Annotated in this window: 51 protein-coding genes (2 of these 51 only partly in view); 36 read left to right on the top strand and 15 right to left on the bottom strand. The window is 61.6% G+C overall.

The genetic code is table 11. The features are described from left to right. On the top strand, positions 1-794 hold the 3' portion of the coding sequence (locus ACFPN2_RS26345) for a formylglycine-generating enzyme family protein (protein ID WP_380602197.1). It extends 79 nt beyond the left edge of the window; only the last 794 of its 873 coding nucleotides appear in the window; the start codon falls outside the window, past its left edge; the stop codon is at positions 792-794. Between the two features lie 3 nt (positions 795-797). Here the strand turns inward: ACFPN2_RS26345 and ACFPN2_RS26340 are convergent, their stop codons facing one another. From ACFPN2_RS26340 to roxB, 3 genes are all read right to left on the bottom strand, one after another. Further along, on the bottom strand, positions 798-2015 hold the full coding sequence (locus ACFPN2_RS26340) for an RNA polymerase sigma factor (RefSeq protein ID WP_380602195.1): 1218 nt from the start codon (positions 2013-2015) through the stop codon (positions 798-800). A 3-nt stretch (positions 2016-2018) separates the two neighbouring features. Beyond that, a complete protein-coding gene (locus ACFPN2_RS26335; protein ID WP_380602193.1) occupies positions 2019-2366 on the bottom strand; it encodes a YciI family protein in 348 nt (115 codons plus the stop codon). Positions 2367-2470: 104 nt separating this feature from the next. Beyond that, entirely contained in the window at positions 2471-4516 is a 2046-nt protein-coding gene (gene roxB, locus ACFPN2_RS26330; protein WP_380602191.1) for a rubber dioxygenase RoxB, read from the bottom strand. A gap of 191 nt (positions 4517-4707) precedes the next feature. Between roxB and ACFPN2_RS26325 the strand changes: the two genes are divergently transcribed. Continuing rightward, positions 4708-7119: a TonB-dependent receptor gene (locus tag ACFPN2_RS26325; protein WP_380602189.1), complete on the top strand. Its 2412-nt coding sequence runs from the start codon at positions 4708-4710 to the stop codon at positions 7117-7119. Here ACFPN2_RS26325 and ACFPN2_RS26320 read toward each other — a convergent pair whose 3' ends face one another. Continuing rightward, positions 7120-7866, bottom strand: coding sequence for a helix-turn-helix transcriptional regulator (locus ACFPN2_RS26320; RefSeq protein ID WP_380602187.1), 747 nt, complete (start codon positions 7864-7866; stop codon positions 7120-7122). Positions 7867-8043: 177 nt separating this feature from the next. Here ACFPN2_RS26320 and ACFPN2_RS26315 point away from each other — a divergent pair, with 177 nt between their 5' ends. From ACFPN2_RS26315 to ACFPN2_RS26270, 10 genes are all read left to right on the top strand, one after another. Beyond that, the gene (locus ACFPN2_RS26315) at positions 8044-8961 is read left to right on the top strand and encodes an oxygenase MpaB family protein (protein WP_380602185.1); all 918 of its coding nucleotides are present in this window, start codon (positions 8044-8046) and stop codon (positions 8959-8961) included. A 17-nt stretch (positions 8962-8978) separates the two neighbouring features. Beyond that, positions 8979-10544 carry a fatty acid--CoA ligase gene (locus tag ACFPN2_RS26310; protein ID WP_380602849.1) on the top strand — a complete coding sequence of 522 codons (1566 nt, stop codon included), beginning with the start codon at positions 8979-8981 and terminating at the stop codon, positions 10542-10544. Positions 10545-10714: 170 nt separating this feature from the next. Further along, positions 10715-11374 (top strand): M23 family metallopeptidase, encoded by a 660-nt coding sequence (locus ACFPN2_RS26305; protein ID WP_380602183.1) that lies wholly within the window; start codon positions 10715-10717, stop codon positions 11372-11374. Between the two features lie 93 nt (positions 11375-11467). Beyond that, positions 11468-12250, top strand: coding sequence for a hypothetical protein (locus ACFPN2_RS26300; RefSeq protein ID WP_380602181.1), 783 nt, complete (start codon positions 11468-11470; stop codon positions 12248-12250). Between the two features lie 4 nt (positions 12251-12254). After that, positions 12255-17513: a hypothetical protein gene (locus ACFPN2_RS26295; protein WP_380602179.1), complete on the top strand. Its 5259-nt coding sequence runs from the start codon at positions 12255-12257 to the stop codon at positions 17511-17513. Positions 17514-17668: 155 nt separating this feature from the next. Next, positions 17669-19084 carry a MotA/TolQ/ExbB proton channel family protein gene (locus ACFPN2_RS26290; RefSeq protein ID WP_380602177.1) on the top strand — a complete coding sequence of 472 codons (1416 nt, stop codon included), beginning with the start codon at positions 17669-17671 and terminating at the stop codon, positions 19082-19084. A gap of 6 nt (positions 19085-19090) precedes the next feature. Next, positions 19091-19852: a hypothetical protein gene (locus ACFPN2_RS26285; protein ID WP_380602175.1), complete on the top strand. Its 762-nt coding sequence runs from the start codon at positions 19091-19093 to the stop codon at positions 19850-19852. Position 19853: 1 nt separating this feature from the next. Continuing rightward, positions 19854-20414 (top strand): hypothetical protein, encoded by a 561-nt coding sequence (locus ACFPN2_RS26280; RefSeq protein ID WP_380602173.1) that lies wholly within the window; start codon positions 19854-19856, stop codon positions 20412-20414. 20 nt (positions 20415-20434) lie between these two features. After that, the gene (locus tag ACFPN2_RS26275) at positions 20435-21046 is read left to right on the top strand and encodes a GyrI-like domain-containing protein (protein WP_380602171.1); all 612 of its coding nucleotides are present in this window, start codon (positions 20435-20437) and stop codon (positions 21044-21046) included. A 131-nt stretch (positions 21047-21177) separates the two neighbouring features. Then, positions 21178-22050 (top strand): HpcH/HpaI aldolase/citrate lyase family protein, encoded by an 873-nt coding sequence (locus ACFPN2_RS26270; protein WP_380602169.1) that lies wholly within the window; start codon positions 21178-21180, stop codon positions 22048-22050. Here the strand turns inward: ACFPN2_RS26270 and ACFPN2_RS26265 are convergent. From ACFPN2_RS26265 to ACFPN2_RS26240, 6 genes are all read right to left on the bottom strand, one after another. Continuing rightward, complete coding sequence (locus tag ACFPN2_RS26265) at positions 22047-22676, bottom strand: GntR family transcriptional regulator (RefSeq protein ID WP_380602167.1); 630 nt, start codon at positions 22674-22676, stop codon at positions 22047-22049. The genes ACFPN2_RS26270 and ACFPN2_RS26265 overlap by 4 nt on opposite strands. A 30-nt stretch (positions 22677-22706) precedes the next feature. After that, positions 22707-23285 carry a cysteine hydrolase family protein gene (locus ACFPN2_RS26260; RefSeq protein ID WP_380602165.1) on the bottom strand — a complete coding sequence of 193 codons (579 nt, stop codon included), beginning with the start codon at positions 23283-23285 and terminating at the stop codon, positions 22707-22709. A gap of 15 nt (positions 23286-23300) precedes the next feature. Beyond that, positions 23301-24497, bottom strand: a complete 1197-nt coding sequence (locus tag ACFPN2_RS26255) for a CaiB/BaiF CoA transferase family protein (protein ID WP_380602163.1) — start codon at positions 24495-24497, stop codon at positions 23301-23303. After that, a complete protein-coding gene (locus tag ACFPN2_RS26250; RefSeq protein WP_380602161.1) occupies positions 24494-25639 on the bottom strand; it encodes a CaiB/BaiF CoA transferase family protein in 1146 nt (381 codons plus the stop codon). The genes ACFPN2_RS26255 and ACFPN2_RS26250 overlap by 4 nt, the downstream gene beginning before the upstream one ends. A gap of 25 nt (positions 25640-25664) precedes the next feature. Then, positions 25665-26876: an FAS1-like dehydratase domain-containing protein gene (locus ACFPN2_RS26245; RefSeq protein ID WP_380602159.1), complete on the bottom strand. Its 1212-nt coding sequence runs from the start codon at positions 26874-26876 to the stop codon at positions 25665-25667. Positions 26877-26987: 111 nt separating this feature from the next. Then, a complete protein-coding gene (locus ACFPN2_RS26240; protein ID WP_380602157.1) occupies positions 26988-28214 on the bottom strand; it encodes a CaiB/BaiF CoA transferase family protein in 1227 nt (408 codons plus the stop codon). A gap of 109 nt (positions 28215-28323) precedes the next feature. On the opposite strand from ACFPN2_RS26240, the gene ACFPN2_RS26235 reads away from it, so the two are divergent. The 21 genes from ACFPN2_RS26235 (at position 28324) to ACFPN2_RS26135 (ending at position 51441) form a co-directional block, all read left to right on the top strand. Continuing rightward, positions 28324-29160 (top strand): HTD2 family dehydratase, encoded by an 837-nt coding sequence (locus tag ACFPN2_RS26235; RefSeq protein ID WP_380602155.1) that lies wholly within the window; start codon positions 28324-28326, stop codon positions 29158-29160. 36 nt (positions 29161-29196) lie between these two features. Then, positions 29197-29940 carry an SDR family NAD(P)-dependent oxidoreductase gene (locus ACFPN2_RS26230; protein ID WP_380602153.1) on the top strand — a complete coding sequence of 248 codons (744 nt, stop codon included), beginning with the start codon at positions 29197-29199 and terminating at the stop codon, positions 29938-29940. A 3-nt stretch (positions 29941-29943) separates the two neighbouring features. After that, the gene (locus ACFPN2_RS26225; RefSeq protein WP_380602151.1) at positions 29944-30861 is read left to right on the top strand and encodes an NAD(P)-dependent oxidoreductase; all 918 of its coding nucleotides are present in this window, start codon (positions 29944-29946) and stop codon (positions 30859-30861) included. 109 nt (positions 30862-30970) lie between these two features. Further along, positions 30971-31891: an SMP-30/gluconolactonase/LRE family protein gene (locus ACFPN2_RS26220; RefSeq protein WP_380602149.1), complete on the top strand. Its 921-nt coding sequence runs from the start codon at positions 30971-30973 to the stop codon at positions 31889-31891. A gap of 13 nt (positions 31892-31904) precedes the next feature. After that, positions 31905-32417, top strand: a complete 513-nt coding sequence (locus ACFPN2_RS26215) for a helix-turn-helix transcriptional regulator (protein WP_380602147.1) — start codon at positions 31905-31907, stop codon at positions 32415-32417. A gap of 52 nt (positions 32418-32469) precedes the next feature. Beyond that, positions 32470-34887, top strand: a complete 2418-nt coding sequence (locus ACFPN2_RS26210) for a TonB-dependent receptor (RefSeq protein WP_380602145.1) — start codon at positions 32470-32472, stop codon at positions 34885-34887. A 24-nt stretch (positions 34888-34911) separates the two neighbouring features. Then, positions 34912-35214, top strand: a complete 303-nt coding sequence (locus ACFPN2_RS26205) for a DUF1330 domain-containing protein (RefSeq protein WP_380602143.1) — start codon at positions 34912-34914, stop codon at positions 35212-35214. A 159-nt stretch (positions 35215-35373) separates the two neighbouring features. Beyond that, a complete protein-coding gene (locus ACFPN2_RS26200; RefSeq protein WP_380602141.1) occupies positions 35374-37146 on the top strand; it encodes a thiamine pyrophosphate-binding protein in 1773 nt (590 codons plus the stop codon). A gap of 17 nt (positions 37147-37163) precedes the next feature. Further along, entirely contained in the window at positions 37164-37832 is a 669-nt protein-coding gene (locus ACFPN2_RS26195) for a glutathione S-transferase family protein (protein ID WP_380602139.1), read from the top strand. Then, positions 37829-38590: a GntR family transcriptional regulator gene (locus ACFPN2_RS26190; protein WP_380602137.1), complete on the top strand. Its 762-nt coding sequence runs from the start codon at positions 37829-37831 to the stop codon at positions 38588-38590. The genes ACFPN2_RS26195 and ACFPN2_RS26190 overlap by 4 nt, the downstream gene beginning before the upstream one ends. A gap of 178 nt (positions 38591-38768) precedes the next feature. Beyond that, positions 38769-41138, top strand: a complete 2370-nt coding sequence (locus tag ACFPN2_RS26185; protein WP_380602135.1) for a TonB-dependent receptor — start codon at positions 38769-38771, stop codon at positions 41136-41138. A gap of 53 nt (positions 41139-41191) precedes the next feature. Then, a complete protein-coding gene (locus ACFPN2_RS26180) occupies positions 41192-41803 on the top strand; it encodes a carboxymuconolactone decarboxylase family protein (protein WP_380602133.1) in 612 nt (203 codons plus the stop codon). 59 nt (positions 41804-41862) lie between these two features. Then, the gene (locus ACFPN2_RS26175) at positions 41863-43134 is read left to right on the top strand and encodes an MFS transporter (RefSeq protein WP_380602131.1); all 1272 of its coding nucleotides are present in this window, start codon (positions 41863-41865) and stop codon (positions 43132-43134) included. Positions 43135-43141: 7 nt separating this feature from the next. Further along, complete coding sequence (locus tag ACFPN2_RS26170; RefSeq protein WP_380602129.1) at positions 43142-44299, top strand: acyl-CoA dehydrogenase family protein; 1158 nt, start codon at positions 43142-43144, stop codon at positions 44297-44299. Then, entirely contained in the window at positions 44289-45227 is a 939-nt protein-coding gene (locus tag ACFPN2_RS26165) for an acyl-CoA dehydrogenase family protein (protein ID WP_380602127.1), read from the top strand. Before ACFPN2_RS26170 ends, ACFPN2_RS26165 begins: the two co-directional genes overlap by 11 nt. Continuing rightward, positions 45227-46000, top strand: a complete 774-nt coding sequence (locus ACFPN2_RS26160) for an SDR family NAD(P)-dependent oxidoreductase (RefSeq protein ID WP_380602847.1) — start codon at positions 45227-45229, stop codon at positions 45998-46000. The genes ACFPN2_RS26165 and ACFPN2_RS26160 overlap by 1 nt, the downstream gene beginning before the upstream one ends. A 5-nt stretch (positions 46001-46005) precedes the next feature. After that, positions 46006-47163, top strand: coding sequence for an acetyl-CoA C-acetyltransferase (locus tag ACFPN2_RS26155; protein ID WP_380602125.1), 1158 nt, complete (start codon positions 46006-46008; stop codon positions 47161-47163). A 2-nt stretch (positions 47164-47165) separates the two neighbouring features. Then, positions 47166-48143, top strand: coding sequence for an NAD(P)H-dependent flavin oxidoreductase (locus tag ACFPN2_RS26150; RefSeq protein ID WP_380602123.1), 978 nt, complete (start codon positions 47166-47168; stop codon positions 48141-48143). Between the two features lie 16 nt (positions 48144-48159). Beyond that, the gene (locus ACFPN2_RS26145; RefSeq protein ID WP_380602121.1) at positions 48160-49605 is read left to right on the top strand and encodes an aldehyde dehydrogenase family protein; all 1446 of its coding nucleotides are present in this window, start codon (positions 48160-48162) and stop codon (positions 49603-49605) included. After that, positions 49602-50645 (top strand): AraC family transcriptional regulator, encoded by a 1044-nt coding sequence (locus tag ACFPN2_RS26140; protein ID WP_380602119.1) that lies wholly within the window; start codon positions 49602-49604, stop codon positions 50643-50645. Before ACFPN2_RS26145 ends, ACFPN2_RS26140 begins: the two co-directional genes overlap by 4 nt. Beyond that, complete coding sequence (locus tag ACFPN2_RS26135; protein WP_380602117.1) at positions 50638-51441, top strand: enoyl-CoA hydratase/isomerase family protein; 804 nt, start codon at positions 50638-50640, stop codon at positions 51439-51441. The genes ACFPN2_RS26140 and ACFPN2_RS26135 overlap by 8 nt, the downstream gene beginning before the upstream one ends. Positions 51442-51454: 13 nt before the next feature. On the opposite strand, the gene ACFPN2_RS26130 is transcribed toward ACFPN2_RS26135, so the two are convergent. The 5 genes from ACFPN2_RS26130 to ACFPN2_RS26110 are packed head-to-tail and all read right to left on the bottom strand — an operon-like array spanning position 51455 to position 55117. Then, a complete protein-coding gene (locus tag ACFPN2_RS26130; RefSeq protein WP_380602115.1) occupies positions 51455-52624 on the bottom strand; it encodes a zinc-dependent alcohol dehydrogenase in 1170 nt (389 codons plus the stop codon). After that, complete coding sequence (locus ACFPN2_RS26125) at positions 52621-53589, bottom strand: SRPBCC family protein (protein ID WP_380602113.1); 969 nt, start codon at positions 53587-53589, stop codon at positions 52621-52623. Before ACFPN2_RS26125 ends, ACFPN2_RS26130 begins: the two co-directional genes overlap by 4 nt. A gap of 11 nt (positions 53590-53600) precedes the next feature. Continuing rightward, positions 53601-54242: a DUF3618 domain-containing protein gene (locus tag ACFPN2_RS26120; RefSeq protein ID WP_380602111.1), complete on the bottom strand. Its 642-nt coding sequence runs from the start codon at positions 54240-54242 to the stop codon at positions 53601-53603. Further along, entirely contained in the window at positions 54239-54646 is a 408-nt protein-coding gene (locus ACFPN2_RS26115) for a phage holin family protein (protein WP_380602109.1), read from the bottom strand. Before ACFPN2_RS26115 ends, ACFPN2_RS26120 begins: the two co-directional genes overlap by 4 nt. Before the next feature lie 3 nt (positions 54647-54649). Then, the gene (locus ACFPN2_RS26110) at positions 54650-55117 is read right to left on the bottom strand and encodes a hypothetical protein (RefSeq protein ID WP_380602107.1); all 468 of its coding nucleotides are present in this window, start codon (positions 55115-55117) and stop codon (positions 54650-54652) included. 187 nt (positions 55118-55304) lie between these two features. Here ACFPN2_RS26110 and ACFPN2_RS26105 point away from each other — a divergent pair, with 187 nt between their 5' ends. From ACFPN2_RS26105 to ACFPN2_RS26095, 3 genes are all read left to right on the top strand, one after another. Further along, positions 55305-55856, top strand: coding sequence for a hypothetical protein (locus tag ACFPN2_RS26105; protein WP_380602105.1), 552 nt, complete (start codon positions 55305-55307; stop codon positions 55854-55856). Positions 55857-55939: 83 nt separating this feature from the next. Next, positions 55940-56230, top strand: coding sequence for an iron transporter (locus ACFPN2_RS26100; RefSeq protein WP_380602103.1), 291 nt, complete (start codon positions 55940-55942; stop codon positions 56228-56230). After that, positions 56227-57671, top strand: partial view of a PepSY-associated TM helix domain-containing protein gene (locus ACFPN2_RS26095; protein ID WP_380602101.1) — the 5' portion only. 136 nt of this gene lie beyond the right edge of the window; 1445 of the gene's 1581 nt are visible here — the first part of the coding sequence; the start codon lies at positions 56227-56229; the stop codon falls past the right edge of the window. The genes ACFPN2_RS26100 and ACFPN2_RS26095 overlap by 4 nt, the downstream gene beginning before the upstream one ends.

The following is a 57671-nucleotide window of genomic DNA, read 5'->3' as shown; positions in this document are numbered from 1 at the left end:
ATTGCGCCGATTGTCCCGAGATGAAGGTCGTGCCGGCCGGCAGCTTCGACATGGGTGCAGTCGACGGTGATGCAGAGGCGAAAGACGATGAAAGGCCCCGACATCGAGTAACGATCGCCAAACCCTTCGCCGTTGGCATTCACGAAGTCACCCGCGCGCAGTTCGAGAAGTTCATTGCCAGCACCGGTCACGATGCGGGCAACAGTTGTCACGGTTACGAAGACGGTAAGTGGCAAGGCAAGTGGGAGGACAAGGAAGGTTGGAGCTGGCGCCGGCCGGGGTATGCGCAGGAGCCGAATCATCCGGCGGTGTGTATCAATTGGTACGACGCCAAGCGCTATGTGGAGTGGCTGAGCAAGAGCACGGGCAAGCACTATCGGTTGCTCACCGAAGCCGAATGGGAATACATCGCGCAGGCCGGCAAGGTTTCAGTCAGTCATGACAGCGCCAACTATGGCGCCGAGGCGCATTGCTGTACTTCACTCGCTGCTGGCAAAGATCGTTGGTTGACGACGGCACCGGTCGCCAGCTTCGCGCCGGATGCGCTCGGGCTCTACGATGTCCGAGGCAATGTTTGGGAGTGGCTGGAGGATTGCTACAACGACAGTTACACCGGCGCTTCCACCGATGGCAGTGCGCGCACCGCGAATTGCTCGCTGGCGGATCGTCGCTCTGTACGTGGCGGAGGTTGGGGCGATCCAGGGCGGTTGTTACGAACTACTTATCGCTTGCGCAGTCCGGTCGAAGGTCGTTACTTCGGACTGGGCTTCCGAGTCGCTCGCGATCTCGACTGATCTTCATCGGCTCAGCGCGGCGAGCCGGCGTCTCAAGAACTCTCGTTCGGCATCGTTCTCACAACGCTCGATGGCGTTCTGATACGCCGCCGTCGCTTGCTCGTTCCGACCGAGTCGTCGCAAGAGGTCGGCACGGATCGCGTGAAACAGATAAAACCGGTCGAGGTCGAGGGCTTCGATCAGTTGCAATGCTGCCTGCGGTCCATCGACTTCAGCGACTGCGACCGCTCGATTCAACGCCACCACCGGCGTCGGCTGTATCGCCAGCAGTTGATCGTAGAGTCGAACGATCTGAGCCCAGTCCGTATCGGCGGTGCTAGAGGCGATAGCGTGGGCGGCATTGATCGCTGCTTGTATCTGGTACGGCCCGGGTCGATTGCGATGCAGGCAACGTTGGACGAGTCGCAACCCTTCGGCGGTCAATGCGGGGTCCCAGCGAGTGCGATCCTGATCCCGGAGCAGCACCAGTTGACCGTCGTCATTCACACGCGCTGAGCGACGAGCGTCCGTCAACAGCATCAGCGCCAGCAGTCCCTGGATTTCCAGTTCATCTGGCAGCTCACTCAAGAGGACGCGAGTGAGCCGAATGGCTTCAGTGCACAGCTCACCGCGCGTGAGCTCGGTGCCGGAAGTCGCCGCGTAACCTTCGTTGAAAATCAGATAGAGAACAGCGAGTACCGGAACTAGGCGGGCAGGGAGCTCGCTCGCGTCGGGCACTCGATACGGTATCCCGGCATCACGAATCTTGCCTTTCGCGCGCACCAGACGCTGTGCAAGTGTGACTTCCGGAATGAGGAACGCCTTGGCGATTTCCGGAGTGGTCAATCCGCCGAGCAGCCGTAAGGTGAGTGCCACCTGTGCGTTCGTCGCGAGCGACGGATGACAGCAAGTGAAGATCAGGCGCAATCGATCGTCGTGCACGGGGTCGTCCTCGTCGACAGGGTCGTTCGCCTGTAACAACAGCGCTTGCTCGTACCGATCCTGTCGCGAGCTGTCTTTACGCAGCCGGTCGATGGCGCGGTTGCGTGCGGTGGTGATGATCCATCCCGCGGGACTGGGCGGCGGCCCTTCCTTGGGCCAGCGTTCGATCGCAGCGGCGAAGGCGTCCTGCACGGCCTCTTCGGCCGTATCGATATTCCCGAATGAGCGCGTGAGCACGGCCACCGCGCGTCCGTATTCCGCGCGGAAAATGCGGGCAATATCCGTCTGCGACAGCGCCACCGGTCAGCCGTTGTGCTGAAACGGTCTCACTTCGATGGGCAAGGTCACCGCACGTGCTAGCTTGCGACCCCATTCCAGCGCGGCGTCCAGGTCGGGCGCTTGAATGATGTCGAAGCCGCCCAGGTGTTCCTTGCCTTCGATGTACGGCCCATCGGTGGTCAGCATCTTGCCGTCTTTGAACGTCAGTACCGTCGCCGTCGACGCGGGGTACAGGCCGCCGCCGAACACGAGGGCGCCGGCCGCCTTCATTTCGCGGATCACCTCGTTCACGTCGCGCATGATGGGTTCGAGCTTTTCCGGCGGGGGCGGCGGGCCGTCGGGCTGATAGATGCTCAGGAGGTAGTGCTTCACGGTCGGGTCCTCGTGGGTGAGCAGGCGATCCGATATCGCCTGGCCTGCCTATACGAACGGTGTCGACTCAAATCGACACCGTCCGGGCTCGAGGACAAATTTGGCTACAAAGTCTTCAGATACTCAATGATGGCCTTCCGCTCAGTGTCCGTGAGCACCGAGTTGAAGGTGTGGCCGCCATTGCCCTGGCCGAACATGTAGGCATTGAAAATCTTGCGATTCTCGATGTCGGTGTTGGTGATGGTCGGCGGGAACAGGACGTTCCAGGCCAGGATCACATTGCCGTACAGGTTGGTGAGCAAGGCGTTGTACCACGACAGCAGCAGATCGTCGTTCGGATCGCAGCGGAGGTAGGGCGAGGGCAGCGGGTTCAGGATCGAGGGGTTCTGACACTGGATCACGTCGTACTTCCAGCCCACCTTGGCGGTGTCGAAGGCCGCCATGCTGGTGTCATAGCCCATGATCGCGCGACCGGTCTGATCCCAGCGCGGCGTCTTCGATTTGCGCTTCCATAACGGCTTGCGATCCGACGGCTTCAGCACTTCCCAGATATTCGGCACCGAGCCGTTGTGCATATAGGGCGCAGTTGCCCAGACGCCATACAGCGGCGGAGCCAGATAACCGAGCTCGCGATTGCCGCGCAGGTCAGAGCGGTTTTGCGGCCCGCAATCGTTCGCGGTGCCCGCAGTGGTCGGATAGCCGAAGAAATTGCTGGCGCCGGCGACTTGCACTGCTTCGTTGTTTGTTTGCTGCCGGACGATGTCGGTCTGGATGATCCGTTGCGGCGTGATGTAGGCGGCCATGCCTTCGAGCGTCGGTGTCGCCAGGAAGGTTGGATCGTTCACGTAGCGTGGCGCATAAGCGCCGTGGCAGCTGGCGCAGGAGCCATTGCCTTCAGCGGGCTTCGGCACCGGGTTGTTTCTATTCGAGGCCCACAGATTTAGGGTATGAAAGAGCACCGCGCCTTGTTCCGCCAGTGCCGTGTCGATCGTCCCCGGATACACGGGCGCTTTCAGAGCTTCGACCCACGTATTCGCATCCGGGCCGTGCGCACGCATCCAGTCCTGTCCGGCCTCGGATACCGGCCCACCCAGCGAGCCGAACAAACCGAACGCAGGCGTGTAGAACACCATGTCGACGCGCGGAGCATCCATTGGGAACACGCCGTCGACGAACTTCACCGGGCGATGGCCCATATTCCACCACGCCGGGGTGTCCATGGACGCAGTCGAGCCCGATGCGATTACACCGAGCGCGGTGCTGATGGGGATCAGCCCTTGATCGGGAAACAGGAACGCAAGATTGATATCACTGGCGTTGTTCGTTCCGCGCGTACGGGTCAAGTTCGCGAGAGACGCAAGTGACGGCAGATATCCGAGCGGCACGGCATCGCGCAGGAGCAGATGCAGATCCTGCAGACTGCTACCGCCACCCGGCGCCAGTACTCCATTCGCGCCGCCGCTATGACAAGCGTGACAGGTGATGCCGATGCGTCCACTCCATGAGCCGTCGGGATTGCGCAGCTGAGTAAACATTTCGGGCAAGCGACCGGTGCCGCCGTTGGTCCGGTTGGGATCTTCCAACGGTTTGGGATAGGGATTGCGTCCCGGCCCGAAGACCGAGCCATAACGCTCGGCGACCAGATCGTCGAAGTTATCCGGGCGCACCAGAAAGCCGTCCCAACTGATCCACAATGAATTGTATTGAGCGGCGGTCAGCGTGGCTGAGCCGAACAGGGACTCGACCGTGGTGGGATCGTTTCCTGTGAACAACGCCGCGACCGTGCTCGAGCCGGTATCGAGCAAGCCATCGCCGCGATAGAAACGTTGACGCAACTCGCCGCACGTCTTGGGATGCCCGGCCTCTTGAACGGCCACCGGATCGGTGTGGCAATCCTTCCAGAATGCGTTGAATGCGACCGCGCGTCCGGTGCCGATGCCCGGTTGTACCAGGGAGCGCGGATCTGCTGGCAACAGCGTAGCGTCGGACTTGCCATAGCAGTAGTCCCACTGCTGCGATCCGCCTCGACTGCTCTTGATGAGATCCGTTGCAGCGTCGGCGCCCGTCACAAGTCCAGCGGACAGTCCAAGGATCAGGAAGGTTGAAGCGCGCCGTACCCTGGCACGCGCCCGGTATTGCTTTGAGCTCATCGGTTTGGCCCCCTTTTGGCTTCGATTCCGTAGCAAACTTTTCTTGTTCTGCGATTGCCAATCCTAGCGAGGTGTCGGGTGTCTGACGCCTATCAAGGTCAACAGCTGTGCGCCGGCGGCTCGAGCTGCCAACTTAAGAGAACGAGAACTACAAGTGAGATCGAGCAATGCGCATGGGAATGAAAGTGGGGATGAGTTTCGCGTCGCTGCTGGGGCTGGCCGCGCTCGGTCAACCAGCGGTTGCCCAGGACGTGGCACGTGCCGAGGGCGGCGGAACGCTCGAGGAAATCATGGTCACCGCACAGCGCCGTGCGGAATCGATCAACGACGTGGGCCTGGCGATTCAGGCGTTCGATGCCTCCAGCCTCGAAGCATTGCGGGTCGATAGCGTCGCCGATCTCACCAGCGTGGTCCCGAGCTTTACGGTGTCGCAGAGTTATCAGGGCGTGCCGACCTACACGATGCGCGGCATCGGATTTAACACCATCAATCTTTCGGCCACGTCGACGGTTGGTACATATGTGGATGAGGTCGCGTACGCCTATCCCATCATGAACACGGGACCGCTCATGGATCTGGAGCGGGTGGAAGTATTGAAAGGGCCGCAAGGCACACTCTATGGCCGCAATACGACGGCGGGCTTGATCAACTTCGTCACCGCGCGGCCGACTGATACTTTCGCTGCCGCGGCCACGGCGGATGTGGGCAACTATCAAACTTATAACGTCGGCGGTTATATCTCTGGGCCGCTGTCGGAGCGTATTCAGGCGCGCATCGCCGTTCGCAGCGAGAACAGCGGTGAAGGCTGGCAGCGGAGTGCGAGTCGCGGCGAACGGCTTGGTGAGATATCGAAGCAAGGCGTGCGCGGCTCGCTGGCCATTCAGCCCGGCGACAGCACTCAAATCGATTTATCAGTCACGTATTGGCGCAACGAGTCCGACACGGTGGCGGGGCAGGGCATCGGTTTCACACCGGCGACGGCGACCAGCCCCTTCAACGCGCCTGGGCTGGTGAGCTATATCGCAGCCAACCGGCCGAACGACGCGACCGATGCGGACTGGGCGCCCGAGTCGGTGCGCTCCACGGATCTCGGCATCGGTCGTGGTCTTGCAGGACCCTTACGAGAAAACAATCCTTTCACGGGGTTGAAGCTGCGTCTCGACCAGGACTTTTCCGACAGCGTGAAGCTGGTGTCCTTGTCGAGTTATAACGAGTTCGAACGCGATGCGTTGTTCGACTGGAGCGGTGCCCCGTACGAAATCCTGGTGCAGAAGGCCACGGGCAAGATCGAGTCGCTGGCGGAGGATCTGCATATCGAGGGCGAGACCGAGAACCTGAACTGGCTGGTCGGCGCCTACTACGCGAAGGACAAGATTCTGGATTCCAATCGAACGCTGCTCGGTCAAAACGCCAATGTGACTTTGATTCGGACGGTGGGTCTGCCGCTACTCGCGACGCCGTTCAATTGTTGTGGCTACACCGCGGCGGATCTGTCACGCGCGTTTCGTACCTATGAAGACGTGGGGCACATCGATACCGAAACCTGGAGCGTCTTCACCAACGCCGGGCTACGTCTGAATGAGCAGTTCAAGCTCAACGCGGGCGTGCGCTACACGGAAGACACTCAGGACTACCGCGGCTGTTCTCGCGACTTCAATGGCAGCATGTTGCCGAATGTGAATGTGGTGAATCGGGCGTTGTTTCTACAGAACTACGGCATCCTGACGGCGCCGATCTCTGCGAACCAATGCCATACCTTCGACCCAGTGACGGGCACGTTCCACGAGATCACTTCCACGCTCGATGAGAGCAATGTGTCCTGGCGCGCGTCGCTCGACTTCACTCCCACCGATACCACGCTGATCTACGCGTCAGTGTCGCGGGGCGCGAAGGCGGGCACGACGCCGATCAATCCGGCGAACATCGCGCGTCAGAACGCGCCGGTGAAACAGGAACTGCTGACAGCTTACGAGCTCGGCCTGAAGTCGACGGCGGCCGGTCGCACGCTACAGACCAATCTCGCGGCGTTCTACTACGACTACAAGGACAAGCAGATCGGCACGTACTTCGCCGACCCGATCTATACCGCGCTGACACGTCTCGACAATGTGCCGAAATCCGAAGCGTACGGCGTCGAGGGCGATGTGACCTGGGAGCCGCTATCGGGTATCACCATCGCGGCCACCGCGCTTTGGTTGCAGACCGAAGTGAAGGATTACCTCGGCACGAACGCGGCCGGGCGCCCGCAAGACTACGATGGGTCGGAGTTCATCTATAGCCCGGAGCTGCAGACCAGTCTCTCCTTGCTCTACACGCGCCCCGTCGCTGACGGTCTGAATCTGGAGATGACGCTCAACGGGCGCTATCAGAGCAAGTCAAACACCATCTTCGAGGATAGCGATCTCTATAAGATTCCTGCGTACGGCGTCGCGAACGTCAGTATCGGCGTGCGCAGCTCGGAGGATCGCTGGTCCTTCACACTCTGGTCCCGCAATGTGCTCGATAAGTACTACTGGACCGCCGTGGCCAGCAACGCAAACGTGGTCGTGCGATTCCCGAGCCCGCCGCGGACCTATGGCGCGACCATCGGAGTGAAGTTCTGATCACAACCGCATGCTGATGAAGCCGAGGGCTGTCGCGTGATGCACGATGCGTATCCGCCCGCACTCGCCGAGTTTTTCTCCGGCTTTCTTGAGATGAAAGCGCACGGTGGGAATGGCGACCTCGAGGATGATGGCGATCTCCTCGTCGGTCTTGCCGGCGGCCGCGAGCTTCAAACATTGGATCTCGCGGCGGGTGAGGCGGTAGGAGCGGATATTCGGATCGCCATACATCGCGGCATTACAGGCGGAGATGAAGCGCAAGGCTAGCACGTGCAGATCGGCGGCGTGCTTGTTGAACAACTCGCGCACGTTGTCGCGCGGCTGATCGGTCGCCCAAACGACGGCACCGATGACGCTGCCCGGCAAATGAATGGGCGCGACGATGGCGCCGCGAATGCTCAAGGTCATCCGGTTCTTCTGGCGCTCCAGCTCCGGAGCGATGTGCAGCGGCCGCCAGCCGCCGATCTCGCCGCGATCGTAGTAGAAGGGCTCGGCCGTCCAGCGAATGATGGCGACGATGGCATTGTCCAGCGCCAGATCCGGTTGCAACCAATATTCGCGGGCATCGGTGGCGAACTCGAACAAGGCGGCGACCGGGACGTTGCGGCCCACTGTCGCGGGTCGAGCGCTACTGATGTCCGCCCAGGTGGCAATCATGGGCAAGCCGATATCCCGGCCGCGCGTCGCTATTTCGCGCGCCGTGTCGATGATCGCCGGCTCGAACGAGCTCGCTGGCATCGCATTCATTGCACATCCCCCGACCCGATCATGCAATTCCGGGCCGGTTTGAAAGTCGTCCGTTCCGACGATCCCAATGGCGGGGCGGCTGGGTAGAACCCCCTGTTTGGCTCGATAGTATCCAAAGGCCGCGTCGGGCGATAAACGGTGCATGAACCAAGTTCACCGTTGTATGAAGGAAAGCAAATGAGTAACGAGCCCCGTGGTCCGCGCCGACGAGCGGTCCCGCAAGTGGATTTTCTGCAGCCGAGCGGCGCCCCCGCGTTGTACGCGCCCGATTCGCTCGCCTGGCAGGTGTTCAAGAATCCCATCTCTTTGTTCATCGGCGGCATCACCGCCGTCCTCCTGGAGCTGGCCGAGGAGCGGGTGCGCACCGGCGTTTGGGAGCATTCGATCTTTCCGACCGATCCGCTCACCCGGATGCAACGAACCGGGCTGATGACTCATGTGAGCGTGTATGCGCCCGTCGAGGTGGCGGAGAAGCTGATTCGCGGTGTGGTCGCCATGCATGCTCGCGTGCAGGGAACGACGCCGAAGGGAACGCCGTATCGAGCCAACGATCCCGAGTTGTTGAACTGGGTTCAATGCACTGTGAGCTTCGGCTTCATGGAAGCTTATGCCGCGTTCTGCCGGCCTTTGTCGGAGGCGCAACGGGATCATTTCTATCGGGAGTCGATGGTGTCGGCCCGATTGTTTCTTGCCCACGGGGCGCCGCAATCGTTGGCGGAGCAGCGTCAACAGTTCGAACGGATGCGGCCGCATCTGGAGGCGCATCCCATCATCCTGCAGTTTCTGGAGATCGTGCAGCGGACGTCGGCGTTGCCGTTGTTCCTTCGGCCGCTGCAATCGACTATGGTTCGTGCAGGGATCTCGCTGCTGCCCGACTGGCTGACCGAACGGCTCGGCCTGCAGGGCAAGCAATGGCGCCTGAAGTCCTGGGAGCAGCGGATGCTGAAGACACTGGGAGCGTTGTTCGAACGGGTGCCCCTGCCCAACACCGCACCGACACTGGCCAGCCGGCGAATGGGCTTGCCCGCCAGCTATCTCTACAAACGATTTACGGCGACGGCGGGGGAGCAACCGATGGCGAGCGCTCAGCCGTGAGGGTCGATTACGACGCCATGCCTTCGTTGGGCGATATCGCCCGGTATCACGCCCGGCATCGCGCCGAACGTATCGCAATCTCTTTTGAGCATCGCGAGACTTCGTGGGGCGAGCTGGACCGCGCCAGCAATCGAGTGGCGAATGCTCTCACCGCGTCAGGTTGCCGGCCGGCGGATCGGATCGCCTTCATCGGCAAAGGCACCGATGAGTTCTTCGAGCTCATGTTCGGAGCGGCGAAGGCCGGCGTCGTGCTGGTGCCGGTGCAGTGGCGGCTCGCCCTGCCTGAGATGCAACAGATCCTGCTCGATGCCGAAGTGAGGGTGCTGTTCGTCGGCACCGATCAGTTCGACAAGCTCGATGTCTTGCGACAGCCACTGTCGAGCGACGTCACCGTGATAGCGATGGAACAAGGTCACGCCGGCCTGCCGCGATATGCCCAGTGGCGCGATGCTGCGTCATCGTCAGATGTGCAGGCGCCCGTCGAACCGGCTTCGGTGGCGATACAGCTGTACACGTCGGGGACCACCGGCGTGCCCAAAGGCGTGATGCTCAGTCATCGAAACATTCTGGACGGCCGACGCGAGGGCATGCGGGCCGGGATGGAATGGAATGAATGGCTGGACGACGACGTGAACCTGGTTGCGCTGCCAGTGGGGCATGTCGGCGGCATCGCTTGGGGCATCGTTGGCTTCTTCAGCGGTGCGAAGACCATTGTCATGCGCGAGTTCAATCCCGCGCAGGTGCTCGATGCGGTCGAACACGAGGGCGTCTCGCGACTCTTCGTTGTGCCGACAGCGTTGCATCAGCTGTTGTTACAACCTCGCGTGAGACAAATCGACTACCGACGCTTACGTCATATTCTTTACGGCGCGTCGCCCATCGCCCTCGATCTGCTGCGCGAAGCGACGCAGGTGTTCGGCTGCGGCTTTTGTCAGCAGTATGGAATGACGGAAACGGCGGGAACGATCGTGTTTCTTCCTCCCGAAGATCACGTTGCCGCCGGCAGCCAGCGGATGCGCGCTGCGGGCAAAGCGATGCCCGGCGTGGAGATTCGCGTCGTCGATGCTCATAGCCGCGAGCCGCTTGCGGCCGGGCAGGTGGGTGAAGTCGAGACGCGCTCGGTCGCGAACATGGTCGGCTATTGGCGCTGGCCAGCCGCCACCGCACAGACTATCGACGACGCCGGCTGGCTGCGCACCGGCGATGCAGGCTATCTGGATGAGGACGGCTATCTATACATCCACGACCGTTTCAAGGACATGATCGTGTCCGGTGCGGAGAACGTCTATCCTGCCGAAGTCGAGAATGCGATTTATGGACACCCGGCGGTGCAGGAAGTGGCAGTGATCGGGGTGCCCGATGAGAAATGGGGCGAGACGGTCAAGGCCATCGTTGTTCCAAAGGAGGGCGCGACTACCGATGCCGCGGACATCATCGCGTTCTCACGCACCCGCATCGCTGCATTCAAGGCACCCAAGTCCGTCGAGTTCGTCGCGGCCTTACCCAAAGGCCCCTCAGGGAAGATTCTTCGCCGTGTGTTGCGCGAACCGTATTGGAAAGGTCGCGAGCGGCGGGTGAACTGAGCAACAACTTAGAAATATATCTTTGCGGTCGGGCATTGCAGGTGCAACAGCGCGGGGCACCTGTCGGCGTGTCATACACTTGGCTGAATAAGGAGCTTGCATCTGAAATAGATTCCGAGTTATAGATCTTACAAGCAACTCCAGAACTAAGAAGAATCACGGAGATCCATATGGAGTTATTGGACACTAGCTCGCGCAGCCTGTTGTTAGCTGCGGTTCTGTCGCTACCCCTCTGTGCCTCGGCCGCCAACCCACCCGCTGTTTCTTGTCCGCTCGAGAAGGTCGCTGAGATTCGAGACAATGATGTTTGTGCCCTACAGGGTGGGGACTATCTGTCCAACCGACGCAGTGGAAAGATCCACGGTGCCCTCGATCTGAATGCTGCGGTCGGTGACAAGGTGCTGGCAACGAAAGCCGGCATCGTGGTCGTTGCCGCCGAAAAGTGGGCCGACATGGGCACCGCTGTCATCATCGATCACGGCGACGGCGGCTACACCGTCTATGGCCACCTGGACGAAGCCAAAGTGAAAAAGGGCGCCAAGGTGGTCGCGGGTCAGCAGGTCGGCACGGTCGGCTTCACTGGCAATTCCGACTGTCTGCAAAAGAACAAGCTGCCGCCGCACCTTCATTTCGGTTATTTGAATGCCGGCAAAGCCGGCCTGGCCCGAAGGGATTATCCCATCGCTGAAATCGAAAGATGGGGCGCCGCGTGGGAAGAAGCTTTCTACGGCGATGTGCTGGCGGTGGGTGTCCAGCATCCGCAGATGGCCATCGAAGGGTTGACCTGCTGGGCCAAGCCGCAAAAGAAACCGCCACCGAAGAAATCATAAGGACGGCGCTCACCAACGCGGCACCTTAGATCGCGACAAGAAGAATCGTCCGCCGCGCTCCCCGCGGGCCGTGGACGGCTACCGGGAGGAACTATGGAAGAACAAACATCCAGTAGCGGCAACAGTAGCAGCGACCAGCGCGAGAACCGTCAAGCTCCACGTTCGGACGGGGCCGGCTGGCGTGTGGCCGCAGGTATCGCCGTGGTTGCACTGATCCTTGGATTCCTCCTGGGTAGCTGTGTGCCTCATGCCTGGGACCGCGATACCACGGGAGGTGACGGCCCTGTCACGCCGAACGTGGTCGAGCCGGAGAAGTCGATTGTACCGGAGGTACCGAGCCTCCCGACGCCCGGCCCGAGCGACATTTCTCGAATCATGCTGCCGTTCTACGCCGCCGACGTAAACAATTGCAGCACCGCCGAGTTCGGCGACGGCGCTTTACTCGTGAAGGAATCTGAGGCCGTGCTCGAACTTCTGGCGGGCGGTCTGCAGTGGTGCGGCGTGGGGCAGGAAGTTGTGATCGATGTGCAGGGATTTTCCAGCCAGCGGGCGTTCGATTGTAGTACCCCCGAAATCTCAGATCATCTGAACATCGAGCTCGCCGAAGCACGGCGTCAGCAAGTCATCGGCAGAATCGAAGCGTATCTCACCGCGAACCGTGACAAACATCCTACTTCTGTCGTGCGCATCGAACGGGCCGGCGAACGCCGATGGCCCGGAGCGAACGACCAGGAACGGCTGGCGAACATGCGCCAGCAACTGGCGTTTCACGACAATGTAGACAAAGCCGCCGGGAAAACGCCTGAAACATTCACGCGCCGGGTGGACATCGTCGTCAATCGAAAGGGGCGCTGCGCGTCGGCCGGCAAGGAATGACCAGATGAAGCTCCTCGCTCGCGTCGCTTCGCCCGCGCGTTTGATAGTTGTCGTTTTGATGGGGCTCTTTGCGCAGGCAGCGGTTGCGCAAACGGCTCCTGGCTCATCTATCAGGGACGATGTCTATCGCGATGCCTGTCAGCTGGCTGCGCCACCGCTGCAGGCCGTGTGCACGACACTCACTCATCTCGACGACCAGGAAAGTGATGTTTTCGGGTTTGAGCGAGACGATGCGTCGGCCAGCGCGGCGCTCAGGCTCCTCGCCCGCCTGCTCATGGAGGAGAAACAGGAGCCGCAGGTCATTACGACAGCGGTGGTGAACGCGCTCGATCCGACGGGTTTGTCGTTTCTTTACTGCGCCGAACTGCGCAAAGTTCTTCCGGACGGCGAGGCTGATGTCGCCTGTGTCAGGCCGGCCTGCCTGATCTCGACCGACTTCAACTCCATCGCCAAGCAGTGCTGGCCGCTCACGGCGGGACGTCAGAAAGACGTGGCCAAGGTGGTACGCGACTTCCTCAAGACAAAAGAGGCTGAGACGTTCAAGTGCACGCCCACAGACCCCAAAGAAAAAGATCCTGTCTGCATCGGCGCGGAAGCCGCCGGTCTCGTAGTCAAAGTCGATCAGACACTCGCCTTCTTCCGCGCGATCCAGAAAGAAAAACTGCCTGAGCTGGCCGCCTGTAACAAAGGCGGCGACTCTGACAAATGCCACGAGGCGATCGTACAGCTCCTGCCGGAGCTCGCTCGCGTCTGGAGCATCGGCACGGTGCTCAGCGAGAGCCTGCGCCAATGGCCCGAGCTGGCTCCGATCATCGACGGCGACGGCGCAAACAAGTTTCAACCCGCATGGGCAGAAGTCGATAAACACTTGCCGGGTGCGGCGGACTTTGATGAAAAGATGGCCGCAACGTTTCCGTTCAACCTGGAGTTCGTGCGGGCTTTGCGGAATGCGCAGCCGGCCGTCGATGCCGCGAACGCCCGGATTGCGAAGCGCTTGAGCCGGGTCGTCATCGAACAGTTCCAGGCCGGCAAGAGGATTGCAGAGGCGGTGGCTAAGGTGGAGCTGCCGGCAGATTTGCAGCTGACCGCGGATCAGCGGAAGAGATTCGACGACTGCCGTGCGGCGATGGCGGAGTGGGCTGCGAAGAGCGTCGACCTGCAGCAGGTGGATGGAGGTTTGCAGCTCGCCGGCTTCGTTGAGGCGAATGCAGCATGCAAAGCGGAAGCCGAGAATGCTTTGTTTGCGGTGGCGCGCTCGGTGGCGAAGGTCGAGACTGCGCAGGCTTGTGACACCGGGCAGAGCATCACCCTTCTCAAGCAGGGATTTGCCGACTACTGTTTCAATGCGGAATCCAAGAAACCCGGGGTGGTCGGGCTGCGATTGAAATTTCGCCCCTGCCTGGATCTGGGCGATCAGCCGTGCGTGACCGTGGGACATTTGAGCCTGCTCATTCGCGCCACGTCGGATTCCAATCCGCTGGTGGTCGATTACCCGCTCGGCATTAAAGACATTCAGACGAGAGTGTCGGCAAACGCCGTGGCAGTGCTGTCTGTACCGCCGCAGGTTGCCTATGCGACGCCCGATCCCAAGCTGTTGCGCGAATCGTTGCAACGGCTGCTCCCGCCGGCATTTCGGATCACGAGCGTAGCTGACGCGAAGGTCGATCAGCAGCTCCTGGTCACCATCGAAGGAATCCAGATCGAGGCGGTCGGCGTAAAACTGCCCTTGATGTGCGCCAAGCTGGGGCCTAAGCGGATGTCTTTCGGCGCCGCGCCGGCGTGCAATGACCTTCGTGGGAACATCGACGACCTGGCGTCCCTGGCAAAACGCAAGCTAGCGAAACGGCTGGAGGCAAAGCTGCCAGTACTTGCCGATGTACCGGTTTTGTTAACAGCCGCCCAAGTTCTGATCAATGGCACCGACAAATGTCCGGCGAATGGCATCGCGCTCAGCGATGCCGCCATCGCGCCCGTCGAACAGACCTTGGCTCTTTGCGGTACCGCCACTATCGACTTGCCGGGTGCGAAAGCGCTGCCGGTAGCGATTCTGTGGCAATACGCCGGCGCCAACGCGCAACGCTGGCGCCTCATCGTGGATGAAAACAAAGCCCGAGCTGCCCTGCAGCCGTTGCTGCCCAATGGCATCAATATCGAAACGCTTTCGTCGAAGGATGCGAGCATCGTGGCGCGCGTCACGGCGCCCGGCGGATGTCGCAATACCGTCAAAGTGGATGTCACCAAGAACGGCGTGCGCACGAACGTCGATGAAGTCGCCGCGCAGCTCGGTGCATGCCTGGTGGCCGACGCGAACCTGCCGAAGTTGCCCGAATCGTTCACGCTGTTCGGTATCACTTTCGGCGCTGAAGGAGGCGGGCGGGCCTGTGCGACGCTGCCGGACCAAGAACAAGTTTGTATCAGCAATATCACCATGGATGGCGACAGGGCGGTGCTCGATAAAGCGGTGCTCGACGATAAGGGGCGGCTCGCTCGTTATCTGCAAACAAATCTCGACGCAGTGCTGCCAGGGGGCGTCATTACCGTTCGCGAGGTGCTGCCGAAACTCAAGGCCGATGTAGCCATTCCCGCGCTGGAGCCACTCGAGCTCGAGATCGAAGCTGCCGGGGCACAGTTCGAGCAGGCTGCCACCGCTGCTTTTCAGAGGGCAGCGACAAATATCGTCGCCGGCACGGAAGTCAATGTCGGGCCGGTGACGGTGGTCGTTAAATCGCTGGCGCCCACTAAAAAAATCGAGGAGCTGTCGTTGAACGTCGCGATCCAGTACGGATCGGAGTCGGTGGCCGCGGTCCTGCAGATTTTGCCGTCTCTGAAGCTGCAGAGCCCGTCGCTGGGCGACGCGCTGGTCGGGGTCATCAAGAAGTTCCTCGGCAACATCGAGTTGCCGAATGCCAAGCTCTATCTGGTCACCACGCCCGATGGGGTGCCTTTGATTCGTTGTGACGTCGAGCTGCCGGTGATCGTCGACGCGCTGAAGGCCGGCGGCACGATCGAATGGCGGCCGGGCAAGAACAGCGAACCGACTTTTGCGGGGCCTGTGACGCTGACCTGGGCAGGCTACACACCCATCTTCGCTGGCGTGGACATTGGAAACATCAGCGGCCAGTTCGACTACGCCAAGCCTGGAGATATTGTATTGAGCGCCAGCCTGGCGCTCACCAGCGGCGCAACGACGTCCAACATCCTGCGACTGACTGGAGAGTTGACTTATAAAAAGCCGAAAACCATTACAGCGGACACCGGTCTCTTTATCGCCAATAGCCGGCTGGCGCGTTCGACGACGGTAGTCGATCTCGAGAACTTCAGCGTCGAGTCGCAACTTGCGCCGGAAGGTGTGGCGTCATATCTGCCGCTGCCGCGTACCAAGGTCGGCATCTATGGGACTGCGTGCATGGCGAGCGGTAAGGCAACCGTAAAGCTTTTCAATTCGGTGGAGCTTGCCGACGTCGTGGCAGTCATCGTTCTGCCGGATTGCGCGACGGATATGTCGCTGCAGCGGGTCAAGCTGCTCGACCTGGACGCGAAGGAGTGCGAGAACGCGGAATCGGGATTGCTATGTGTCGCGGCTCGCATGAATGTCGTCTCGCTCTTCCAGGGGCGTGGCTTCGTCCGCGTGCCGCTCGGTTCTTTCAGTCCCGTGCTTGCGATCGGCGGCGATGCATTGGGCGCGCGTCTCGACATCAACGCGTCGTTGAAGCGCATCAAGGTGAAGGCGGATGTAAAGGTTCTGAAGGTCACGATCATCTTCCCCAGTGCCACCGGCATCGATGCCAAGGTGATCGAGAAGATTCTAAAGAATCTGCTGAAGCCTTCCATTGACTGGGACAGCATCAGAAGGGGCAAGATCGTCATCAGCTCCGATCAGGGCAAGGGCGGCGGCGAAGGTCCATCGCCCAACACTCCGCCAGGCCCGCCTGACACCACTCCCGCCAATGAAGTCGACAAACCGGGCGTCGGCCCCCCTGTCAACAAACCGACCCCAGGTTCCCCCGGCGTCGGATTGGCGTTCTCTTCGGGCAACCGCGTGATCCGCATTGCGAAGGATCGTCGGTTGCTGGTCAACGACTGGCCCTATCTGACCGACGTCATCGATCGCCACGGGACTCGTAGCTGGGGTTCTTACGAGGTCCGCGTTACAGAGCAAACGGCCGCGGCCATGATGGGACGCGGGCGTTATCTGCTGCCGAATGCGTCGGCATTCGAGCTGCCCGAGGGAATGTTTCTTCTGTTCTGTTCCAACTTGCCCTGTGAGGCCAGCCATCTTGTCGCACGTCGCGTGGAGATCGTTGGCATCGATTCGCAACGCGGCGAGCTGGAGAAATCGGTGTCTGTGAACTTCGTTTCCGGAAAACTCAGCGCTGAGTCTCATATAACCTTTGTGGGCGCATTGCCACGAGCGGCGCAGCTGGCGGCCTCGAACGGCAGAGCGTCGGAACTGTTCTGCACCGACTATGAGCCGTCGGATTGCCTTGCGGCGCTCCATCGAGTTCAAGGTGACAGCCAATGGAGATACTTCCCGCCGGGCCAGCCCGCCGAGGATATCGTCGCGGCGGACTCTCTCTGGGGGCGCGCGTTTCAGCTGTTGGGGTCGGAGAAAGCTGGCACTGTCATTGCGCAATCGATGTATCACGACGTAGCCGCGCTAAGCGTGATAGATAACGCGCAAACCCTGCGAGTGTTGCTCTCGCCGGCACTCCGTTGGCTGCCACCCTTGCGGACGCGTGCACGGCCGAAAACTCCGGAAATTCCAATCTCAACGGCGTTGCTGACCGTAGGCTCTACGTTGGGCCCGGGATATTCGGTCGAGCCCGTGGAGTCGTCGGTTCAAACTTGGCGTCATGCCGCTCCGTGGCGAGTCCCACCGCCCGAGTCGCCTCTCACTCGCGTCGTAGCCGCGCTTCCAGCTCCTGTCGCCAATCGAAAACTGACCATCAATGCCGGAGCGGAAGGTCGGCGTGCAGTAGCGGAGATCGTGGCGGACGCGAGCAGTTCGTTTATCTATTCAGTGCGCCAGCGCGGCAAGCTCTGCAGCGCCATGACTCAATCCGGCACCCAACTTGGCGCGACGCTGAACCTGTGGAGCCAGCCTGCCGATTTAAATAATGCCGCCAAAGGCAGGCTCAAAGGCGGAACGGACGCACCCGCGCTGCTGAGTACGTTGGCGACGCGGCTCGTGACCGAGCCTTTCGTCGCCCCGTTCCTGATTGATCCCTTGTTCCTGTTTTATGAGAACGGAAGCTGCCCATGAGACGAGCAAATAGCCAGGCGATTCCGAAGTTGACGTGGGGACGGTGGTTCCGGATCGCTGTCGTCTCGCTCCTCTGGGGCGGCTTGATCTATGGAACGGTGACGTACGGCTGCTACTATTGGGCGGTCGTACACGCCAAAACGGCGCCTGCGAAGTTGTTCGAGCATCTGGTCGCAGATGCGCCCGAGCAGACTGGCAAGGACGCGGCTAAAGAGCGCAGGTGGTGCATCACCAACAGAGGGAACGGCGTAGCTGGCAAGGACGGGGCGGGCACGTCATCGCCAGGCGAGCTGTTTGCGAGATCGATCGGCGTCCAGTTTTCAAAAGCGGACGATCCGGTTCTGGCGGCACTCAATCGCTCATTTCTTCAGCCGACAGACGCCATGGTTGACGTCGCTGCTTGCTTTCTGCGACCCGGGGATTCCAAAGGGTGCGAACCTTCAGTGCGCGAGAAGATGGCGATGGCGTTCGCCCGTCAACTCGTCGGCTGGCCAGGCGATACCAGGCACGATATCGAGACATTGAGAACCGGCTGGGACCCGCCAGCGTCGAACAATGATCAGACCGACGAGAAAATGGCCAAGGAGACCGCCGAGAAGTGCGCAACGTATGCAAGCGTTTTCCAGCGGCCTGGTTTTCTCGGGATGTTCTGGAAAAGAACGGAAGCCGTGACAGGGCGAGATCTCGCAATCCGTGTGCTCGGCGCAAATGCATGCACTCCGGGGGGAACAGAACCTGATGCCGAGGAGAAGCTGGCCCGATGCAGGGTCTTGCAGGGCCTGCTCGAGGCCGGAGCAGCGACCGAGAGGGTAAAACAGGGTCGAATGTGGGCGAATTTCTTCTGGGGTTGGGAGCGGCTCGCTGTCGTGGTGTTGTTTATTGCCCTTCTGAAGGGGATGAGCGAGTTGCACAGGCAACGTCAACCTCTCAAGACGCAGGCTGAACAGATCGCTGATTGGCTCCGTGAAGCTGAGCTTCGACTGTCGAAGGTGCGCGGCCCGTCGAGCGTCACCGACGCAACCGCTGAAGCGCGTGATCTCTACGGCCTGTTCAGAGCCGAATACGGCGTGGAGTTCGACGCTAAGAAGCACAAGAACTGCACAAAGGACGGCAACTTCGTTGCGGACGCCGACGGCCTGTGCGTGATCGATGGCAACAGTCCGACGGCGCTGCGCGATCTTCTAGACGCTAATCGTGAATGTGTCGGGGCGGCCGATCGTAGTCATCTGGAGAAGGTGGTAGAGCTGCACACGCAGGCACTCGCTCGGCAGCGTGCATTCATCAATGCGCTGGTGACAGCGTTTCCAGCCATCGGATTGATTGCGACGTTGCACGGTCTGATCGTGGCTCTGTCCCGGGCGAGCGGCATCGTCGCGGGCAACGAGTCGGATCGATTGTCGGCGACCGAGCTGGTCACTGGCGTGCTCAGCTCCAGCTTTGCAACCACCATGCTTGCATTGACGGGGATGGCGATCTGCATGCTGCTGAACACGCGCGAAGAGCATCGGGAGGCGGACTTGCTCGAAGACACGCATCGACGTCTCAACGCGGTGTTCTGGCCCGGACGGTAACGCTCGATGGCCAAGCACGAGTCGCCCTCGGCACTGCTGATCATCTCGGCCATCGATCTGTTGCTGGCCTCGCTGGTGTGCGGCGTGGTTCTGTTCGTTGCACTGGTGGGCGCGCACGGGCGTTCGAGCGATGAGCAGACGGGCGATGCGGCGCAAGCGCCGATTCCGATTACGTTGCTGTATCTCGTCGATCCAGTGCCGGGGGAGCCATCGTCCAACATCCAAGTAGCGAACGCAGCGCGGGTCGGCAAACCCCAGGATGCGAGTGCGGAGAGCCTGGAGCACTCCGGGTTCAAGATAGATGCAAGGATCATTAACTCGCGACACTGGCGCGGCGATCTATCAAGTCCGCCCCCGCCTTTTCGTGAGGACAAGTATCGGTGGGCGTCCTTTAAGTTAAATCCGGGAAAGAAGGCAGTCAGCATTGAGAATATTCCCACCGTGGCCTATGCGGCGGTTCATCTCGGCAAGCGCGGCAGCTACTACATCTGGATGCGCTGTGCCCAGGAGGGATGGAAACTCGATCTCGCGCTCGATCCTGTGACTGTCCTCGATGACACATGCGCGAACCGGTCAGACGCTAAAGGACTGAGACCGACCGAGGCACCACCTAAACCGTTCCTCATTGTGAGCGATCAGCCGGCGCCGGCCCCGGATTGGATCTTCCTGTCCCGATTGCCATCGAAAACGGGCGGCGCTGTTTCACAGTGGCACGGGCCTTCGGCCGACGTGCCTCTGGATGTGAGTACGGCCCTATTTACTTACTGATATGCGCGCATCCTTCGCTATTGCCATCGGTATCTCCGCCATCGACGCACTGTTGTGTGCGTTCACGGCGGTCACGGTTCTGGCCCTGGTGATCGTGTCGCCGACGACCGTACCGGGCGGATCGCTTGCGGACGACATCACGATGATTGAAGTGCAGAAGCGTGCTGACGGTGCCGGGCTCAGCACCAAGCTGCTGCTCGACATTCAAGGCCCGGGCAACGGGCAGGTCCTGCAGCTGGCGAGCGCGCCACGTTTCGTGCTCAAAAACGATCCGACGAATGCAGGCCTTTTCTCATCGAGCGCCGGCGCCATCGAATGGGCAGACTCGACCTGCGGAGAAAAACAGTGCACGTCCCATATCACAGTCACCGCCGCCCGCGGGCCATGGAAGGCACGATTCAGAGCGGCCGGTGATGCGTCTGCTGAGATCGGCAGCGAAGAGATTCGACTCGTCATTCGCACCCTGCCACAGCCCGGGCAGGCTTGCGATCGGAAGCTGTCGGTCACGAGCCCGGTGGGTTTCACGATCAAGTTCGGAGCGGACGCCGGCATCAGCTGCTAGCCTCGCGCTATCATGGGTCGATGAGCAAGATCGACCACAAAAAAGAACTCAAGACCCTCTACACCGCATCGGCCAAGACACCGGCGCTGGTCGACGTCCCGCCGCTCAACTATTTGAGGATCGACGGCACCGGCGATCCCAATACGTCCAGCATCTATACGAACGCTGTGCAAGCGCTGTTCAGTCTCGCGTACACGATCAAGTTCGCGGTGAAGAAGAGCCCAGCAGCGATCGACTACACCGTGATGCCATTGGAAGGGCTGTGGTGGGTGGATGACATGAAGCAGTTCAGCGTCACGCGCAAGGATGAGTGGAAGTGGACGCTCATGATCATGCAGCCCCCGATCGTGACTGAATCGCTGGTCGAGACTTGTCGCGCGAGTCTGGCTCGAAAGAAAGACCTGCCGGCACTGCCCCAGGTGGAGTTTGCGACCTTCGAGGAAGGCAAGGCGGCGCAGATCCTGCACATCGGACCTTTTACAGAAGAGGGCCCGACCATTGAAAAGCTGCATGCCTTCATCGAATCGCAGGGAGCGAAGCTGGCCGGCAAGCATCACGAAATCTACCTGAGCGACATCCGCAAGGCTGCCCCGGCGAAGTGGAAGACCCTCATTCGGCAGCCGTTCGAATAGAAGCGAATGCCGTCAATGTCAGCCCGTTGAGGCACGGACCCAATCGTCGGCGATGACTACTCGTTCGCGCCGTGACCGCCGACGTCGCTTCACGTCAAGAGTCGCGCGCGGGCGATGTGCGATGCTGAGGTATGAAGCTGTTCCGTTCGCTGTTGTTCGCGCCGGGGAATCATGCCCGGCGCATCGAGAAGGCCTTCACGCTGCCCGCGGATGTGGTCATCCTCGATCTGGAAGATGCCTGTCCCGTCGCGGAGAAAGTTGCCGCACGAGCCGCTGTCGTGGAAGCATTGCAGAAGCCGCGTGCCGCGCTGGGTTACGTCCGTACCAACGCACTGTCTACTGAGTTTGGCTACGGCGATCTGTGTGCGGTGGTACAGAAGGGCGTCGATGGCGTCGTGCTGACCAAGGTCGACGGGCCCGAGCAGATCAAGATTGCCGACTGGCTCATCTCACAACTGGAACGTGAGCGCGGCCTGGCACTAGGCTCGATCGATTTGATTCCATTGATCGAGACCGCCGCGGGTGTGTCGCATGCTGAAGCGATCTCTCGTGCCGCTGCACGCGTGAAGCGGTTCGCGTTCGGCGCCGGCGATTTCACAGCGGACCTGGGTGTGCGCTGGTCCCGGGAAGAAACCGAGCTCATCGCATTTCGCAGTTCGCTGGTGCTGGCCGCGCGGACAGCGGGAATCGAGCCGCCGATCGATCTGGCCTGGCTGAATACCAAAGATCAGGAAGGCTTCGGCAATTCGCTTCGATGGGCTTGCACCCTGGGGTTTCAGGGCAAGCTGTGCATTCATCCGGATCACGTCGAGCCGATCAACCGTGCGTTTGCGCCGACGGCGGAAGAGATCGCTCGCGCCCAGCGGGTCGTCGATGCATTTCGTGAGGCCGAGGCGCGCGGCTCGGCAGCTTTCGTGCTGGACGGTGCGATGATCGACTATGCGATCGTCCTGCAGGCCAATCGCACGTTACAAGCGGGGCAGCGAGCGGCGGGTCGAGCCTAGGGCGACTTTTTCAGGACGCCGAAGCCCGATTCGATGTGCTTGCGCATGGCCAGCACGGCGGCCGAGGCGTCTCCATCGAGCAGGGCGTTCAGAATTTCGTCGTGTTCTTTGGCGGCTTCGTCGCCGCGACCCTGGACCGCGTTGATCAGATCGAACGGATAGCGAGCCCACAGGATCTGCACGAAATGCAGGGTCTGGGGCATCTGCGCCACGTCGTAGAGCCGGCGGTGGAAGCGATAGTTGACGCCCCGCGCCGCGGGCCGATCGCCACGTTTGAACGCTGCTTCGAATTCATTGGCCAGCGCCCGCAGCTCGGTCAGATCCTGAGCCGTGACTTTTTCGGCTGTGCGCCGGATGAGCCTCGATTCCAGCAGTAACCGTAACTCCAGGACTTCTTCGGAGGCGGCCTCGTCGAACGGCACGACCGAGGCGCCCCGATGCGAATCGCCCGTCACATAGCCTTCGGCTTCCAGCAGCTTCAGTGCCTCGCGAACCGGCGTGATGCTCAGTTGCAGGCGTTCGGCGATCTCGGCCTGTTTGAGTCGCGAGCCGCGGGGGAACATTCCAGAAATGATTCCCTCCCGCAGGAAGTCCGCGACTCGTTCCTCTTTGGTTCGAAAGTCCATGCAGGGCAGTATAGCCGCAATTCGACGGGCTTATTCGAACGCCACCTCCGTGGAGGAGGAGAGCTTGCAGAACCGCTGGAAGGACTTGATGGCCCCCTCGTGCTCCTCGGTCGACAGGCCGCAGCAGGCGTCCTCGAGCACGATCATTTCATAGTCGCGGTCATGGCCTTCGCGGACTATCGCTTGCACGACTGCGTTGGTCGAAATGCCCGAGCAGTAGATGCGACGCACGCCGTGGGTCCGCAGGATCACCTCTAAATTGGTGCCGTAAAACGGGCTGACGCGATGCTTGACGATGTCGAAGTCGCTGGCCTGCTGGCCCAGATCGGGGTGGGTTTCGGTGCCCCAGGTGCCCAGCTTGAAGACGCCGTTCTTGCGGGCGCCGGAGAAAATCGGCGAGTTGGCCGGGCATTCCCGATAGTCCGGTGAAAAGCCGACGCGGACGAAGCCGATGGGCAGCTTGGCGGCGCGGGCTTTGTCGATAGCACGCCGCGTGTTTTCGATGATCCGGCGGGCGCGCACTTGCTCGCCATAGGCCGCCTTGCCATTCGGGCCGTCGGCGTGGACCAGGTCGTTCATCATGTCGAGCACGAGATAGATGCTGCTCACTTGGCAATCCCTCAGTTAAAGAATGACTTCGCGCTGCTCGAGATCGGCGCGCTGGGCCGAGCTCAGACCGAGCAGCTCGCCGAAGACATAGTCTTCATCTTCACCCAGGGCCGGCGTCAAGCGGCGGATGCCAACATCGGTGGTCTTGGAAAATCGTACGGGCGCGCCGACGGCGACGCGAGTCGGAATATCGGGACCGCTCACTTCACGAGTCACGCCACGATCTCGCAAATGCGGGTCGCGCGCGATGTCGGCGGTGTTCCAGGAAACATGCGCACAGACCCCGGCGCGTTGCAGCCGTTCGGCCATGCTGTCGGCGCTGGCGTTTTCCAGCCATTTAACGAGCAAGGCATCGAGCTCGGCGGAATGACGCACGCGAGCTTCGGCAGTGGCGAACCGAGGATCGGCGGAGGCCGCAGGTTGTTCCAGTGCGCGCACGAGCGCTTGCCATTCCTCGTCGTTGCGGACGGCGAGCGTCAACCAGCGGTCCGGTTCCCGAGTGGGATACACGCCGTGCGGAGCCATCGACATGTGACTATTTCCCGGTCGAACCGGTTCGATGCCCAAACTGGCCAGCACCAGCGCGTCGCCGATCATCGCCGAGGCGACTTCTCTCGCGGCCACATCGACGTGCTGTGCTTTCCCAGTCCGGCGGCGTTGATGAAGTGCAGCCATGACCGCTGCGGCGGCATGTAGGCCGGCGGAATGATCCATCACGTGTCGCATCTCGACCGGAGGGCCATCGCTGTAACCGCTCATCCAGCCGAGCCCGCCCCAGGCACCAAACAAAGGCGCGTAACCGGCGAAGTGCGAGTCCGGGCCGCTTTGCCCGCACGAGGACAAAGACAACAAAATGACGTCGGACTTCACTTTGCACAGCTCTTCGAAGCCGAGGCCCAGACGTTTCATCACGCCGGCGCGAAAGCTTTCGGCGGTCACGTCCGAGATTGCGACGATGCGCTTTGCCAGCGCCACCGCCTCGGGATGTTTCAGATTGAGTCGTACCGACAGCTTGTTGACGGACACTTGATCGAACGTCGCGGCGGTCATTCGCCCATACACCGCGTGCGGTTTGCGAAACGCGTCCGGTCGAGTCTTGCTTTCGATCTTGATGCACTCGGCGCCGAGCTGGCCGAGCAGTTGGGTGCAGAACGGCCCGGCCGCATGAATCGTGAAGTCGGCGATTCGCACGCCGCGCAGGGGAGCTGTCATCGGGGCAGCTCCCGATTCATCTCTCCCAGCTCCGGCAGGCGTTGACCCACTTGCAGCGGCGTCGAGCGGAATTGAAACGGCGCGACCAGTACTTCGGCCTGATCGTTACCATCGATGGCCAACGGAGCAAACAGGCCGCGCGAGCGTTCATGCTCGCCGTTGATCACATCCGCCGGTGTGCGGTACTTCGCGGCCGGTACGCCCAGCTGTTGAGCGCGGTGGACGATGTCGTCGACGTGATGCCGGCTCATCCATTCGCGAATGTGACCATTGATCTCATCGCCGCGTCGGCTGCGTTCCAGCGGATTGAGCAGTGCCGGATCCAGTGCCCACGCGGGGTGATTCAGCAGCTCGACCAGGCCTTGCCACTGGCGATCTTCCAACGTGAGTAATTCGACAAAGCCGCCTTGGGCTTCGAAGACGCCGCCATAGCGGAAGCGTCGGGTGCTTCGGTGTTCCAGCGAACCGTCTCCCAATCTTTGTAATGCGAAAGCGCCCACCGAGAGCACCGCATCCTGAACTGATACATCGACGTACTGACCGCCGGTCTCGGCGACCGACCACCACGCCGACAATGCTGAGAAAGCGGCCATGCAGCCGCCTTGATACTGAGCGAAATGACCGTAGATTTTCAGCGGCGGTCGATCCGGGAAGCGCTCGTGCGACAGGCCGTTCGGCAACAGAAATCCTTCGCCGCCGGCGTGGAGCAGATTCACTTCCTCGCCATCCCAATCGGCCTTGGGGCCGCTTGCGCCGAAGGGCAGCACGCTCACATGAATGAGCTTGGGAAAATATTTGGCGATGGCTTCCGGATCGAGCTTGCACGCCGCGCGCTCGCGGACCGGTGTGTCATCGATCAATATGTCGGCATTCTCCAGCACGCTCGCGAGCACGCTTTGACCTTCGGGCGACAGCAGATCGCACGTGAGGCTGCGCTTGTTCGGCGCCAGGAATCCAAACAATGCGCTGGGCCCGCCGTCGCCGACCAAAGGAGGGGCCGTTCGTAACGGCGACCCTTCCTTCGGCTCGAGCATCACTACAGTGGCGCCCATCGCGGCGAGCAGGCGTCCTGCATAAGCCGCCGCGACGGTACGTGAGCTCTCGACAACGCGACAACCCGCGAGTGGCAATCCATTGATCACGTGATGCCTCTCAAGCGGCTGAAGGTTAACGGATCAGCGGCAGCTCGAGATCGACGCCCGAGCCATCGATGAACGCCGGCAATTTCACATCGCGCGAGGGCAGGGCGACGGTCGCCAGGCCCGGGGTCGTCACTTCGCCGCGCTGATTCTCGGCGGCGATCTCGATGTCGACCAGCGCGGTCTTGTCCTTCACGTATTTGCGGACCACCTTGCCTTTGCAGAAGGTCGTGTCGCCGACGATGTTGAAACGACGCATTTCACTGCGCACGCGCTTGAGGATGCCGGCGTCGCCCATCCAGTTGGTGATGAGAGAGCACATCCAGGAGGAGCGCTGCGGGCCGTAATCGTAGGTGCCCGGCACGCCGACTTCTTTTGCCACCGACTCGCGATGATGGCCGATGCCGGTGTACTCGACGCCGCCGCCCGCCTCCGGGTTGCGGAAGAAATGACCGGGATGTTTCACCGCCGCTTGCAGCACCACGCCATGCGTATGACCGCGACCGCAACCGACCAGGAAGCCCATGGTGTCCATGAGCGACAGCGGTCCACGCGCGATGGTCGGCAGCTCTTCGCCTTCCTTCACATCTTCCCAATAGCGAACGGCGGAGCCACGGATGTTCTTGGGCTCATCGAGCACGATTTGATCGATGCGATCGCGTTGCTCGTTGGTGTACTGGTGCTGCTCGATATCTTTGTATTTGCCGGTGTCGCGCGCGGCTTTGCGCTCATGACGCGTGCACGTGCCCAAGGCGCGGGCGACCAGCTCGCTGCGCTGGTTGTAGTAGCAAGCCTCGACGTATTGCAGGACCAGGCGACCGGAGAACTTGCTCTCTTTCTCTTCCACGCCGACGACGCGCTCGATGGCAGTGATGCGATCGCCCGGGCGGACGTGACGAAACAGCTCCCAATCGTTGCCGGCATAGAAGCCGTGCACACCGGGCAGGCCCCAACGCGTGCGTCCCAACCAACCGAAGGCCATCGGAAACATCGGGTGGGCGAGCATCGTGCCGTACCGGGTCGAGGCGCCGTAGCCGATCTCGCGATAAAGCGGGTTCAAGTCGCCGATGCCGTTGCACCAGTTACGCAACGTGTCGGCGGTGGCGTCCTGGAGATACGGGCCTTCGGGACGAAGATGCAGGCCGATCATGGCCTTCGCATCGGCAATGGCCTGGTCGGTGATGCGGCCTTCGGCGGGCGCGGAACCGACTTCGGAGGAGGTGGGGGCTGGGTTACTCAAAGGACGTCTCCTGAATGGATAATGCAGAATGCATTCTTTTATCGGGCGGTGTCAACGACTGTTGCTCCTCAGGCGAGCGTCATCGGACGGCGGTTAACGGGAGGCCTGGGGTCAGCGCTCGTTACGAACGGGCGCCCAGGCGAAAGCATTCGGGGTCGCTTCTTGAACGGCGCCCGAGCTCAACATCGATCGATAGTCCTCCGGGGCGACACCGGCGGCGGCCAGCAACTCTGCTGTGTGCGCGCCGAGTTCGGGAGGAGGTTGGGTCGGCACGCCGTCCGAGCCGGCATGCAATCGAGGGAACTCGGGCACGGCGAACTCGAGCGTTCGTAGTGGAACGTCTCGCAGCTTGCCTGGCTGACGCGCTTGAGGTGCATCGAGTACGCGCTCGAGCGGCAACACTTCGGTGAAACCGACACCCGCCGACTTCAATCGGGCAGTCGCGGCGTCGAAGGTGTGCGTGGCCACGGCGGACTTCACCAAGTCTTCCACTTGCTCGCGCACTTTCTTTCGTTGACGCAAGGTGGCGAGGGCGTCGTCGATCGGCAAACTCATGGCCTGGCAAAACTTCAACCAATGCGTGTCTGTGAGCATCAACAAGTAGATCCAACGCTGATCGGAAGTTTGATAGGCACCGTAGCCGGGCATGCTGAACTCACCATGCGGTTCGCGCTCGGGGCGGCCCAAAAGCTGTGTTTTCAGCTGAATTCCTACGAGATCGCGCGAGGCGACGTGCAATCCCGTTTCATACAAACCGATTTCGACAGGCTCGGCCGCGATGTTCTTCTCGCGTGAGTTCAGCATCGAGGCGAGGATGCCAATGACGGCGTACGCGCCCGCGAACTGATCGTGATACGAAGGTCCGAGGCGGCTCGGACGTCCATTGATGCGATTCGCTTCCATCACACCTGTGGAAGCTTCGGCCACCGGATTGGAAGCGAGATCGTCTTCCTGAGGCCCGGCTGCATAACCGCGAATGTGACAGTAAACGAGTCGTGGATTGACAGCTTCGCAGTCCGCGCGCGTGAGCTTCAGCTTGCGTGCCGCCTTGGGGGAGAGGTTGTGGACCAACGCATCGGCGGTCTTCAGCAACTGACAAAAAGCCGCATGACCTTCGGGCTTCGACAGGTCGATGCAGACACTTTTCTTACCGTGACTGTAGGCGATGAAGGTGCCGCTCGGGCCACCACGAACCAGGCTCCGGGTTGGATCGCCGCTCGGCGGCTCGACCTTGATGACCTCGGCACCGAGCTGCGAAAGGATGTGGGCGGCGAACGGGGCGGCGAGCATGGTGCCGAGCTCGATGACCCGTCGACCGGCCAGGGGAGAGAGTTGCATGGCGATCTATTTGGCTCCGGGGGATTCCTTTTATATAGAATGCATTCTATATTGTTCCTAGGCAAGCGCTTCAGCGCTCGCTCCATGAATCGCATTGACGGGGGTGTGGGTGTCCACGGATCTGCAAGCCTGGATCGGCCGGGAACAGGAAACTGACGACCGGATTTCTGTGTCCGCGGCCCGGGCCATGGCCGCCACGCTCGATCTCGAGTCCGTCCCGGAAGCGGGACAGCCACTTCCGCCGGGTTGGCAGTGGTTGTTCTTCAATCCCACGGCGCGTGCCAGTTCACTCGGTGTGGATGGTCATCCTCAGCGCGGCGGTTTCCTGCCGCCCATCGAACAGCCGCGACGCATGTGGGCGGGCAGTCGTATCCGTTACTTGTCGCCATTGCCCATCGACGCGACAGCGAAACGGCGCAGTCGCATCCTCAAGATCGAGAGCAAGACCGGCAAGCGCGGCTCGTTGGTGTTCGTCACCGTTGAGCACACAATTGCTCGCGACGGCACGGTGTGCATCTCGGAGGAACAGGATCTGGTCTTTCGCGAGGCGACCACGTCGAGTGCCGATTCCCAGCCGCAGCGTTACGACGGCGTGGCGCAGTGGAGTCGCAGTGTCGTGCCGGATACGACACTCTTGTTCCGATATTCGGCGCTGACCTTCAACGGTCATCGTATTCATTACGATCAAGCCTATGCTCGCAACGAAGAGGGCTATCCAGACCTGGTCGTGCACGGACCGCTCACTGCTACGCTGTTACAGCAGTTCGCTGTGGAGCATGGTGGCGGTCGACGCCTCGCAGGGTTTGATTTTCGGGGCGTCGCTCCGTTGTTCGTCGGTCGCGCATTCCAGCTCGAAGGGCAGGCGGACGACGATGGCACATTGGCGCTGTGGGCGCGCGGGCCCGAGGGCGAGTTGGCGATGTCGGCCAAGGCGAGCTTCGTCTAGGCCGGTTTATTTTTTGAGGTTCAGGGGTAGAGAGTTATGGCGCAGCATCTGAGCGGACCGCCGAGTCTGGCCGGGCAAGTGGTTTTGATCACCGGCGGTTCTGGTGGCATGGGGCGCGCGGTCGCCAATACCTTCAAGGCCGCGGGGGCAAGCGTCATCGCCACCGATCTCAGCGAGCACGAAGACATCGGCCCCGGGATCGAATATCGCCAGTACAACGTCACATCGCGCGCCGACACAGATAAGGTCATCGACGGCGTGTTGGCTCGGCAGGGCAAGGTGGACGTGCTCGTGCTGTGTGCTGGTGTGATCGCTCGCACGCCGCTCGCGCAGAGCACGGACGAAGAGTGGAATTCGATGCTCTCCGTCAACGTGCTCGGCGTCGTGAACCCGGCTCGCAAGTTGTTTCCCATCATGTGCGAGAAAGGCTACGGCAAGATTCTCGCGTGCGGCTCGATTGCCGCGAAAAATGGCGGTGTCGCGTCAGGTCCTGCGTACGTCGCATCCAAGGCGGCCGTGCATGGAATGATGCGTTGGATTGCGAAGGCCGGCGCTCCGCACGGTGTGTACGCCAACACGCTCGCACCGGGTCCGGTTGAAACTGCGATGTGGGCGAATGTCACGAGCAATCAGGCGCCGTCGGCCAATGCCACGGTTCCCCTGGGACGCTACGGCAACGCCGAGGACATCGCGCAAGCTGCCTTGTTTCTGTGCTCGCCCGCGTCCAACTGGATCACCGGCACGTCGCTGGATATCAGCGGCGGCATGTGGATGGATTGAGTCATGAGCGCTGCATCCGCTACGACGATCGGGTTCGTTGGTCTCGGCGTGATGGGCGCGCCGATGTGTCGAAACATTGCGCTCAAACATCCTGGCGACGTGATCGCGTTCGATATGAACGCGTCTGCGTTCGCTGGCTTGGAAGGAACCAAAGCGACTCGCGCTCAAACGCTTGCTGAGATTGCACAGCGCGCGGACATCGTGTTTCTGTCGCTGCCTGGCGATAAGCAGGTTGAACAAGTGTGTCTCGGTGCCGAAGGGCTGGCCAGCGGATCGCGGCGTCCGGCCATCATCATCGACTTGAGCACAACGACGGTGGCCGGTGCTCGCAACGTGGCCGAGCGTCTGGCATCGAAGGGCGTTGCATTCGCCGACGCGCCAGTGGCTCGTACGAGAGAGGCGGCACAGCGCGGCGAGTTGAGCATCATGGTCGGTGCCGACGAAGCGCTGTTCGCACGTATCGCGCCTTTGTTGAGTTACATGGGATCGGATGTCACGCACTGTGGCGCCGTGGGATGCGGTCAGGTCGTCAAGCTCGTCAACAACGCGCTCTTGTTCGAGAACACCGTCGCCATCGCTGAAATGATGGTGGTCGGCGCTCGTGGTGGCGTGCGACCGGAGGTGCTGATCGAGGCGGTCTCCAAGGGATCGGGCGACAGCTTCGCGTTACGCAATCACGCGCGCAAAGCGATGTTGCCGCGACAGTTCCCGGATAAAGCGTTCTCTCCTGAGTACGTGCTGAAGGACATCAGCTGTGTGCTCGAGTTGGCGGAGCAGGTGGGCGTGTCGGCGCATGCCACGCAGCTCGCGCAACGCTACTACACGGCGACGGCAACCAACGGTTGGTCCGGGCGCTACTTTCCGGCGGTGATTGAAGTCGTAGACAGGGCCATCGAGTTGCCCAGCGGTGCCAAAGACTGAGCCAGCATGACGATGGGGCGACGACGGCACAGAAAATGTTCTTGGGCACGGGAGCGTGTCAGTGTCGCTCGTGGCACGCATATATATGAGTAGGGTCGGGGGAATCGGTATGCCGAAGCTGCAGGGCCGTGTCGTCGCATCCGGGCTGGGATTTCCAGAAGGGCCGATCGCCCTGCCGGATGGCAGCGTGCTGTTCGTGGAAATCGCGGGCCGTTGTTTGAAGCGATGGTTGCCCAGCGGCGACGTGAAGGTCGTCGCGGAATTGGGCGGCGGTCCGAACGGCGCGGCCATCGGTCCCGATGGTCACTGCTACGTTTGTAACAACGGCGGTTTCAGCTGGCGTACCGACGATGGCTTCACTCGACCGACGGGCGAAGCGTCCGATTACAAAGGCGGCAGCATTCAGCGAGTGAACCTCTCGACCGGCAAGGTGGAGGCGCTCTATACCCATTGCGACGGCGTGCCGCTGCACGGGCCCAACGACATCGTGTTCGATTCACACGGCGGTTTCTGGTTCACAGACTTCGGCAAGAAGTTCGCCGACCGTCTGATGCTCGGCGCGCTGTACTACGCACGCACTGACGGAAGTTTCATTCGACGCGCCGCGTTCCCGTTGCTGACGCCGAACGGCGTCGGCTTGTCGCCTGACGAGCGCACGCTGTACGTCGCGGAAACGGAAACGAGTCGCTTGTGGTCGTATCCCGTGATCGAGCCGGGTCAATTGCAATTGCAGTCGTTCCCATCGCCGAATGGCGGCAAGCTGGTCGCGGGCCTGCCGGGCTATCAACGTTTCGATTCGCTGGCGGTGGAAGCGAGCGGCAACATCTGTGTCGCCACGCTGGTGCGCGGTGGAATCAGCGTGTTCTCGCCGGACGGAGAGCTCATCGAGTTCTACGAGGCGCCGGAAGGGTATTGCACCAACATTTGTTTCGGCGGCCCGAGCATGCGCACGGCGTACATCACGCTGTCGGGCTACGGTCAGTTGTTCGAAGCGCAGTGGCCCAGGCCTGGGCTGCGACTGGTGGCGTGAGAGGGTTGCAACGATGAGCCGGGATTCCACGCTGGTGTGCGCCGATTCGCTGCGCGGCTTCGACGAGATCGTCACTCGTCTGGGCGGAAGTCCTCATGAGCTTCGCGATGCCGTGGGTGTGGAGTTCGGTGCTGAACAGGTTTCGCACCGACAGCTCTACGAAATGGCCACGAGTTTTATCGAGCGCCGCTGCCGCAAGGGAGTGATGCCGCTGACCACGCCGGCGCGAATTCACATCGCGCGGCTGCTCGTCGAAGGAAATTGCACGCAGGAGTCGCTGGCGGCGGCTCTGCGACTGCATCGTCGCACCTTGCAGCGGAAGTTGCGCCGGGAAGGGAAGTCATTCGAGACCCTAAGGGATTCGGTCCGCCGAGACATGGCGCTGCGTTACTTGCAGCAGCCGGATATTTCGTTGATGCGCGTGACCGAGATGCTCGGGTACTCCGAGGCGTCGGTGCTGTCGCGCAGCTGCGTGCGCTGGTTTCTCGCGTCGCCACGGGAGTTACGTAGGCTGGGCACGACGTAAGGCTTGCATTTAACGCTAACTGTTGACAGTTGACAATTTTCTGGGGGAGATCATGAGAACACGCAAACTCGTTACGCACCTGGTGTGCGGATGCCTTGCCACGGGCAGCGCCGCCGCTGTTCAGGCACAAACGACTTCATCTGGCGAAGCCGCCGCGCAGACCGAAACGCTCGAAAGCATCATCGTTACCGCGCGTAAAAAGAACGAATCGATTCTGAAAGTCCCGGTGGTGCTGACGGCGATCACTCAGGAATCGCTCGAACAGCATGCGACGGACGATCTGTACACCGTGGCCCAGCGCGTGCCGGGCTTGTTGATCGGCACTTCGCTGGCGGCGAACGGCTTGCAGGTGTCCATCCGCGGCATCGGCACCACCGCGAACAATGCGACGGTCGACAATTCGATTTCGCTCAACGTCGACGGCCTGCAACTGACGCAGGGTCTGGCGTATGGCATCGGCATGTTCGACGTCGCGCAGGTCGAAGTGATGAAAGGTCCGCAGGCGTTGTTCTACGGCAAGAACAGCCCGGCCGGCGTGATCTCCCTGCGCAGCGTCGATCCCACCGACACCTTCGAATCCACCGCTCGCGTCGGCTATGAATACGAAGCCGAGGAGAAGATTGCCGAGGCCATGATCTCCGGGCCGGTCTCGGATTCGGTGAAACTCAGACTGGCGGCGCGCTACTCGGATCAGAACGGCTATTTCCGCAACGATGCGGAAGTCATTCCCGGACTGGCGAGCATCAATCCCACCGATCGACGCGTCACGCCGACGGAAGATGTGATCGTGCGCGGCACGGCCCTGTTCACTCCCGAGGGCAGCTACAGCGCCAAGCTGAAGACGAGCTATCAGTACACGGACATGCAGGGCACCTGGCCCGCGAATGAGCTGGGCTACTGTCCGGACGGCACGGGCGGCGTGGCTCCGCGCAATATCTCTTTCATCGCCGGCGACGATTGCAAGATCAATCGAAGCATTCGCGTCGCCTGGCCGGACCCGGCGGTGTTCACCGGTCTGCGTAACAACGGCAAGCCGTTCAACACTCAGAAGCAGCTGCTCACCTCGCTGGAGCAGAACTTCAACTTCGGCGACGATCTCACGCTCACGTCGTTGACCGGTTACTACTGGTTGAATCAGGAATATCTGTATCTCGCCAGCGTGATCGGCGGCGCTTCCGCGCTGGTCTCGGACAGCGACTTCGACAGCGATCAGTTCACTCAGGAATTCCGGCTCGCCTCGGACTATGACGGCCCGATCAACTTTACGTTGGGCGGCTTCTATCAGGACGGCATGCAAAAGACCGCCGTACGCCTGCGAGGCAACACGGTCCTGGGCCTCGCCGACACGTTGAACAATTTCGCTCATCACATCGACATCGACTCGATCTCGTTCTTCGGCCAGGTGGTCTGGAAGATCGCGCCGGATCTGGAACTCGCGCCTGGCGCGCGTTGGACGCGTGAGAAGCGCTCGCACGAGCAGTACAACTACAACGCCGCCAACGGTCCGGTGGGCAAATCGGTGCTGCTGGATCCGGAGATCGAAGCGACCAACGTTTCGCCGGAAGTGACGCTGACATACTCGGCGACCGACGATCTCACCTTGTTTGCCGCTTACAAGACCGGCTTCAAGTCCGGCTCGTTCAACGGCGTCATCTTCCTGACTCCGACCACGGCCGGCTCGTTCGACGACGAGAAGGTGAAGGGCGGCGAGGTGGGCTTGAAGAGCCGGCTGCTCGATCGTCAGTTCTCGTTCAACGCGGCCGCTTACTACTACAAGTATTCGGATCTGCAAGTCGGAGCCAACGAGATTTCCGGTACGACCGGCGCGTTGATCCTGCGCACGCTCAATGCAGCGTCGGCCAATGTTTATGGCGTCGACATGGATGCGACCTTCGCGCCGTTCAGCCTGCCCGGCTTCAGCGTGCAGGCGGCGGTGAACTACAACCACGCACGCTATGCGTCCTTCCCCAACGCGCCTTGCGGCAACGGCCAGACCATCGGTCAAGGTTGCGATCAGCTGCTGAATCCGGCGACCGGTCGTTACACCTCGCAGGACCTGGAAGGCGAGACGCTGGTCCGCGCGCCCGAATGGATGGGATCGCTGGGCTTCGATTATGAGATGTCGCTCGGCGATACATTGCGACTGAGCTTCGGCACGCTGGCGAGCTTCTCCTCGAAGTACTCGCTCAACCTGATCAATGCGCCTGGCTTCTTCCAGGACGACTACATCAAGGCCGGTGCCAACGTCACGCTCAAGGCCGGAGAGAAGTGGGAGCTGGCGCTGATCGGTAACAACCTCAACGACAAGATCACCGCGGCGAATTGTTTCAACTCGAATTCGCAGAACGGCGTGTTTTTCGGCGGCCAGGTTGCCGGCGCGGCGCTGCCGGGACCTGCAGGTTCCGACGAAGCGTCGTGCGTGGCGGAGCGCGGTCGTGAAGTCTGGTTGCGTGCCACGTTCAAGATGTGAGTTTCAGTCGAGGAGTTTCCGATCATGACCGCCTACGTCGTCATCATTCGTAACAAGACCGTCGAGCCCAAGCATTTCGAAAAGTACTTCCAGCTGGCGCCGCTGGCGCCAGCGCAGAAGGCGAGCTTCGTGGCCAAGAACAGCGAGTTCGAAGTCCTCGAGGGACCGCCCGCCGAGACCGCCGTCATCCTGAGCTTTCCTTCGATGGAGGATGCCCGCGCCTGGTACCGCAGCGATGAATATCAAGCGGCCGTGGCGCACCGGCTCAAAGCGGCGGATTACCGGACGTTGTTGATCGACGGTCAGATCAATCTGCCCGGCGCGTAGTTGCGGAAGACCCACCCCTGGCCCCCTCCCGCGGACGGGAGGGGGAATTCTTTTGTTGTTATCTCTGGCTCGAAGGGGTGCCCAAATCGTAATGTGTAAACTGTTGACACTTTGTCGGATTTGGCGATCATAGGCACGTACCACAGGAGGTCCGTCGACGTGAAAATTCATGAGCGCATCATTGAGCTGATACAGGCCGAAGACGTCGATACGATCTTTGGCATTCCCGATCCCGGCCTGTTCGGCATGTTCATGACGGCGGAAGCGCGCGGCATGAAAGTGATCGCCCCTCATCACGAGCAGGCGGGCGCTTTGATGGCCGACGGCGTGTATCGACTGACCGGCAAGCCGGCGGTGCTCGGTGTCAACAAAGGTCCGGGCGTCGCCAACATGGCCGCCGGCGCGATTTATCTCGCCAAGGAAAACGTGCCGGCGATCTTCATCATGGGCCAGCGTCATCGTCTGTATGAGCAGCGCGTGCGCCGGGGCAAGATGCAGTACCTGAGTCAGCCGAAGCTGTTCGAAGGTGCGATGAAGTATGTGGGCATCATCGAATATCCCGAGCAGGTCGACGAAATCGTGCACGAGGCCTTTCGTCGCGCGCTGAGCGGCGTGCCGGGTCCTGTTTATATCGAGCTGCCGCTGAGTGTCATGCAGGCGGATCTCACGTTGCCGCCCGCGCCGGCGCCGCATCGTTATCGCCTGGTGCATCAGCGCGCCAGCGACGATGCGATCAACGATGCCGCCGCGCTGTTGAAGCGTGCGACTCATCCCATTCTGTTGGTCGGCCAAGGCGCGTTCGTGTCACGGTCGCATCGCGAAGTGGCGGAGCTGGCGCGCAAGCTGGCGTGTCCGGTGATTCAGACCACGGGCGGTCAGGCGGTCATCGAAGGATTGGACGATCGCACGTTCCCGTACGGCTCGGCGGTCGCTTCCGAAATCGTGGCGAAGTCCGATGCGGTGGTTGCCATCGGTACCGAGCTCGGCGAGCCGCTGCACTATGGTCGCGGCCGTCATTGGAGCAAGGGCAACGTCGAGCGTCAGTGGATTTATATCGAGCGCGATCCGACGGCCATCGGTGTGAACCGTCCCATCGATGTGCCGCTGGTGGGCGATCTGCGCGATGTCGTTCCACAACTGAGCGCAGCGATCAAGACCGAGCGCAAGGTACCCGAAGAGTTGGCGGGATGGAGCAAGGCCCACGCCGCTCAGCAGAAACAACTGGTGGATTCAGTCTCCACGAAGTCGACGCCGATCCATGGCGCTCGTCTCGCGGTGGAAGCAACGAAAGTATTGCCGAAGGACGCCGTGATCGTTCGCGACGGTGGCGCGTCGAGCATGTACTTCGGCGCGCTGATGCACAACCCGCCTCGCGATCTGATGTGGAATTCGAACTACGGCGCCGTCGGCCCCGGCCTTCCCTATGCCGTCGGCGCACAAGTTGCAGTCGGCAACACGCGTCGAGTGGTGTTGCTGACCGGTGACTCCTCGATCCTGTTCCACATTTCCGAGCTCGAAACGGCCGTTCGCAAAAATCTGCCGGTCATCTGCATCGTGGCCGTCGATTACGCGTGGGGCATCGAGGTCGCTTCGTACAAAGCGAATTTCGGTCCGGACTGCACGGCGACCGAAGCCAAGTGGAACACGCAGGTTCGTCTCGACAAGACGGCCGAGAGTTTCGGCGCTCATGGTGAATATGTCGAGAAGGCTGAGGACATCGGGCCGGCGGTGACACGTGCGTTGGAGTCCGGCAAGCCCGCGCTGATCCACGTCGTCGTCGACAAAGCATCGGTCCAATCGTTCTCTGAGCTGCCTGGCTTCGCTGAGTTCCGAACGTGGTACGGCGAAGAAGGCGACAACCTCGGTGTGCCCGCGGCGCAGGCGCCTGCGCAGGCTCAGGCGGCGCCGATCACCAAGGGCAGCGGCTACTAACCGGAAGCGGAGGGCGCATGAGACTCATCACAACGCCTGAATCTCCCTTTGGTGCGCGCGTGCTGATCGCCGCGCGTGCCAAACAGCTCGAGCTCGAGTGCGTGCGCCCGCCGGCCGGTGGGGTCAAGTCAGCCGAATATCTGGCGCTCAACCCCATCGGCAAGATTCCGCTGCTCATCACCGAGACCGGTGAAGCGATTCCGGAGTCGGAGAGCATTCTCAACTATCTCGAAGCCCGCTTCCTGATGCCGTCGCTGTTACCGAATCTGCCGGAGCAGCGCGCCCGGGTGGATGTGGCGATTCGCGTGGTGGATCTGTACATCATGGCGCCCGTCATCCGGCTGTTTCCACATCTCAATCCGGCGACGCGCGATGAGCGGACCGTCGAGAATGAGCTGACGCGCTGGAAGCAGGGGCTGGCGTCGCTGGCGCATTTCATGAAAACGCCGTTGCCGAAAGCGGATGCGGCGGTGTCGCTGGCCGACTGCGTCCTGCCGCCGTCGCTGCATCTGAGCGCTCGTATCGCCCGGATGCTGGGCGTGGAGGAGGACCTGCTGGAGCCGCACGAGCCGCTGCTTGAGTACTACGCACGGATGCAAGATCATTCTCTCGTTGGGCCCGTGCTCGACGATCTGACGGCCGCGCAGACGATTTACGATGCCAAGGCCGCCAGGAAGTCGCATTGAACGGGAGGTCGGCACTTCGGGAGATCAATGGATTGTTAAACAACAAGGTGCGTGCGCATTCGCTGGTCGACAGCGTCACCGAGCGACTCGAGGCCGCGATTCTGAGCGGCGAGTTGACGGCGGGCAGCAAGCTCAGCGAACTACAGCTGGCGATGTCGTTGGGCGTCAGCCGGGGCCCGCTGCGAGAGGCGATTCGTCGTCTGGAGGGGCGCAAGCTTCTGGAGCGCACCACCAACATCGGCGTGCGAGTGGTGGCGCTGTCACGCAAGGATGTGTCGGAGATCCTGCAGGTTCAGGAAGTGTTGCAGGGTCTGGCGTGCGGTCTGGCCGCGAAGAACATGAGCGATGCGGATATCGACGCGCTCGAGCAGGTGCTGACCCGTTACAAGCACAAGCCGGGCAAAGGGGAGGACTACGACTCCTGGGATCTGGATTTCCACACCCGCATCATCGTGGGCAGCGGCAACGAGCGACTCAGCAAGATGCTCACCGAAGAGGTGAACTTCCTGCTCAAGGTGCATCGCTCGGTGGCGGTCACGACGCGCGAGACTGCATTGCGAGTCGTGGAGGAGCACAAGCAGATCATCGCGGCGCTTCGTCGTCGCGATCCGGTCGCGGCGGAGGCGGTGATGCGCGAACACATCAGTCACGCACGCATCGAATCGCTGTCGGCGGAGTTCGCTGAGGACAGCGAGAAACAGGTTGCGACGCCGGCAAAGAAACGTGCGCGCAAGAGTGTAGCGAAGGTAGCGAGGTGATCAGTCAACGAGAGTCGCGCGGTTTGCTTTAGCAAAGTGTCGACAGTTTACAATCGAAGGGATCGGCGATAAGGTCGTCCACGATGACGACGCGAGCGACTGCGACGGGTGCGGATGTCACAAGGACCGCAGTTGACGATGAATATTGCAAGTATTCGGTCAATTTTTCGGGGGAGTCATGTACAAACATTCGCGTCGACTGCTGGTTGGCGTCATCGCATTGCTCGAGACCGCCGGCGCCGTCGCTCAGGTCGCGCCTGGCGAGACCACAGACGATACTCAGGCGCGCGGTCGTGTCGGCCTGGAAACAGTGGTGGTCACGGCGCGTAAGCGTGCCGAATCTCAGCAGGACGTGCCAGTCGCGATCTCCTCGATCACGCCGACGCAGCTCGAGAGCAATATCGCCACCGACCTCAGTAAAGTCGCCGAGCTGGCCCCGCAAGTGATGATCGGGCGAAACACCAACGGCACCGGCGGCTTTCTCACTATCCGCGGTATCAGTTCTTCGGGCACCGACGCTGGACTCGATCAAAGCGTGGCGGTGAGCATCGACGGCGTGCCGCTCAGCCGTGGCCGCGTCATCAATTCGAGTGTGTATGACATCGCGCAGGTGGAAGTCCTGGCGGGTCCCCAGTCTTTGTTCTTCGGTAAGAACTCTCCCGCGGGCGTGATCTCCCTGCGCAGCGGCGATCCCACCGATCATTTCGAAGGCAGCGTCAAAGCAGGCTACGAGATGGAAGCCGAGGAGCGCTACGTCGAAGGCATGGTGTCGGGGCCGATCTCGGACACGTTCTCGGCGCGACTGGCGTTCCGAGGCAGCGCGATGAACGGCTGGATCGACAACGTCGCTCAACCCGTCGCCGATCCTTTGCATCCCGGTGTGACAGTGCCCGGCGCGACCTTCGGTAACAAAGGTCCCGATGGCGAGAACTATTCCGGCCGTCTCACGCTGCGTTGGGAGCCGAGCTCGGATTTCAATGCGAATTTGAAAGTGACCTGGGACAAGCAGTCGATGAATGCGATGAACGCATACGTCGAGCTGTATTGCACCGGGGGCCAGACGGTGCCGACCATCGCAGGCATCGCCATGCCTTACGCCGATTGCGCGAAGAATCAACGCAAGGCGGAAGCATCGCTGCCGGCGGTCTACGCCGTCAACTATCCGTACGGTAACAACGGCCTGCCTTACTACGATTCGAAGTTCGTGCTGGGCGCGCTGACGCTCAACAAGGAGTTCGACAAAGTCTCGCTCACGTCGACGACCGGTTACTACGATCAGACCGTCACTGGCGGCAACAACGCCGACTATACGCCGTTCTCGCTGCTGTGGAGCACGCAGCACGAGGACTACGACCTGTTCACGCAGGAAGTGCGCGTGAATACCGAGTTCGACGGCCCGCTCAATTTCATGGGCGGCCTGTATTACGAGAAGTCGCGCCGTCCCTGGTTCAATGCCGCCGACTTGTTTCATGGCGGCTTCAACGTCATGGCGCAGAACTGGACCACGTTCGAAACGGCGGCGAAGGTCGACAGCGAAAGCTATTCCGGCTTCGCGCAGCTGCGCTGGAACATCACCGACGCGTTGGAGCTCGCGGCCGGTGCGCGCTACACGCATGAAGAGAAGGACGGCGACTTCGAGAATCTTTCGATCGGCGTCACCACGCTGAACCTGCGGCCGGTGGGCGATGTTCTGCATTCCAGCTACGACGATGACAATGTTTCTCCGGAAGTCACCCTGACCTGGCATCCCGCGCCGGATCAGACCATCTACGGTGCCTATAAAACCGGCTTCAAATCCGGCGGCCTGTCGAACGGCGCGATTCTGCAACGGGCGTTCACCGCGGACAGCGTGAAGTTCGGTCCGGAAGAGAGCAAAGGCTTCGAGATCGGCTACAAGTCGACGTTGCTCCAGGACACTCTGCGACTGGATGTGACGGCGTATCGGTATGAGTACGACGGTCTGCAAGTGGCGTCGTTCGATTCGTCGACGCTCAGCTTCAACATCGGTAACGCCGCCGAGGCGCGCACCGAAGGTGTCGCGGGTTCGTTCAATTGGCTGGCCACCGACAATCTTTCTTTCAACGGCAACGTCGGCTACAACCGCGCACGCTACACGAACTATCGTACTGCGCCGTGCTATGCGGGGCAGACCGCGGCGCTCGGTTGCGTCGGCGGCTCGCAAGATCTTTCCGGCACCGCGCTGGTTCGCGCGCCTGATGTGACATTCAGCATCGGCGCCGACTATCGCGCGCAGTTCACTGCCGGATGGATCGCCGACTTCTCCATCGACGCCGCTCACAGCGACTCTTATCAAGCGCACACCGACAATCATCCGGGTGGCATTCAAGACGCGTTCTGGCGTTTGAACGCGGCCATCAATCTGATGCCGGACGACGAGCGCTTCAAGCTGTCGTTGATCGGGCGCAACTTGACCAACGAGTACTACATGATCGCTTCGTCGAGCGCGCCGGGCGGTCCGCCGACCCAGTTCGTTGCAACGTTCAACCGTCCGCGCGAAGTCGTGCTCCAGGCCGAATACAACTTCTGACGCGGGAACATCGCAGGCGAGGGACCGCCGACCTTTCAGTGAGAGATTCATTCATGGCACGACTCCAACTCGTCTTCAAGCCCTCCGATTTTCCGCCGTCCGATTTCAAGGGCACGCCTGACGCCGCGACCAAACAGGCGGTGCAGGACTTGTTCAACCATATGTTTCCTGGGAACGCGAACCCGGAGATTCCCGGCAAGAGCGCCGCGTTCGCGACGGTTGCGCGCGATCCGCGTCTGGCGATGCGCCTCATCCAGCTCAGCGACTACATCGTTCGCGAGATGCCCTGGACTTCACAGCAGAAGGCGGTGAAGGAACTGGCGGTGCAGACGTTGAATGTGCACTTCAAGTGTCACTTCTCGTTTCAGTCGCACATGCGTGGCGCTGAGGCGGCCGGCATCACTATGGAACAGCAGGCGTGCATCCCGTTCTGGAAGACGGCCAACGTGTTCGACGACGAACAACGCCTGGTGATCGAGTACACCTTCGCGGTCTGCAGCGGCGAAGTGTCCGATGAGCTGTTCAAGCGCGTCGTGAAGCAGTATGGCGAGCAGGGCGCCCTGGAGTTCACGATGGCCATCAGCTGGTGGTCGCTGTGGGCCATGATCATCAACGCGACCGGCACCGAGCACGATTTCGGTTACGGCAAGAAGAAGAGCGCCTGACGCCGATGTCGTCCCAGCCACATACTCCGGCTTTCTCCGCGAGTTCATTGGAGCTGTCGATGGCGGATGCCGGTAAGTTCTTTGGCTGGAAGTTGTTGGCCGCGCTGTCGGCCATCGTTTCCGTCAATCTGGGTGTGGCGTATGTCGGCGCGAGCGTGATCAACGCGCCGATGGCTAAAGAGCTCGGCCTGAGTCGCGGGACTCTCGGTCTGGGCTCGACGGTCTTCGTGCTGTCGGTCGGTTTGGGGGCGCCTCTGGTCGCGCGAGTCATCAACTCGCTGGGGGCGCGCCTGTCCTTGTGTATCGGCTCTCTTTTTGTCGCCTTTGGCTCCATCCTGCTCGCCTCCTGGGTGAGTCAGGGCTGGCAGTATGTGGTTGCTTACGGACTGCTGCTGGGATTGGGCTGCGCCTTCGGGGCCCTGATTCCGGCACAGACCTGTGCGAGTGCATGGTTTGAAAGGAGGCGCGCGTTGGCGCTGGCGTTGGTGTTGACCGGGAGTGGTATTGGCGGGTTGCTGTTCGCGCCGTTGCTGACGCGAGTGATTGCCTTGGCCGATGGCAACTGGCGCGCGGCTTGGTACGTGGTGCTCGTCGCTGCACTGGTTGCGGCTGCCATCTCGTTGCTCGTGGTCAGAAATCGGCCCGCCGATCTGGGTCAACAGCCCGATGGCGCCCAGGCGCAGGCGAGTCATGATAGCGAGCAAGCTGTGACATCCGCGTCGACGGTTTATCGAACTCGTGAGCGCTGGACGGTTCGTGAAGCGATGAGAACGCCGGCGTTCTGGCTCATCGGCGTCGCCGCGGTCGGCGAGTCTGCGCCGTCCGTTGCCGCCATCGCCCACGCCGTTCCTCACTTGCGCGATCTCGGTCACTCTGCTGAAGCGACCGCTGCGGCGCTCGGCTTGTTCGCGATGTGCACTATTGCTGGAAAGCTCAGCGTCGGATTTTTCTGCGACCGGATCGAGCCGCGGTACGCGTGGTCCGTGTCGATTGTGATGATGGGAGTAGCGGTGTTTGTAGCGACCCACGCGCAGAGCGCGGCCGCAATGTATCTATTCACGGGCTTGCTCGGCTTTGGATCGGGCGCCGCGTTGACCTGCTGGCATTCCACCGTGGCCAATTACTTCGGCCCGGCGGCATTCGCGTCGATTCTTGGCGCGCTGATGCCCTTCAGCAATGCCGTGGCTGCGGCGTCGCCGTTTCTCGTCGGACTGCTGTACGACAAGCAAGGCACTTACACGATGGCGTTCTACGCCGTGAGTGCCGTTTCAATCATCTCCGCGATCATGTTGCTTGGAGCGGTTCCTCCCAAGCAGTCTCCGGCGACTTAGAGGCACGATGGATTTCAGTTGGACGCCCGAGCATCTGGCACTTCGCGATTCGATACGGACGGTGCTCGCTGAGACCTTGCCTGCCGATTGGGATCGCATCGCCCGTGAAGGTCCGGGATCGGCCGAGCAGACGGCGTTCTCGCGAGCGTTCTGTCCCAAGCTCGCGGCGCGGGGCCTGCTGGTGCCGCACTGGCCGGTGGAGTTCGGCGGGCGCGGTGCTTCGACCTGGGAACATTTCATTATCGGCGAAGAGTTGTGGGCGGCCGGCGAGCCGCGCGGCCCGCAATATATGAATGTGAACTGGATCGGCCCGACGTTGATGCGTTATGGGTCGCCGGCTCAACAACAGGAACATCTGCCGCGAATCGCCGCCGGTACTGTCATCTGGTGCCAGGGATTCTCCGAGCCGAACGCCGGCTCCGACCTGGCTTCATTGCGAACGAGAGCTGAAAAGGTCGATGGCGGCTACGTCATCAATGGCTCGAAGATCTGGACGTCCTACGCGGCGGAAGCTGAGTTCTGCTTCTTGCTCGCGCGCACCAGCGCCGATCGCAAGGGCGGCATCGCCATCTTCCTCGTCCCCATGAATAGCCCGGGCATCAGGGTCCAGCAGATCCCGGCGCTGATCGGCGAAGGCGACATCCACGAGGTGTTCTTCCACGACGTGTTCGTCGCCGAAGCGCAGCGGCTCGGTGGCGAAGGGCAAGGGTGGGACATCATCACGCATGCGCTCGCGAACGAGCGGATCGGAATTCCGAGATACGCCTTTGCGCGGCGTGCGCTCGACACTGCGATTGGAATATTGCGGGCTCGCGGTGAGCTCGATTCGATTTCGGTCAAAGCCCGCGCGGGGCAAGCACTCGCGGCTGTAGAAGCGGCGCGCATGCTCGTGTATCGAGTGGTCGATCAACGCGCCAAACGCGGTGCCGATCGCGGGCAAGGCTCGCTTGCACGATGGGCGGTGGTTTCAGCAGAGCGCGCCGTTTGTGAATTCGTCCTCGATTTTGTGCCGGACGGATTACATGAGGCGGCACCACCCTTGTTACTGGCACATCACATGCGAGCCATCGCAGCGGGGCTCGCTTCGGGGGCCGCCGAGGTTCAGCTCGATCTAATTGCCAAGATGTTTCTCGAACTGCCGAGGGAGCGCGCCCGTGCAGTTTGATCTCACTGAAGAACAGACGATGCTGCTCGATGCGCTCGTCGCGATCACTGGCGAAGGGGCTGAGCCGGAGCGCTGCGTCGATCGGTACATTGTCGATCCGGCGTTGGAAGAGCAGCTGCATGATGCGGGGTTCTTTTCGCTGGCACAGCATGGTTACTCGACGCTCGAAGCGGCGCTCGTTGCCATCGGCATTGGCAAGCTTCCAGTCTGCGTCGAGGCGGCCAGCTCTCTATTAATAGGACCGCTATTGGCGGAGACCGTGCGTCGGCCCATCGCAATCGTGCGCGGGAGTCTGGCCAGTATTGCCACTCGGCCGATTAGGTTTCTGCCAGGCGCGAACACACTCGTCGTCTTGGCCGACGATCAAGTGAGCCTGATCGAGCTGCAGCCTGAAGACGTTCAAGCGTGCACAACACACTATGCGTATCCGTATGGTGTGCTCGCGCCTGCGGCGCTCGAGCGCGCGAAAGCGGTCGATGTCTCTGCTGACGAGTTGAGCAGGCGCTATCGATTGGCGATTGCCGCCGAGATCACGGGAGCAGCGGACGCGGCCCTTCAGCGCACGCTGCGGCAGGTCAAGGAGCGAGAGCAGTTCGGTAAACCTATCGGTGCGTTTCAAGCCGTCCAGCATCGACTGGCCATGGCTGCGACCAGCGTGGAAGCGTGTCGCGTTCTAACGTTGCGAGCTGCCGATGGAGGCGATGCTTCGGATGCGGCCGCCGCTGCCGGTTACGCGCAAGAGATGGCGAGACAGCTCACCTTCGATCTGCATCAGTTCTCGGGTGCGATGGGTCTCACGCTCGAGTATCCATTGCATCTGTGGACCTATCGTATCCGTGCATTGCAGGCCGAGTTGGGCGGCAGTCAGGAACAATTCGCGGCCTCGGTCGATCTGGCGCGGCCGCCGTCAAAGATTCGAGGTGAATGATGAGCTCCCAGCCGGTGGCCTTGATTACTGGGGCGAGTGGCGACTTGGGGCGTGCGATTGCCGTGCGTCTCGCTGCGAAGGGCGTTGCTATCGTCGGCAGCGGCCGTAATCCCGAAGGACTGCAACGTTTGCAGGCCGCTCTGCCTGAAGGCGCGGCGCTCGCAACGATTCAACAGGATGTGACGCATGACAGTGCGCCACAGGATGCCGTCGATCTGGCCTTGAAACGATTCGGTCGACTCGACTACCTGGTCAACAACGCGGGTATCGGTCAGCCGAAGCCGGTGCACGAGACGTCCGATGCGGATCTGGATTTGTTTCTCAACGTGCTATTGCGCTCGCCGTTTCGATACTGCCGCGCGGCGTTGGCTGCGTTCAAGGGTGAGGCGGCCATCGTGAATATCGCGTCGACATTCGCAGTGATCGGTGGGCTACGAGGCGGTGCGTATTCCGCAGCGAAGGCCGGCATCGTCGGCCTCACCACGCACATGGCCGCCCAGTACGGGGCGCAAGGCGTTCGCTCGAATGTGGTCGCGCCGGGTGTGTTACGCACGGGCATGACCGAGTACGCCTGGAACAGCGAGCGATTCAAACGAATGAACTTCGAGATGACGCCCGCCGCGCGTCCGGGCACGACTGAGGATGTCGCGGGCCTGGTGGCACTGCTGTGCTCGCCTGACGGTGCATTCATCAATGGTCAAGTGATCGCGGTCGACGGCGGCTGGAGCGCGACCAAATATTTGAGCGATGCCGCGCTGACGCGCGCCGGGTAATCTTCATGAGTGATGCTTTCATTGTCGCCGCGGCTCGCACCGCGGGCGGTCGTCGTAACGGTCAGCTGTCGGGCTGGCATCCTGCGGATCTGGCGGGTGAGGTTCTGAACGCACTCGTCGATCGCAGCGGCATCGATCCGGCTGCGGTCGATGACGTGATCCTGGGTTGCGTGAGCCAGGTCGGCGAACAGAGCTTTCATATCGGTCGCAATGCCGTCCTCGCCTCGAAACTGCCGGACAGCGTGCCCGCCGTTTCGATCGATCGGCAATGTGGCTCGTCCCAGCAGGCGCTGCACTTCGCGGCCCAGGCGGTGATGTCGGGTACACAGGACATCGTGATCGCAGCGGGCGTGGAGAGCATGAGTCGCGTGCCGATGGGTTCGCCGACTAACCTGGCCGTGAATGCCGGCCTCGGCGGGCCTTGGAGCGAGCGCATTCAACATCGCTATGGCGTGACGCAGTTCAGCCAATTCACCGGAGCGAAGATGCTTGCGCAGAAGTACGGTTACTCGCGCGAACAGCTCGATGCGTACGCGCTGCTCAGCCATCAACGAGCCGCCGCTGCTACGAACGCCGGCGCGTTCAAGCAGGAAATCATTCCGGTCGAAGGCAAAGACGGCCTCCACACCAAGGACGAAGGCATCCGCTACGATGCCTCGCTGGCCTCGATCGGTTCGGTCAAGCTCTTGGAAGAGGGCGGGATCATTTCAGCCGCGAGCGCGAGTCAGATGTGCGACGGCGCGGCGGGCTTGTTGGTCGTGAACGAGCGTGCGTTGAAGGAACACGGGCTCAAACCGCTGGCACGCGTCCATCATATGACGGTGCTGGGCAGCGACCCGGTGATCATGCTGGAAACTCCGATTCCCGCCACTCGTCGTGCGCTCGAGCGCAGCGGCTTGCGCATGCAGGACATCGACCTCTATGAAGTGAACGAGGCGTTCGCGCCGGTCGCGCTGGCTTGGTTGCAAGCGCTGGAGGCGGATCCGCAACGGCTCAACGTCAACGGCGGAGCGATTGCGTTGGGTCATCCGCTCGGCGCGTCCGGTGCCAAGTTGATGAGCACATTGATCTACGCCTTGCGTGCGCGAGGCAAGCGTTACGGACTGCAGGCGATGTGTGAAGGCGGTGGACTGGCGAACGTCACCATCGTGGAGACGCTCTAACCATGGCGCTCAAGACGACGTTCACCGAACTGCTCGGCATCGAGCATCCCATCGTTCAAGGCGGCATGCAGTGGGTCGGTCGAGCCGAGCTGGCCGCCGCAGTTTCGAACGCCGGCGCGCTCGGTATTCTCACCGCGCTCACACAGCCGACGCCGGAAGCACTGGCGAAGGAGATCGAGCGCTGTCGCGGCATGACGGACAAGCCGTTCGGCGTGAATCTCACCATTCTGCCGACGATGACGCCGCCGCCCTATGCGGAGTACCGACGCGCCATCATCGAAAGCGGCATCAAGATCGTCGAGACCGCGGGCTCCAAGCCCAAGGAGCATGTCGATGACTTCAAAGCCAACGGTGTCAAAGTCATTCACAAATGCACCTCGGTGCGCCATGCGTTGTCCGCCGAGCGGATGGGTGTGGATGTGATCTCGATCGACGGCTTCGAATGCGCGGGTCATCCCGGCGAAGACGATGTGCCGGGCTTGATCTTGATTCCGGCGACCGTCGACAAAGTGAAAATTCCTGTCATCGCATCGGGCGGCTTCGCCGACGGTCGCGGCCTGGCAGCAGCGATGGCGCTTGGCGCACAAGGTGTCAACATGGGCACGCGCTTCTGTGCGACTCAGGAAGCGCCGATTCATGACAAGGTCAAACAGTTCCTGGTCGACAACGACGAACGCGGCACCAACCTGATCTTCCGGAAGCTGCACAACACCGCACGCGTCGGCAAGAACAGTGTGTCGGACGAGGTTGTGCGACGTCTGAGTCAACCCGACGCGACGTTCGAAGACGTTGCACCGCTGGTGCGCGGTGCGCGGGGCCGAGAATTGCTGGAGACCGGCAATCTCGATGCCGGTCTGGTGTGGGCCGGCCAGTCGCAGGGACTGATCCAGGATGTGCCCACGGTTGCCGAGCTCGTCGCGCGCATCGTGCGCGACGCGCGATCCATTATCGAACGCGATCTGCGTGCGTTTCTGCGCTGAGCGGGGGTAAGTCAGTATGCGTGACTGCGTGAAGTTTTATATCGATGGCCGCTGGGTCGAACCGGTCGGCACCGGCAAGTTCGAGGTGATCGATCCCGCGACGGAACGAGTCGCCGGACAGCTCAGGATGGGCGCCGCTGAGGATGTGAATCGCGCGGTGACCGCTGCGCGTCGCGCATTCGATACTTACTCTCGCACCACTCGCGAGCAACGGGTCGAGCTGTTACAGCGAGTGGCCGCGCAGTTCGAAGCTCGCAAGGCCGATTTGCAAGCCGCAGTCACGGCCGAGATGGGCTGCCCGAACTGGCTTGCCGAGCAGGCACAAGTACCGCTGCCGGCAACTCACATCAACGTGGCCATCGAATTGCTCAAGACCTATGCCTTCGATCATCTGAGCGGCATCACGATGGTGAGCAAGAAGCCTATCGGTGTGTGCGCGTTGATCACGCCCTGGAACTGGCCCATCTCGCTGGCCATCACCAAGATCATTCCGGCGCTCGCGGTCGGTTGCACCATGGTGTGGAAGCCGTCCGAGTTCGCGCCGTTCTCGGCGCAGATCCTGGCGGAGATCATGGAAGCCGCGAAGGTGCCGCCCGGCGTGTTCAACATGATCTTCGGCGATGGCCCGACGGTCGGTGCAGCGCTGAGCAGTCATCCGGAAGTCGATGCAGTCTCTATCACCGGCTCGACTCGTGCCGGTGTCGAAGTGGCCCGCAACGCCGCTGCCACGGTCAAGCGAGTGCATCAGGAGCTGGGCGGCAAGAGCCCTAACGTCATTCTCGAAGACGCGGATCTGGAGAAGGCCGTCGCGTCGGGCGTACGTTATATGTTTCTGAACTCCGGTCAGACGTGCTCGGTGCCTTCGCGCATGATCGTGCCGCGTTCCAAGCTCGAGCAGGTTGTTGCCATCGCCAAAGCGACGGCCGAGACATTGCAGGTCGGTCCGCCGGATAGCGGTGCTTTCGTCGGGCCGCTGGTCAATGCTTCGCAATGGAACCGCGTGCAGCAGCTGATTCAGAAGGGCATCGACGAAGGCGCGACCTTGGTGGTCGGCGGTGTCGGCAAGCCCGCGGGCCTCGCGCAGGGCTACTACGTGAAGCCGACGATCTTCTCCGATGTCACCAATGACATGACCATCGCGCGCGAGGAAATCTTCGGGCCGGTGCTGGCGATCGAGCCGTACGACAGCGTGGATGAAGCGGTGCGCATCGCCAACGACACTCCTTACGGACTGGCCGCTTACGTGCACGCCGGCACCCTCGAGAAGGCGCGAGAGGTCGGCTCGAGAATTCGCGCCGGTCAGGTCTGTCTCAACGGCGATCTGGACCTGCTCGATCCTCATTCGCCGTTCGGCGGTTGCAAGATGTCGGGCAATGGCCGCGAGTGGGGCGCGTTCGGCTTCGAAGCGTTCCTGGAAGAAACAGCGTACGTTGGCTATCAGCCCGCGAGTGCGGCGTCATGATGCCCGAACTGCAAGGCGCACCGGCCATCGTCGCCGCCAGTGCGCTTCGCGGCTTTCCCGAGCTGGTTCGCGAGCTCGGAGGCGACCCGGACGCGTTACTCCGAGAAGCGCAGATCGACGTCGACGCGCTCACGACGCGCGATGCCGTCATCGAATACCGCTCGCTGTTACGTGTGATGCAGTCCGCGGCTGATTCGCTCTCATGCCCCGACTTCGGCCTGCAACTCGCAGCGCTGCAGGGAGGAAACAAAGCCATCGGCCCGATCGGCGTGGTGATGAAGAACTCCAAAACGCTGGGGCAGGCGATAGGTTACTGCGCCAAGCACATCCACGCGTATTCGCTCGCGACGCGGGTTCGTTTCGAGCCTGATCGCGAACGTCATCTGTTGCTGCTGCGGCTGGAGATTCTGCTCCAGGAGCCCGAAGAGCGTTCGCAGGCAATCGAGCACGCCTTCATGCTCGCCTGTTTGAATATTCGCGAGATCACCGCGGGCGTGGCACGCGTTCGCAAGATCCTGTTCCGCCATGCGCAGCAGTCGACGCGTTTGAACTATCAGTCGCGTTTCGGCTGTCAGGTGCTGTTCGGTCAGCGGGTCGATGGGCTCGTGCTCACCGAACAGGACCTGTTACGTCCGGTGGTGGATCCGGACGACCGCGTCTACGAAATGGCGACCTCGTTCATCGAGACGCGCTATCCGAAAACGCAGGCACCGTTGCTGTCTCAGGTCCGTCATCGAGTGCTTCAGGGACTCGACAGCAAGAACTGCACGTGCGAGCGGATTGCGGCAGAGCTCTGCGTGCATCCTCGGACGTTACAACGCCGGCTGCGCGCGGCCGGCACGTCCTTCGAAGACATCAAGGACGCGGTTCGCCGCGATGTGGCGCTTCGTTATCTGCAACGGGACGACATGCTCTTCAAGCATGTGGCCGAGAAGCTTGGCTACTCGGACCCGTCGATTTTCTCACGCAGCTGTTTTCGCTGGTTTTCCACGACGCCGAGCAAATTGCGCTCACAATTGAAGTCACAACTCCATGGATGAATCACCGCTGCGATTCGAGCTGACCGACGGCGTTGCGGTGCTGACGCTCAATCGGCCGGGCCGGGGCAATTCGCTCAGCCCGGAGTTGCTGACGGCGCTGGAAGAGGCTTGGGCGCGAGTCAATTCCGATCCGGGCATCGTCGTTGCCATCGTGAGCGGCGCCGGCGAGCGCCACTTCTGTACGGGCGCGGATGTCTCCGCGCTCAAAGTCGGCACGGGTGGTTTGCAGAACCAATCGTATGCCGCGGCCAATCGTTTCTCGCCTCGCATGTGTCACGTCACGAAGCCCGTCATCTGTGCCATCAACGGCCTGGTCAATGGCGGCGGTCTGCACTTCGTCGCGGATAGCGATATCGTCATTTCGTGTGCGCAAGCGGAGTTCATGGACACGCATGTGAGTGTCGGCCAGGTCTCCGCGCTCGAATCAGTCGGCGTGGTTCGTCGCGCGGGCATTGGCGCTGCATTGTTGATGGCGCTGGCCGGGAAGGGATACCGAATGTCCGCTGAGCGTGCTCATGCCGTCGGACTGGTCGATTTGCTGGAGCCGAGCCCGGCGGCGACATTGGCTCGCGCTCGCGAGCTTGCTCACGCGATGTGCAGTAACTCGCCGCAAGCAATGGCGCTGACCAAACGTGCCATCTGGGGTGCCACGGAACTCGCCGATCCCGCCGCCGCGGTGATGGGCTGGGAACTGCTCAAGTCACAATGGGCTCACCCGGATTTCGAAGAGGGCCCGAAAGCTTTCATGGAAAAGCGCGCACCCCGCTGGAATCCAGACCCGAACGCTCGCCGCTAAAGAACAGCGAGCGTTACGACGGACGGATCACCACTTTCACGCACTGATCCTGCTTGTCGCGGAACATCGCGTACGCATCCGGCACCTCATCGATGCTGACCCGATGCGTGATGATAAACGAAGGATCGATCTCGCCCTTTTCGATGCGCTCGAGCAGCGGCTTCATATAGCGGTGGACGTGCGTCTGGCCCGATTTGATCGTGAGCGCCTTGTTTACGATGGCGCCGAACGGAATCTTGTCGACCAGCCCGCCGTACACGCCGGCCACCGACACGGTGCCACCGTTCCGGCAGGATTGCAGTGCTTGGCGCAGGACTCCAGGACGATCCGTTTCCATGCGCAGCGCTTGTTTGACCCTATCGTACGCTTCATGCATGCCGTGCATGTGCGCTTCCATGCCCACGGCGTCGATGCATGCGTCGGGACCGCGTCCGCCGGTCATCTCTCGCAAGGTCGACATCGTGTCCGCATGGTCGTAGTCGATGATCTCGGCGCCGGCCTGTCGAGCCAGGTGCAAGCGTTCGGCGAATCTGTCGATCGCGATGACCCGGCCGGCGCCGAGGAGTAACGCGCTCTTGATCGCGAACAGACCGACCGGTCCGCAACCCCACACCGCGACGGTGTCGCCCGGCTGGATGTTGCAATTCTCCGCCGCCATGTAGCCCGTGGGCAGAATGTCGCTTAGAAACAAGACCTGCTCGTCGCTGAGCTGGTTCGGTACTTTCAACGGGCCGATATCCGCGAACGGGACGCGCACATACTCCGCCTGACCGCCGGCGTAGCCCCCGGTCAAGTGCGAATAGCCGAAGATGCCGGCCGGCGAGTGACCCCAAAACTTCTCGGCCATGCCGGCGTTGGGGTTGGAGTTCTCACACAGCGAGAACAGCTCGCGCTCGCAGAAGAAACAATTGCCGCACGAGATCGGGAAGGGCACGACCACGCGGTCGCCGATGGAGAGATTGCTCACCGCCGAGCCCACCTCGACCACTTCGCCCATGAATTCGTGGCCGAGGATGTCACCTCGCATCATGGTGGGTACATAGCCGTCATATAAATGCACGTCCGAGCCGCAGATCGCGGAGCTCGTCACTTTGACGATGGCGTCCCGCGGATTGAGAATGCGCGGATCGGGAACCCGCTCCACGGCGACCTTGCCGGTGCCTTGCCAACATACTGCTTTCATGCGCGTTCCTCGGGAAGCTTACGGCGAAATGCTTTGCCCATCAGGCTGCGGGCGCCCGAAGGCTGGCCGCGCGTGGTCGGAATCTCACCGGCCTCGATCAATTGTTTGAAACGTCGCAGATCTTCCCTGATGGCGGCTTCGGGCGCGGCACCCAGCAACTTCGCTGCATAGGCCGTCAGACGACCGTCCGGCCGGCCGTAGTGCATGTTTACTCGTACCACGACGCCGCGTCCGGTCGGTGCCGGCTCGAAGCGGACACTGCCGCGATGATTCACTTCCGAGTTCGGCAACGTGCGCCAGGAAATGAACCGGTTCGGCTGGTCCTCGACGATCTCCGATTTCCAATGCACTTGAGTGTTGCCGGGGCCGTTCGCGACCCAGCGTGAGGTGCGTTCGTCGATTGTTTCGACAGCACGCAAATGACGCGTGAAGCGCGGCAAGTTGTCGAACTTGCGCCAGAACTCATAGAGCTTTTCGGGCGAGCTGTTGATGGTGATGCTCACCGACAGTGGCGTGTCCGCCGAAGCGTCGCGAACGGCGGCTCGGGCATCGAGGTTGCTCGCGTAAAGATCGAGGGCCGTGACGCCAGCGACCGCAGTGACTGCGGCTGCGATTCGAGTGGGATTGGCGCGGGGCGAATTGAGCGATGCGCCCAACATGGCAAGATCCATCACGTCGCCGGCGACTCGGGCCATGGCGAATGTCGCTGGAGCGCGGCCGGACAACAATCCGAGTCCAGCCGCGATCTCACGCATTCCGAACACACGCATCGCGACGCTGTGATCGCCGACGCCAATGGCACGTCCGAGCGCTTTGGGCGCGAGTACTTCGGTCACGCCCAGTGCGATGCTGAACCATCCCAGCGAACGGTTGAGTGTGTCGGGATCTATCGCTCGCCGCGATGTACGTCGCCGGCGTCCGGAGGTCGGCACCGAAGTGAATGATCGTTGAGCCATTGCAACCATGATCTGCTCCCTCAATGAGGACGAACGTTATCGGGGGAGCCCTCATCTCCAGACTCGCGCGTTGCAGGCGCCACCGCCTCGCGAACTTTCTCATACCCTCGGCGGCCGGCTTCGCTGACCTTCGCCATGGCGCGATCGTGAACCGGGCCCATCGTGCGGCTTTCATATTCGGTCATGGGCAGCGCCGCTCCGAGCAATGCGCCTGCCGCCAATGCCAGTGCGCCCACCACGACCGGCTGCTCGCGAACAAATTCGTTGAAATGCGAGCCGGCTCTGCGAAGCGTGCTGTCATCCGTCGAGTACTCACGCGACGCGTAGCCCTGACCCTCGGCGAAGTCGTCGAAGGAATCCAGGTCTTCGTCGATGTGAGAACGATAGCCCTCGTTTTGCGAGCGCGAGCGCGCGACGGCGGCGGTGAGCCAAACGAGCCCCGCTGCAGAGAGCAGCACCGGCAGCGGATTACGACGCACGGTGTCGCCGGCCTCTCTCATCAGATCCGAACCATGCTCGCGAACGAATTCGACCGACCGATCCAGGAGCTCGCGCGGCGATAGCTGGCGCTCGATTTCGTCGAGGGTACGATCCATGTCGGCGCGGATTTCATCGCCCTCGCGCTCCAGGTCCGCGGTGTGCCGATGGGTCGAAGTGTTCATGAAGTCCTCCGCGCGACCAGCGTCGCGTCTCTATGCAATGAATCCTGGGTTCGATCGAAGTGATCGCCGATGCTTTGCCACTTGCGCTGGCCCGCTTTGAGCAGCAGCCAGCCGATCAGCAGTAATGCGACAGCAACAATGAGCGCCGCCACCCACGGCCGCAGCACTTCGGCAAGCGCAAGCACCGCCGCTGCCACCAGCGTCATCGCGCCCATGAGCAATACGCCAGCGGCGATGGTGAATGGCGCGACGCTCAGCTTCACATCGCGGACTACGCCCCGTGCTTCCGCTTTGGCGAGTGCGATTTCATTGCGCGCCAGCGCCATCGCGTCGTCGGCCAGTCGGGTGAGCAGCCCCGGGATCGATCCCAGATCGCTGCCGCCTGGACTCGGTGAAGCAGCCATGGCTCACACTCCCGCAGTCGGCGTGTCAGACGATTCGCGCGGCCGGGAATTGAAGTCCGCGCTGTCGTCTGACCAATGTGAGCTGGAGCTGCTGTGTGCGCCGTCTTCTGCTCTCATGAAGCGCGCGATAGCGAGACCGATCGCCGCGCTGCCCATCACGAACATTGCCGGGTGTCGAGCCGCCAGGCGTCGAACCTCGTGATACAAATCCTCGAGACTGTCTTCGCGCAGACGAGTCGCGAGACCGCCGACGCCTTCCGCCAGCTTGGCGGCATAGTTAGCAAGCGTCGGTTGCGACCCATCCAGTTGCGAGCCCGCCAGATCGATGGCATCGGCAATCTCATCAATCTGGTCGGCCGCGGCGCGTTTTCCGCTCTCGATTTTTTGCTTGCCGTCGCGCGCGATGCGCTGTTTGAAATTCGTGCCGCCAGCGCCCGGGCGCGATGCAAGATCTTCGGTCGTTTCGCTCATGGAGGGCTCCATCGAAAAAGTCATGCGACATGCAGGCTTCAATCGAGAACAGACCAGAAGGTTCCGCGCCGTGCGCTCGAAGTTCGCGGCCGGTGCTTGCGTCCATCATTTGTTAATTCGCCGACGACGACCGATTTAACGCGCAAGTCGCGTCCAACCGAAGAGACGTCACTCGAGGAGAGGTGCCATGGCCCTCGCGCGATTCCTTCCTCCGCTGGTGTTCATCGCTGCGATGGGGATAAGTGGCAAAGCGCATGCGGATCGCGTGTCCGTGTGGGGCGGTGGCGGGGTCGGAACGATGCTGACGGGCGAGGGCGCGGTGTACGTCAACGGCCACAAGATGGGCGCGCTGTCGGTGGCGCTGCCCGGCAATAAATTCCGAGTGCGTTATCTGAAGGGCTCGTTCGAGCGGACCCAGGGCATCGACAGCAATACCGGCGACAACGATCTCGACTACGAAGGTTTCGATTTCGTGGTGACGCGGGCCGCGACAGATTTCCCCGTCGACCTGGCCATCGGCGCGTCGCGTTACGAAGAGGCCTATCACCTCGGTTATCCCGATCAGGATCTGGGCGGCAGCGAGTTCGTGCATCGCTGGGGACCGCACGTCTCCGCGTTACGTTCCTGGCCGCTCGGCCGCTTTGCTGAAGCCTGGGCGGAAATGGATCTTCACTTCGCCCCTTATCAACCGCAGCAGACCTTCCTGCTGGTCGATGTCGGACTCGGCGTGCGCTTTTGACGGTCGTGACCGAATTGATACTGCGACGGTTGTGACGATGCGCTAGGCTCGCTCACTGTTGTCTAGACATTACTGTCCGCATCGTGCTTTCCGCGTTTCGTGCCATCGATGAAGTGGTTATCGACAAATCGCTGCGGCTGTTGGCCGCGAGCATTGGCGCATACGCCATCACCTACCTGACAACCGGCATCGCGACACTGCTTCTGCCGCTGAGTCGCGCCGAGGCCGCCATCGTCGCGACCAACTGCTCGTTTCTGTTATTGACTGTTCTGGCGTTCTGGAGCTTCAGCTGCGCCAGCATCGTGCGTTGGTGGATCGCCATGGCACTGCTGGCTGCGCTCGAGTGGCCGTTGCTGGAGTGGCTGCGCGTATGAAGCAGTCGCTCACGCAGAGCATGGCCTGGGTACATACCTGGCTGGGACTGGTGTTCGGCTGGCTGCTGTTCGGCGTGTTGCTGACCGGTTCGCTCGCGGTCTTTCACGCGGAGATCACGGCTTGGGCGACTCCGGAGCTGTCGGTACGAAAGAATGCCGATCGCGAACGTGCGGTGGAGGTGGCGCTGAAGCACCTCGATGCGACGGCGCCGGACGCGAAGTTGTGGCGTATTGCTTTGCCGAGCGCTCGCGAGCCGTTTGTGGGAGTCACGATCACGACGGCGGAGGGCAAACGTCTCAGCCATCTACTCGATCCGCAGACCGGGGAGGCAGTCACGCACACGGTACGCGGCGGCAAATTCTTTCTCGACTATCACTACGAGTTGCTGATTCCCCGCGAGGAGAATCTGATCGGCTTCTTCGTCGTCGGTGCGGCGGGGCTGGTGATGCTGCTGGCTTGTATCAGCGGCATCGTCATCCACAAGCGATTCTTCCGCGACTTCTTTACGTTCCGGCCGAAAGCATCGGGGCAGCGCTCGTGGCTCGACGCACACAATGTGCTGTCGGTGTTGCCGTTGCCGTTTCATATCATGATGGCCTACACCGGGCTGATGCTGCTGTATTGGATCTACATGCCGGCGGCGGTGCATGCCATTTATGCGGGCGACACGCCGACGTTCCGGCGCGAAGCATTGGCGACGGAATACCAGAATACCGCGGTCCCTCCAGGTGGGCCTGCCCGGATGTTGCCGCTGATGGATCTGATCGAACGTGCGGAACAGCGTCTCGGCGACGGCAAGACGTGGACTGTTCACGTGCGCAATCCAAATCGTAGCAACGCCGTCGTCGAGGTGGCGCGTACTCGTACTGACATCGTTTCGCAGCAGGTCCCGAAGATTGCGTTCGATGCTGTTACGGGGCGCGAGCTGCGGGCATTGCTCGACCTCGGTCCCGTAGTACAGACGCAGTCGGTAGGTGCAGCGTTGCACTTCGTCGAATGGGGCGGACCGTTGGTACGTTGGGCTTATTTTCTGGCGGGTCTGGCAGGAGCGGTCAGCGCCGCGGCCGGGTTGTTTGTTTTCGCCGCGAAGCGCGAGAAGAAGGCGCTGGCACAGCCGAGGTTCTATCGAGTCGTGCATGCGCTGAACGTCGCTTTCGTCGCTGGCATCAGCGTGGCGTGTGCGGCATTCATGTGGGCGGAGCGCCTGATCCCGTTCGCTCCAGGGGAGCAGGGCGGCGCCCATGATGTTCAGGTCGTGCGGGTCTTTCTGCTGGTATGGTTCGCAACGTTCGTTCATGCGTTCCTGCAGGCTCCGCAACGAGCGTGGTGGCAACAGTGGGCTGCGGCTGCGGCGTTGTGCGTGGCTTTGCCGCTCACGGGGTGGATGGTTGGGCGGCCATTGGTCCAGACAATAAGCAATGGGGACTGGCTGCGTGCAGG

It is taken from the genome of Steroidobacter flavus, from assembly GCF_042651805.1.
Classification (GTDB): domain Bacteria; phylum Pseudomonadota; class Gammaproteobacteria; order Steroidobacterales; family Steroidobacteraceae; genus Steroidobacter; species Steroidobacter flavus.
This window is presented reverse-complemented; position numbering and strand designations above follow the sequence as displayed.

Coding starts and splice junctions, on each gene's coding strand:
- roxB (WP_380602191.1), bottom strand. CDS start 4,516: ATGAGCTCAAAGCAATACCGGGCGCGTGCCAGGGTACGGCGCGCTTCA.
- ACFPN2_RS26325 (WP_380602189.1), top strand. CDS start 4,708: ATGAGTTTCGCGTCGCTGCTGGGGCTGGCCGCGCTCGGTCAACCAGCG.
- ACFPN2_RS26320 (WP_380602187.1), bottom strand. CDS start 7,866: ATGAATGCGATGCCAGCGAGCTCGTTCGAGCCGGCGATCATCGACACG.
- ACFPN2_RS26315 (WP_380602185.1), top strand. CDS start 8,044: ATGAGTAACGAGCCCCGTGGTCCGCGCCGACGAGCGGTCCCGCAAGTG.
- ACFPN2_RS26310 (WP_380602849.1), top strand. CDS start 8,979: ATGCCTTCGTTGGGCGATATCGCCCGGTATCACGCCCGGCATCGCGCC.
- ACFPN2_RS26305 (WP_380602183.1), top strand. CDS start 10,715: ATGGAGTTATTGGACACTAGCTCGCGCAGCCTGTTGTTAGCTGCGGTT.
- ACFPN2_RS26300 (WP_380602181.1), top strand. CDS start 11,468: ATGGAAGAACAAACATCCAGTAGCGGCAACAGTAGCAGCGACCAGCGC.
- ACFPN2_RS26295 (WP_380602179.1), top strand. CDS start 12,255: ATGAAGCTCCTCGCTCGCGTCGCTTCGCCCGCGCGTTTGATAGTTGTC.
- ACFPN2_RS26285 (WP_380602175.1), top strand. CDS start 19,091: ATGGCCAAGCACGAGTCGCCCTCGGCACTGCTGATCATCTCGGCCATC.
- ACFPN2_RS26280 (WP_380602173.1), top strand. CDS start 19,854: ATGCGCGCATCCTTCGCTATTGCCATCGGTATCTCCGCCATCGACGCA.
- ACFPN2_RS26275 (WP_380602171.1), top strand. CDS start 20,435: ATGAGCAAGATCGACCACAAAAAAGAACTCAAGACCCTCTACACCGCA.
- ACFPN2_RS26270 (WP_380602169.1), top strand. CDS start 21,178: ATGAAGCTGTTCCGTTCGCTGTTGTTCGCGCCGGGGAATCATGCCCGG.
- ACFPN2_RS26265 (WP_380602167.1), bottom strand. CDS start 22,676: ATGGACTTTCGAACCAAAGAGGAACGAGTCGCGGACTTCCTGCGGGAG.
- ACFPN2_RS26255 (WP_380602163.1), bottom strand. CDS start 24,497: ATGACAGCTCCCCTGCGCGGCGTGCGAATCGCCGACTTCACGATTCAT.
- ACFPN2_RS26240 (WP_380602157.1), bottom strand. CDS start 28,214: ATGCAACTCTCTCCCCTGGCCGGTCGACGGGTCATCGAGCTCGGCACC.
- ACFPN2_RS26230 (WP_380602153.1), top strand. CDS start 29,197: ATGGCGCAGCATCTGAGCGGACCGCCGAGTCTGGCCGGGCAAGTGGTT.
- ACFPN2_RS26225 (WP_380602151.1), top strand. CDS start 29,944: ATGAGCGCTGCATCCGCTACGACGATCGGGTTCGTTGGTCTCGGCGTG.
- ACFPN2_RS26220 (WP_380602149.1), top strand. CDS start 30,971: ATGCCGAAGCTGCAGGGCCGTGTCGTCGCATCCGGGCTGGGATTTCCA.
- ACFPN2_RS26215 (WP_380602147.1), top strand. CDS start 31,905: ATGAGCCGGGATTCCACGCTGGTGTGCGCCGATTCGCTGCGCGGCTTC.
- ACFPN2_RS26210 (WP_380602145.1), top strand. CDS start 32,470: ATGAGAACACGCAAACTCGTTACGCACCTGGTGTGCGGATGCCTTGCC.
- ACFPN2_RS26205 (WP_380602143.1), top strand. CDS start 34,912: ATGACCGCCTACGTCGTCATCATTCGTAACAAGACCGTCGAGCCCAAG.
- ACFPN2_RS26195 (WP_380602139.1), top strand. CDS start 37,164: ATGAGACTCATCACAACGCCTGAATCTCCCTTTGGTGCGCGCGTGCTG.
- ACFPN2_RS26185 (WP_380602135.1), top strand. CDS start 38,769: ATGTACAAACATTCGCGTCGACTGCTGGTTGGCGTCATCGCATTGCTC.
- ACFPN2_RS26180 (WP_380602133.1), top strand. CDS start 41,192: ATGGCACGACTCCAACTCGTCTTCAAGCCCTCCGATTTTCCGCCGTCC.
- ACFPN2_RS26175 (WP_380602131.1), top strand. CDS start 41,863: ATGGCGGATGCCGGTAAGTTCTTTGGCTGGAAGTTGTTGGCCGCGCTG.
- ACFPN2_RS26170 (WP_380602129.1), top strand. CDS start 43,142: ATGGATTTCAGTTGGACGCCCGAGCATCTGGCACTTCGCGATTCGATA.
- ACFPN2_RS26160 (WP_380602847.1), top strand. CDS start 45,227: ATGAGCTCCCAGCCGGTGGCCTTGATTACTGGGGCGAGTGGCGACTTG.
- ACFPN2_RS26155 (WP_380602125.1), top strand. CDS start 46,006: ATGAGTGATGCTTTCATTGTCGCCGCGGCTCGCACCGCGGGCGGTCGT.
- ACFPN2_RS26150 (WP_380602123.1), top strand. CDS start 47,166: ATGGCGCTCAAGACGACGTTCACCGAACTGCTCGGCATCGAGCATCCC.
- ACFPN2_RS26145 (WP_380602121.1), top strand. CDS start 48,160: ATGCGTGACTGCGTGAAGTTTTATATCGATGGCCGCTGGGTCGAACCG.
- ACFPN2_RS26140 (WP_380602119.1), top strand. CDS start 49,602: ATGATGCCCGAACTGCAAGGCGCACCGGCCATCGTCGCCGCCAGTGCG.
- ACFPN2_RS26135 (WP_380602117.1), top strand. CDS start 50,638: ATGGATGAATCACCGCTGCGATTCGAGCTGACCGACGGCGTTGCGGTG.
- ACFPN2_RS26130 (WP_380602115.1), bottom strand. CDS start 52,624: ATGAAAGCAGTATGTTGGCAAGGCACCGGCAAGGTCGCCGTGGAGCGG.
- ACFPN2_RS26125 (WP_380602113.1), bottom strand. CDS start 53,589: ATGGTTGCAATGGCTCAACGATCATTCACTTCGGTGCCGACCTCCGGA.
- ACFPN2_RS26120 (WP_380602111.1), bottom strand. CDS start 54,242: ATGAACACTTCGACCCATCGGCACACCGCGGACCTGGAGCGCGAGGGC.
- ACFPN2_RS26115 (WP_380602109.1), bottom strand. CDS start 54,646: ATGGCTGCTTCACCGAGTCCAGGCGGCAGCGATCTGGGATCGATCCCG.
- ACFPN2_RS26110 (WP_380602107.1), bottom strand. CDS start 55,117: ATGAGCGAAACGACCGAAGATCTTGCATCGCGCCCGGGCGCTGGCGGC.
- ACFPN2_RS26105 (WP_380602105.1), top strand. CDS start 55,305: ATGGCCCTCGCGCGATTCCTTCCTCCGCTGGTGTTCATCGCTGCGATG.